Annotated in this window: 45 protein-coding genes (2 of these 45 only partly in view); 25 read left to right on the top strand and 20 right to left on the bottom strand. The window is 73.5% G+C overall.

From position 1 onward, the window contains the following. Window positions 1–437, top strand: the 3' portion of a protein-coding gene (locus tag WMF31_RS04970; protein ID WP_436600829.1) for a DUF4331 domain-containing protein. Its footprint begins 976 nt before the window's first position; the window shows 437 of its 1,413 coding nt (coding positions 977–1,413); the start codon falls outside the window, past its left edge; its stop codon occupies window positions 435–437. Here WMF31_RS04970 and WMF31_RS04965 read toward each other — a convergent pair. Then, a complete protein-coding gene (locus WMF31_RS04965) occupies window positions 422–1,195 on the bottom strand; it encodes a hypothetical protein (protein ID WP_436600828.1) in 774 nt (257 codons plus the stop codon). The two genes, WMF31_RS04970 and WMF31_RS04965, sit on opposite strands and share 16 nt — an antisense overlap. Before the next feature lie 180 nt (window positions 1,196–1,375). Between WMF31_RS04965 and WMF31_RS04960 the strand changes: the two genes are divergently transcribed. Then, on the top strand, window positions 1,376–2,812 hold the full coding sequence (locus WMF31_RS04960; protein WP_436600827.1) for a tetratricopeptide repeat protein: 1,437 nt from the start codon (window positions 1,376–1,378) through the stop codon (window positions 2,810–2,812). A 58-nt stretch (window positions 2,813–2,870) separates the two neighbouring features. On the opposite strand, the gene WMF31_RS04955 is transcribed toward WMF31_RS04960, so the two are convergent. After that, window positions 2,871–3,323, bottom strand: coding sequence for a hypothetical protein (locus WMF31_RS04955; protein WP_436600826.1), 453 nt, complete (start codon window positions 3,321–3,323; stop codon window positions 2,871–2,873). A gap of 14 nt (window positions 3,324–3,337) precedes the next feature. On the opposite strand from WMF31_RS04955, the gene WMF31_RS04950 reads away from it, so the two are divergent. Next, window positions 3,338–4,402: an endonuclease/exonuclease/phosphatase family protein gene (locus WMF31_RS04950; RefSeq protein WP_436600825.1), complete on the top strand. Its 1,065-nt coding sequence runs from the start codon at window positions 3,338–3,340 to the stop codon at window positions 4,400–4,402. A gap of 40 nt (window positions 4,403–4,442) precedes the next feature. Here WMF31_RS04950 and WMF31_RS04945 read toward each other — a convergent pair whose 3' ends face one another. Further along, on the bottom strand, window positions 4,443–5,156 hold the full coding sequence (locus WMF31_RS04945; RefSeq protein ID WP_436600824.1) for a hypothetical protein: 714 nt from the start codon (window positions 5,154–5,156) through the stop codon (window positions 4,443–4,445). 262 nt (window positions 5,157–5,418) lie between these two features. Next, window positions 5,419–6,456: a polysaccharide deacetylase family protein gene (locus WMF31_RS04940; RefSeq protein WP_129353197.1), complete on the bottom strand. Its 1,038-nt coding sequence runs from the start codon at window positions 6,454–6,456 to the stop codon at window positions 5,419–5,421. A 185-nt stretch (window positions 6,457–6,641) separates the two neighbouring features. On the opposite strand from WMF31_RS04940, the gene WMF31_RS04935 reads away from it, so the two are divergent. Beyond that, a complete protein-coding gene (locus WMF31_RS04935) occupies window positions 6,642–7,367 on the top strand; it encodes a hypothetical protein (RefSeq protein ID WP_436600823.1) in 726 nt (241 codons plus the stop codon). Here WMF31_RS04935 and WMF31_RS04930 read toward each other — a convergent pair. Next, the gene (locus WMF31_RS04930; protein ID WP_436600822.1) at window positions 7,333–8,085 is read right to left on the bottom strand and encodes a ComF family protein; all 753 of its coding nucleotides are present in this window, start codon (window positions 8,083–8,085) and stop codon (window positions 7,333–7,335) included. The genes WMF31_RS04935 and WMF31_RS04930 overlap by 35 nt on opposite strands. A 161-nt stretch (window positions 8,086–8,246) precedes the next feature. Here WMF31_RS04930 and WMF31_RS04925 point away from each other — a divergent pair, with 161 nt between their 5' ends. The 3 genes from WMF31_RS04925 (at window position 8,247) to WMF31_RS04915 (ending at window position 13,694) form a co-directional block, all read left to right on the top strand. Continuing rightward, a complete protein-coding gene (locus tag WMF31_RS04925) occupies window positions 8,247–11,114 on the top strand; it encodes a GYF domain-containing protein (RefSeq protein WP_436600821.1) in 2,868 nt (955 codons plus the stop codon). Further along, window positions 11,105–11,992, top strand: coding sequence for a hypothetical protein (locus tag WMF31_RS04920; protein WP_436600820.1), 888 nt, complete (start codon window positions 11,105–11,107; stop codon window positions 11,990–11,992). The genes WMF31_RS04925 and WMF31_RS04920 overlap by 10 nt, the downstream gene beginning before the upstream one ends. 238 nt (window positions 11,993–12,230) lie before the next feature. Continuing rightward, window positions 12,231–13,694: an alginate export family protein gene (locus WMF31_RS04915; protein WP_436600819.1), complete on the top strand. Its 1,464-nt coding sequence runs from the start codon at window positions 12,231–12,233 to the stop codon at window positions 13,692–13,694. 54 nt (window positions 13,695–13,748) lie between these two features. On the opposite strand, the gene ftsH is transcribed toward WMF31_RS04915, so the two are convergent. From ftsH to mnmA, 7 genes are all read right to left on the bottom strand, one after another. Beyond that, window positions 13,749–15,695, bottom strand: coding sequence for an ATP-dependent zinc metalloprotease FtsH (gene ftsH / locus WMF31_RS04910; RefSeq protein ID WP_436600818.1), 1,947 nt, complete (start codon window positions 15,693–15,695; stop codon window positions 13,749–13,751). A gap of 163 nt (window positions 15,696–15,858) precedes the next feature. Beyond that, on the bottom strand, window positions 15,859–16,860 hold the full coding sequence (tilS, locus tag WMF31_RS04905; protein WP_436600817.1) for a tRNA lysidine(34) synthetase TilS: 1,002 nt from the start codon (window positions 16,858–16,860) through the stop codon (window positions 15,859–15,861). After that, entirely contained in the window at window positions 16,857–17,090 is a 234-nt protein-coding gene (locus WMF31_RS04900) for a hypothetical protein (protein ID WP_436600816.1), read from the bottom strand. Before WMF31_RS04900 ends, tilS begins: the two co-directional genes overlap by 4 nt. Before the next feature lie 94 nt (window positions 17,091–17,184). Next, entirely contained in the window at window positions 17,185–18,618 is a 1,434-nt protein-coding gene (locus WMF31_RS04895; RefSeq protein WP_436600815.1) for a class I SAM-dependent RNA methyltransferase, read from the bottom strand. Beyond that, window positions 18,615–20,876 carry a protein kinase domain-containing protein gene (locus WMF31_RS04890; protein ID WP_436600814.1) on the bottom strand — a complete coding sequence of 754 codons (2,262 nt, stop codon included), beginning with the start codon at window positions 20,874–20,876 and terminating at the stop codon, window positions 18,615–18,617. Before WMF31_RS04890 ends, WMF31_RS04895 begins: the two co-directional genes overlap by 4 nt. Window positions 20,877–21,089: 213 nt before the next feature. After that, window positions 21,090–21,731: a hypothetical protein gene (locus tag WMF31_RS04885; protein ID WP_129353219.1), complete on the bottom strand. Its 642-nt coding sequence runs from the start codon at window positions 21,729–21,731 to the stop codon at window positions 21,090–21,092. Next, window positions 21,728–22,885 carry a tRNA 2-thiouridine(34) synthase MnmA gene (mnmA, locus tag WMF31_RS04880; protein ID WP_436600813.1) on the bottom strand — a complete coding sequence of 386 codons (1,158 nt, stop codon included), beginning with the start codon at window positions 22,883–22,885 and terminating at the stop codon, window positions 21,728–21,730. Before mnmA ends, WMF31_RS04885 begins: the two co-directional genes overlap by 4 nt. A gap of 178 nt (window positions 22,886–23,063) precedes the next feature. Here mnmA and WMF31_RS04875 point away from each other — a divergent pair, with 178 nt between their 5' ends. Further along, window positions 23,064–24,422: a response regulator gene (locus WMF31_RS04875; protein WP_436600812.1), complete on the top strand. Its 1,359-nt coding sequence runs from the start codon at window positions 23,064–23,066 to the stop codon at window positions 24,420–24,422. 30 nt (window positions 24,423–24,452) lie between these two features. Here the strand turns inward: WMF31_RS04875 and WMF31_RS04870 are convergent, their stop codons facing one another. Continuing rightward, window positions 24,453–25,046, bottom strand: coding sequence for a CPBP family intramembrane glutamic endopeptidase (locus WMF31_RS04870; RefSeq protein WP_436600811.1), 594 nt, complete (start codon window positions 25,044–25,046; stop codon window positions 24,453–24,455). A gap of 93 nt (window positions 25,047–25,139) precedes the next feature. Between WMF31_RS04870 and purQ the strand changes: the two genes are divergently transcribed. From purQ to WMF31_RS04855, 3 genes are read left to right on the top strand one after another with little or no spacing between them, the layout of a single operon-like run. Beyond that, entirely contained in the window at window positions 25,140–25,862 is a 723-nt protein-coding gene (gene purQ / locus WMF31_RS04865) for a phosphoribosylformylglycinamidine synthase subunit PurQ (RefSeq protein ID WP_436600810.1), read from the top strand. Further along, window positions 25,859–26,665: a zinc ribbon domain-containing protein gene (locus WMF31_RS04860; RefSeq protein WP_436600809.1), complete on the top strand. Its 807-nt coding sequence runs from the start codon at window positions 25,859–25,861 to the stop codon at window positions 26,663–26,665. The genes purQ and WMF31_RS04860 overlap by 4 nt, the downstream gene beginning before the upstream one ends. After that, window positions 26,643–27,947, top strand: a complete 1,305-nt coding sequence (locus WMF31_RS04855) for a DNA methyltransferase (RefSeq protein ID WP_436600808.1) — start codon at window positions 26,643–26,645, stop codon at window positions 27,945–27,947. Before WMF31_RS04860 ends, WMF31_RS04855 begins: the two co-directional genes overlap by 23 nt. Window positions 27,948–27,988: 41 nt before the next feature. On the opposite strand, the gene WMF31_RS04850 is transcribed toward WMF31_RS04855, so the two are convergent. Then, a complete protein-coding gene (locus WMF31_RS04850; RefSeq protein WP_436600807.1) occupies window positions 27,989–29,281 on the bottom strand; it encodes an NAD(P)/FAD-dependent oxidoreductase in 1,293 nt (430 codons plus the stop codon). 112 nt (window positions 29,282–29,393) lie between these two features. Between WMF31_RS04850 and WMF31_RS04845 the strand changes: the two genes are divergently transcribed. The 5 genes from WMF31_RS04845 to WMF31_RS04825 all read left to right on the top strand — a co-directional run bounded on the left by WMF31_RS04845 (window position 29,394) and on the right by WMF31_RS04825 (window position 33,390). Further along, window positions 29,394–29,705 carry a 2Fe-2S iron-sulfur cluster-binding protein gene (locus tag WMF31_RS04845; protein ID WP_436600806.1) on the top strand — a complete coding sequence of 104 codons (312 nt, stop codon included), beginning with the start codon at window positions 29,394–29,396 and terminating at the stop codon, window positions 29,703–29,705. A 239-nt stretch (window positions 29,706–29,944) separates the two neighbouring features. Then, window positions 29,945–31,609, top strand: coding sequence for an isocitrate lyase/phosphoenolpyruvate mutase family protein (locus WMF31_RS04840; RefSeq protein WP_436600805.1), 1,665 nt, complete (start codon window positions 29,945–29,947; stop codon window positions 31,607–31,609). Between the two features lie 4 nt (window positions 31,610–31,613). Next, entirely contained in the window at window positions 31,614–32,126 is a 513-nt protein-coding gene (locus tag WMF31_RS04835; protein WP_436600804.1) for a thiamine pyrophosphate-binding protein, read from the top strand. Beyond that, window positions 32,123–32,686 (top strand): thiamine pyrophosphate-dependent enzyme, encoded by a 564-nt coding sequence (locus WMF31_RS04830; RefSeq protein WP_436600803.1) that lies wholly within the window; start codon window positions 32,123–32,125, stop codon window positions 32,684–32,686. Before WMF31_RS04835 ends, WMF31_RS04830 begins: the two co-directional genes overlap by 4 nt. After that, on the top strand, window positions 32,683–33,390 hold the full coding sequence (locus tag WMF31_RS04825) for an NTP transferase domain-containing protein (RefSeq protein ID WP_436600802.1): 708 nt from the start codon (window positions 32,683–32,685) through the stop codon (window positions 33,388–33,390). Before WMF31_RS04830 ends, WMF31_RS04825 begins: the two co-directional genes overlap by 4 nt. A 337-nt stretch (window positions 33,391–33,727) precedes the next feature. Here WMF31_RS04825 and WMF31_RS04820 read toward each other — a convergent pair whose 3' ends face one another. Then, window positions 33,728–34,582, bottom strand: coding sequence for a CDP-alcohol phosphatidyltransferase family protein (locus WMF31_RS04820; RefSeq protein ID WP_436600801.1), 855 nt, complete (start codon window positions 34,580–34,582; stop codon window positions 33,728–33,730). A 283-nt stretch (window positions 34,583–34,865) separates the two neighbouring features. Between WMF31_RS04820 and WMF31_RS04815 the strand changes: the two genes are divergently transcribed. Then, complete coding sequence (locus WMF31_RS04815) at window positions 34,866–35,234, top strand: PDZ domain-containing protein (RefSeq protein ID WP_436600800.1); 369 nt, start codon at window positions 34,866–34,868, stop codon at window positions 35,232–35,234. An 18-nt stretch (window positions 35,235–35,252) separates the two neighbouring features. Here WMF31_RS04815 and WMF31_RS04810 read toward each other — a convergent pair whose 3' ends face one another. Continuing rightward, window positions 35,253–35,648 (bottom strand): YbjN domain-containing protein, encoded by a 396-nt coding sequence (locus tag WMF31_RS04810; protein ID WP_129353245.1) that lies wholly within the window; start codon window positions 35,646–35,648, stop codon window positions 35,253–35,255. A gap of 400 nt (window positions 35,649–36,048) precedes the next feature. On the opposite strand from WMF31_RS04810, the gene metK reads away from it, so the two are divergent. Together metK and WMF31_RS04800 are read left to right on the top strand one after the other, a co-directional pair. Continuing rightward, on the top strand, window positions 36,049–37,296 hold the full coding sequence (gene metK, locus WMF31_RS04805; protein ID WP_436600799.1) for a methionine adenosyltransferase: 1,248 nt from the start codon (window positions 36,049–36,051) through the stop codon (window positions 37,294–37,296). A gap of 323 nt (window positions 37,297–37,619) precedes the next feature. Next, window positions 37,620–38,960: a hypothetical protein gene (locus tag WMF31_RS04800; RefSeq protein ID WP_436600798.1), complete on the top strand. Its 1,341-nt coding sequence runs from the start codon at window positions 37,620–37,622 to the stop codon at window positions 38,958–38,960. Window positions 38,961–39,122: 162 nt separating this feature from the next. On the opposite strand, the gene WMF31_RS04795 is transcribed toward WMF31_RS04800, so the two are convergent. Continuing rightward, window positions 39,123–39,758 (bottom strand): phenylalanine--tRNA ligase beta subunit-related protein, encoded by a 636-nt coding sequence (locus tag WMF31_RS04795; RefSeq protein ID WP_436600797.1) that lies wholly within the window; start codon window positions 39,756–39,758, stop codon window positions 39,123–39,125. A 318-nt stretch (window positions 39,759–40,076) separates the two neighbouring features. On the opposite strand from WMF31_RS04795, the gene WMF31_RS04790 reads away from it, so the two are divergent. Further along, a complete protein-coding gene (locus WMF31_RS04790) occupies window positions 40,077–42,704 on the top strand; it encodes an O-antigen ligase family protein (RefSeq protein WP_436600796.1) in 2,628 nt (875 codons plus the stop codon). Here the strand turns inward: WMF31_RS04790 and WMF31_RS04785 are convergent. After that, the gene (locus WMF31_RS04785) at window positions 42,694–46,173 is read right to left on the bottom strand and encodes a hypothetical protein (protein WP_436600795.1); all 3,480 of its coding nucleotides are present in this window, start codon (window positions 46,171–46,173) and stop codon (window positions 42,694–42,696) included. The genes WMF31_RS04790 and WMF31_RS04785 overlap by 11 nt on opposite strands. Before the next feature lie 259 nt (window positions 46,174–46,432). Between WMF31_RS04785 and WMF31_RS04780 the strand changes: the two genes are divergently transcribed. The 3 genes from WMF31_RS04780 (at window position 46,433) to WMF31_RS04770 (ending at window position 51,670) form a co-directional block, all read left to right on the top strand. After that, the gene (locus tag WMF31_RS04780; protein WP_436600794.1) at window positions 46,433–48,721 is read left to right on the top strand and encodes a GumC family protein; all 2,289 of its coding nucleotides are present in this window, start codon (window positions 46,433–46,435) and stop codon (window positions 48,719–48,721) included. Window positions 48,722–48,733: 12 nt separating this feature from the next. Next, on the top strand, window positions 48,734–50,299 hold the full coding sequence (locus tag WMF31_RS04775) for a hypothetical protein (RefSeq protein ID WP_436600793.1): 1,566 nt from the start codon (window positions 48,734–48,736) through the stop codon (window positions 50,297–50,299). A 129-nt stretch (window positions 50,300–50,428) separates the two neighbouring features. Beyond that, window positions 50,429–51,670, top strand: coding sequence for a glycosyltransferase family 4 protein (locus WMF31_RS04770; RefSeq protein ID WP_436600792.1), 1,242 nt, complete (start codon window positions 50,429–50,431; stop codon window positions 51,668–51,670). Between the two features lie 108 nt (window positions 51,671–51,778). Here the strand turns inward: WMF31_RS04770 and WMF31_RS04765 are convergent, their stop codons facing one another. Next, entirely contained in the window at window positions 51,779–52,525 is a 747-nt protein-coding gene (locus WMF31_RS04765; protein ID WP_436600791.1) for a class I SAM-dependent methyltransferase, read from the bottom strand. A 57-nt stretch (window positions 52,526–52,582) separates the two neighbouring features. Then, window positions 52,583–54,091 (bottom strand): glycosyltransferase family 4 protein, encoded by a 1,509-nt coding sequence (locus WMF31_RS04760; RefSeq protein ID WP_436600790.1) that lies wholly within the window; start codon window positions 54,089–54,091, stop codon window positions 52,583–52,585. 1,943 nt (window positions 54,092–56,034) lie between these two features. On the opposite strand from WMF31_RS04760, the gene WMF31_RS04755 reads away from it, so the two are divergent. Next, on the top strand, window positions 56,035–56,676 hold the full coding sequence (locus WMF31_RS04755) for a MerR family transcriptional regulator (protein ID WP_436600789.1): 642 nt from the start codon (window positions 56,035–56,037) through the stop codon (window positions 56,674–56,676). A gap of 17 nt (window positions 56,677–56,693) precedes the next feature. Beyond that, window positions 56,694–57,164, top strand: the 5' end (the start) of a protein-coding gene (locus tag WMF31_RS04750) for an IscS subfamily cysteine desulfurase (RefSeq protein WP_436606520.1). 747 nt of this gene lie beyond the right edge of the window; 471 of the gene's 1,218 nt are visible here — the first part of the coding sequence; it begins with the start codon at window positions 56,694–56,696; its stop codon lies beyond the right edge, outside the window.

Raw genomic sequence — 57,164 nt, 5'->3', positions numbered from 1 at the left:
ACGACCTCGCCAACTTCGGGGCCTACTTCCTGAGCCCGATCCTGGTGCGCGACGCCGAGCTCGCGGGCCTGTACCGGGCCGGCCAGCCGCTCGCGGCCTTCGATCCCGGGGCGCTGAAGGAGAACCGGACCGACCTCATCGACACCTTCAGCCTGAAGCCCGCGAGCCTCGGGGGACACAACCTGGAGACCTTCGGCGACGTACTGCGGATCGACCTCGGCATGCCGTCGGCCTTCCCGAACGGCCGCGCGCTCGTCCCCGGCGCGGACCACGAGCAGACCGACGTCACCGACGCGCTGCTCACGCTCCTGCTGACCGGCGCGACCGGCGCGACGGCGGGCGACGGCGTCGCCGCGAACGACGCGCTGTTCCTCCCGACCTTTCCCTACCTCGCGACGGCGTGGGAGGGCGCAAGCCAGGGTCACTTCACGCCCTGAACCGTCGAGCCCCGGGCCGCCCCGGGCGGCGCGCCGTCGGCGCACGCGCGTCCGGCGCAGTGGCCGCGGCACTCGGGGTGCGCCTCGGCGAAGCGGGTCTGGCGGGTGACCGCGGCGAGCGCGTCGACGGACCGGCCGCAGGGGCCCACGGCGCGCGGGGCGCGGCAGGCGCCCGCGTCGGTGGGGCCCGCGCCGTCGCAGCGCAGCCCGTCCACGCACTCGAGCGACGAGCGGCACCGCGCCCCGACGCCGAGCGTGCCCCGCACGATCCCCTCGCACGCGGGCGGGACCGCGGCGGCGAGCGGGGAGACCCAGCCGCACCCCTCGAGCGACCGAGCCATCGCGGCGACGCAGCGGCTCACGTCGTCGGGCGAGAGCGTCACCGCCCCCGCGCGCACCGCGAAGCTCAGCGCGCGCGTGCACGCGGCGGTGGCGTGGAACCCCGCGGCGACGCCGCGGCACGCCGCCTTGCGCCGCGCCGGCAGCGCGTGAAGCGCCTCGCACAGCCGCGCCGCGTGCGGCTCCGGCGCGCCCTCGAGCGCCGGGTAGACCGGGGTGATCTCGTCCGCCGCAGGCAGGCCGGCGGGCGCGGTGCCGTCCGCCGCAGGCAGGCCGGCGGACGACGACGTCCGAGGCGCCGCGCTCGCGCCGGCGTCCGGCGCGCTGCGCTCTGCGCGCCCGCAGCCGACGACGATCGACGCGACCAGCGCCGCGGCGCCGAACCGCCGCAGGCGGCCGCCATCCGTCGAGACAGGCAATGCGATCTCCTCCGCGCCGCGCGCTGCTGATGGATCGAGCGATGTGCCAGCGCAGCGAGCTTGCCGGCGCAGGGCAGCGAGGCAAGCTCTTTCGCGATCGGGCCGGGCGCGCGGCGCCGGGGCGATCCACGCGGCTCGCCCCGGGCGGAGCCCCGGCGAGCCAGGAGGTCAGTCGCTCCGATGCCGCGACGAACGGGTTGCCTCTTCGCCTGCCTCGCCCTGAGCGGGAGCTCCGGATGCGCCGAGCGATCGCGCGGCGAGGTCGCCCCGGCCGAGCGCGCCGCCGCGGCGCACGCCAGCGCCGAGCGCGCCGCCGCGGCGCACGCCAGCGCCGAGCGCGCCGCCGCGGCGCACGCCAGCGCCGAGCGCGCCGCCGCGGCGCACGCCAGCGCCGGCCTCGACGCGGCGCGCAGGCTCGCGCTCGCGGCCCCGACCGGCGCAGGCGCGCTCGACCGCGAGATCCAGGCGCTCTCGCGGCGGCTCGAGCGGGCCCCCGGCGGGCCCGATCTGTGGAGCGCGCTCGGCCACGCCTGGATCCGGAAGGCGCGCGCGTCGGGCGATCCGTCGCTCTACCGCAACGCCGGGGCGTGCGCGGACGTCGCGCTCGCGCTCGCGGAAGACCATCGCGCGGCGCTCAACCTGCGCGGCCTCGTGCTGCTCCACGATCAGCGGCTCGCCGAGGCGCGCGACGCCGCCGAGCAGGTCCTCTCGCGGGACGGGGGCGACGTGGTCGCGCTCGGGACGCTGAGCGACGCCTCGCTGGAGCTCGGCCTGTTCCAGGCGGCAGCCGAGGCAGCGCAGCGGATGGTCGACCTCAGGCCCGGCCTGCCGTCGTACGCGCGCGCCGCGCGCCTCCGCTGGCTCCAGGGCGACGCGGCCGGCGCGAGGCAGCTCTTCCACCTCGCGCGGCGCGCGGGCCATCCGCGCGAGCCCGAGGCGCTCGCGTGGGCCCTCGCGCAGGCGGCCATGGTGTCGTGGCACGAGGGCGATTACGAGGCCGCGGACCGGGGCTTCGCGCAGGCGCTCGCCGCGCAGGGCGAGTATGCGCCGGCGCTCGCCGGCAGGGCGCGCGTCGCGCTCGCCCGCGGCGCGTGGGGGCGCGCCGTCGAGCTCCTCGAGCGGGCCTCCCGGAGGAGCCCCGACGCGGAGATCGCGTGGCTGCTCGGCGACGCCAGGGCGGCCGCGGGCGACCCCGCCGGCGCGGCCGAGGCCTACGCGAGCGTGGTGGCGTCAGGGCGGCGGGCGGACCGCCGCACGCTCGCCCTCTACTATGCGACCAAGGGCCTGGAGCGCGACGAGGCCGTGCGGCTCGCCGCCGCGGAGCGCGCCGTCCGCGGCGACATCTACACCGAGGACGCCTGCGCCTGGGCGCTGTACCGCGCCGGGGAGCTCACCGAAGCGCGCGCGGCGAGCGATCGGGCGCTGGCGCTCGGCACGAGGGACGCGCGCCTGCTCTACCACGCCGGGGCGATCCGGATCGCCCTCGGCGATCGGAAGGAAGGCGAGCGGCTCGTGCGGGCGGCGCTCGATCTGAACCCCAGGTTCGACATGACGGGCGCCGCCGAGGCGGAGCGGATCCTCGCGCGACGGAGAGGCCCCCGCGGCCCGGCTCGCTGACGAGCCCCGTGGCTGAGCTCGCGAGTCAGATCGGGAGTGCGCGGGAGGGAGCGCGCCGCTAGGTCTCATATTTTACGGCAGAAGGGATGACCATGGGCGGAGGAGCAATCGCGGGCTGCGCCTGAGGGGCGGACGGATGGGCTGGCCCCGAGCCTGGCTGACTCTTCGGTGGCTGGCCGTGGAGCTCCCGTAGCCGGGCCGGCGCCGGCTCGATCGCCGTGGGGGGCTCTTCCGGGGTCTCGGCGGTCGGGCTGGGCGGCACGCTCACCGCGGGCGGAGGCGGCACGAACATCCTTGGTACCCGGATGGATCGGGCGATCGACGCTACCTCCGGAAAGCTCACCGCCATTCGCTCGACAAATGCCGCACGGGCCGCATCATCGGGAGCGCTCGCCGAGGCCTTCGCGACCCGCAGCGCCGACCAGAGCTCGTAGTACCAGGCGGAGAGGGAGGCATGCGCTTCCAGCAGGTCACGAATGGTATCCTCGGAAACGATGATGTTCTTGCCCATGGGCGAGAGGATACATGACCGAGCGGCGCATCCCACCTGGTTCGAACGGCTCAAGCCCCGGCGTCACGACGTCGGGCGGCGCCGTGGCGCTCGCGGAGATCGGCGCTCACCACGGCGCCGGATCGCCGGGCGACGCCCCCGCGCCGCTGCGGATCATCTCCTATAACGTCCGCTATTTCGGCCACGGCACGCGGGGCATCGCCTCCACGAGCGCCGCGATCACCCGGATTGCGACGACGCTCTCGCGGCTGTCGCCGCTGCCCGATCTCGTGTGCCTCCAGGAGGTGGAGACCCAGTCGCTGCGCTCCTCGACGATGAACCCGCGGTGGCATCCGGAGGAGACGCAGCTCGACCGCCTGATGACCGAGCTGCACGCGGCGCTCTCGCGGGCAGAGCGGCGCGAGCGCTTCGTCGCTTACTACTTCCCCGCGCACACCTACCGGCTCACCGCGCGGACGAACATCTACACGACGGGGCTCGCGGTCATCGCGCGCGACACGTTCCGCATCGGACATCACAACGCGGAGCGCCCGCACGACATTACCCATCGGCGGCGGGTGAGGCGCCTGAAGCAGACGCGCATCTGTGCGCACGTGTCGTTCGAGCACGAGAGCGGGCAGAGCTTTGATGTGTTCAACACCCACCTCAGCCTGCCGAGCGTGTTCGCGCGGGAGTTCTGGACGGGCGAGGCGCGGATGGGGTTCGGGCCGAACCAGCTCGAGGAGGCGAAGGTGCTCGCCGATTTCGTCCGCCGCGAACGCCGGAGCGACAACTTCATCGTGGTGGGCGACTTCAACTCGCTGCCGGGCTCGCCGGTCGACCGCTTCCTGCGCGAGGAAGGCGGCTTCGTGGACGCGTTCGCCAAGGTCCGCTGCCTGTCCGAGATCGAGGCGCGGGCGTTCCCGACGGCCGGCTTCATGAACCTGCGCATGCACCTCGACCACGTGTATTCGTCGGAGCGCCTCGAGTGGCTCGACTTCGCGGGCACGCACCCGTTCGGGCACAAGGGCGCGTTCGCCGGGCTGTCCGATCACGTCCCGCTGATCGCCCGCTGCCGGCTGCCGGGCTCGTCCGGCTGACCTCGGCCCCGGGCGGCGGCGGGGCGCGCGCGCCGGGCGCTCACCCTGGCAGCCAGAGCAGATCATCCATGATGGGCTCGAGGCACGCGGAGATCTGGAGCCCGATCTCGCCGCCGCACGCGAGCTTGCCGAAGCAGGCGCGGACCTGCTGCCGCCCGCGGCTGTTCATCGCGCCGATCGCCCGCTCGAGCTGCGGCCCGAGCCCGTCTTCCAGGCTCTGCCGGCAGGTGTCGTAATCGACGTCCCCGCACCCGGCGACGCGACCGCAGAGGACGGCCATGAACGGCGCGAGATCGGCGTGAGGCAGCGTGGTGGCCGTCATCGCCTCGGAGCCGCAGCGGCTCACCTCGGCGGCGTACTCGGGGGTGAAGGGGTCGCCTTCGAACCGCTGGAGCGCCGCGAGCGAGCACTCCGAGGTCGCGCGGAGCATCCTCGGCGAGGCCATCGTCGTGTGCCGGGTGCACTCGTCGAACTTGGGCCAGCTCCTGGCCTGGCTGGTGGCCCGCTGGTAGAGCGCGTCGAGGTACTCGCACCACGCGCGCTGGGCCTCGCGCTGCTCGCGCTGCTCGCCGCCCGCCTTCCGGGCGTCGGCCGCCTCGGGCGCGGGTCGCGTGGGCGCGTTGCTCGCGGCCGCCGCCGGGGGCGGCGGCGTCGACCCGCCGCACCCCAGGGCGAGGGCCAGGGAGCCCAGCGAGGCGGCGCCGAGCGGGGCGAGGGCGGCGCGAACGCTGCGACCACGGACTTTGCCTTTCACGAGAGCCTCCCTTCGTCGAGCAGGCTGCGGAGCAGCCCCGCATGACCCGCCATGCGCGTGCAGAACCGGATCAGCGACGGGGAACGTGCACAGCCCAGGCCACGCGCGTGCCCGGCCGCGGCAGCGTCGGTCGGGCGGCGCCCTCGGGCGCGGCGTCCCCCCGGGAGCAGCGGCGCGCGGGGGGCCCCGGGAGCGGCGGCGCGCGGGGGGCCCCGGGAGCGGCGGCGCGCGGCGGTGGAGCGGGCGGTGCGGCTCGGCGGGGTCAGAGGATGGACCGGCAGCCCGGGCGCTGCCCGACGAGCAGCTTGAGCTTGAAGAGCGCGCCGATCTGCCCGCGATCCATGGCGATGCGCGGGAAATTCAGGGGGTCGAAGGACGAGAGCATGCAGAGCCCGGAGTTGTTGGTGAAGCCGAGCTCGAAGCCGGCCTCGTGCACGGCGCGGTGGAACGCGCCGGACAGGCGGTATCCGACGGGGTACGCGACCGCGTGCACGGCGTCGTCCAGGGCCTCGGTGAGCACGCGGCGGGAGCGCGCGAGATCGCGCGCGGCCTCGTCGGGCGACAGCGTCTGGAGGACGCGATGGCTGTGCGAGTGCGACTGCACATCCATGCCTGCCCGCCGCAGCGCCCTGATCTGCCTCCAGTCCATGATCGTCCTCGCCGCGAGCGCGCGCTCCTCGCCGAGATCGATCGACACCCCCGTGGCGCGCTCGATCTCGTCCCACATGCGGCCGATGTCGAGGCCGGAGGTGCGCTTGATGGTCCGGCAGACGAGCGCCGCGGCGGCGATCGGATCGCGCGCCGGCTCGAGCACGAGCATCGCGGGGTAGGAGAGCTCGACGCGCGCTCGCCGGCACCGGTGCATGAGGAGCGCGACGCGATCCCACCAGAAGAGGCGCCCCCTGTCGGGGTACTCGGTGGCGATGAAGAACGTGGCCGCGACCCCTGCCCGCTCCAGCAGGGGCAGCGCGACGTCGTGGTTGTCGCGGTAGCCGTCGTCGAACGCGACCATGACGGGGTTCGGCGGCAGCTTCCGCCCCTTCGTGAACAGCCGCACGTCCCGGAGCGAGACCACCGTGCAGTGGGTCTTGATGACCGCGAGCTGCTCCTCGAACTCGCGCGCGCTCACATCGGCGACGCCTGGATCGAGCTCGGCCACATCCGAGAGCTCCGCGATGCGGTGGTAGGTGAACACGGACAGCACGGGCAGCCGCAGCTTCGCGCGCAGCCACAGGAAACGATCCAGGAGCCCGAGCGTGTCCAGGGCGCCGGCGACCAGCGCGCGGCGACCGCACGGCACGACCCTCCGAATCCACGTCAGTGGATGGGTGACGAAGCGCACAAATGTATTCCAGCACACAAACGCGAGGTGTGCCCGCGCCTGGAGCGGATTCGGCAGGAATGCTCGCTGCATCGCGGGGCCGGGGTGGACCGCCGGGCGGGAGCGCGCTCCGGCTGGAGGCGATCCCGCTACACTGGGAGTCAATGTTCTCGACGGATGCGCCACAACCGGCATCGGAGGAGGCCCGTCCGTCGAAGCCGCTCTCGCCGCTCGGGGCGATGGGGGTCGCGCTCTCGACGGCGGCGCTCGTGTTCACGCTGGGCGTCTACACGGTCGAGGAAGGGTTGTCCGCGCGGACGGCACGGAGCCGCGAAGTTCCCCCGGCGAGCGCGGCGGTCACCGGTTTTGCGCGTTTCGCCGTCGCGGCCTCGCTGCGGGCGGCCGTCCCGGTGCAACCGGGGGCCTCCCCCTCGGCGAGCGCGATCGACGACGCCGCGGGTCCGGCTCGGCCCATGCCTCCGCCGGCGCCGAGCGCCGAGGCCGCGTCGCCTCCGCCGGCGCCGACACCGAGCGCCGAGTCCGCGCCGCCTCCGCCGACACCGAGCGCCGAGGCCGCGCCGCCTCCGCCGACACCGAGCGCCGAGTCCGCGCCGCCGCCGAAGCCGAGCGCCGAGTCCGCGCCGCCGCCGAAGCCGAGCGCTCCGCGGATCCCGCGGCGCGGTCACGGCATGCTCCAGCTCAACACCGCTCAGAACGCAACCGTCTACGTCACGGGGGTGGCGGTGGGACCCAGCAACCAGCCGATCGAGGTCCGCTGCGGGCGCTTCTTCGTGCGGCTCGGCGAGCCGACGCGCCACGGCACGCGCTGGCTCGCCGAGGGCAGGACCGTCGTCGTCAAGTGCGGGGAGCTGACCGAGGTGAGCTTCTGAGGTCGTCCACGCCGCCCTCGGCGGAAGCGAGGACGAGGCAGGTGACCGATGCAACCCCCGCGCCGAGGAGCGCATCGTGGCACGCCGCGAGCGTGGCCCCCGTGGTGGCCACGTCGTCGACGAGCGCGATCCGTCGGCCCAGGACGCGCTCCGGCGCGCGGACGCGGAACGCGCCTGCCACGTTCTGCAGGCGGAGCTCGCGCGGAAGCTGCGCCTGCTGCGCCGTGGAACGGACGCGGCAGAGCGCCCGCGGAGCGAGCTTCGCGCCGAGCCCGCTGGCGATGTGCGCGGCCAGCAAGGCCGCCTGGTTGTAGCCGCGCTCAGCGAGGCGGCGCGGATGGAGCGGCACCGGAACGACGACGTCCGCGCCCACGCCCGCCTCGCGCGCCGCGCAGAGCAGCAGCCGGCCGAGCGGCCGTGCGAGATCCGGCCGATCTCCGTACTTGAAGCGCCGGATTCCGTCCGCCAGCGCCCCGGCGAATGGAGCGAACGCGACGAGCGCGACGTCCGTGGCGGAGCTCGATCCGATCGCCCCTCGCGGCAGGCACCCAGCGCGAGCAGGGCGCCAGGGCGCGACCGTCCGCGCGCAACCGGCGCAGAACACGGCGGCCTCCGCGAGGAAGGCATCGCAGCCGGCGCATGCCGGCGGGCTGAGCGCGCGCGCAGCAGCGGCGGCGAGGGCGCGGAGTGCAGCGGCGAGGGTGCGGCACGCGATCATGGGTGACGATCGCGCTCGTCGTCGAGAGCGGGCGCGCGGTTGCGCTGGAGGACGAAAGAATATCTCTTTGGAAAGGACGCGCGGTACGATCCCGATGTTGTGGATCACGTCTTGAAGCTCCGGCGCTCCCACGGCGCTTGCTCTCGGAGGAGGGGCCCCCGATGAGCGCGTGGAGATGGACGGACGAGCGCGGCGTCCAGCGGCTCGTGAGCACCGCCGAGCTGCGCACCGCGCTGGCGTCCGGGGTCATCCCGGGCTCCACGCTGGTGTGGCGCCAGGGCATGAAGGCGTGGGCGCCGGCGTCCCGGCTCCCGGAGCTCGCGGACGCTGCCCAGGTCGGGCACACGAAGAAGGCGGGCGCCAGGGCGCCCGGCGCGCCGGAAGCGGGCGCCAAGGCGCCCGGCGCGCCGGAAGCAGGCGCCAGGGCGCCCGGGGAGCCGGCGCCTCCCATGAGTCGAGAGGCCGCGCGCGAGAGCAGCGCGGTGGAGCTGGAGGTCGAGCTCGTCGAGGATCTGGGCGCGGCCCGCGCGCGCAGCGGCCCGACCCCGGCGAACCGCCCCGCCAACGAGCGAAGGCCGGCGGCGCGCGCCGGCCGGGCAGAGACGCGGCCGCCGCCTCCGCCGCCGCGCAAGCGCGAGCCCATGGCGACGCTCGCGGGCGTCGAGGCGCCGGCGAGCACCCCGGTGAGCGGACAGGGCGCGCCGATCGTGGTGCCCTCGGCGGGCGGGAGCTTCGACGCAGGGGTCGCCCGCGCGATCACGCAGCTACCCCGTTACGGCGGGCCACAGGCGGGCCACGAGGAGGCGGCCGCGATCCCCCGCGCGCCGAAGGTCCCCTCGGCGTCGGAAGGCGACGCCGGCCCGACCGGCGCTGCACCCCAGGCGGCGCCGCAGGACAGCGAGCGGGGCGGCACGGCGGGCGCGGCCGCGCCGCCTGCCGGCGCATCGCTCTCCACGGCGCCGCCAGCGCCGACCAGCTCCAGCCGCGGCGTGAAAGGGCCGGTGCGCGCAGCGGGTCGCTCGGTGCCGCCGCCGCCGGTCCCGGTCCGGTTCCCCGCGGTTCCAGCGAAGAGACCCGTCCGCACAGGGGCACAGGCGCCCGGTGCGCCGGCCCCGGCGGCCGCCGGCGCGAGGGCTCTCATCCGCCTTGGCGCGCTCCCCGCCCCGCCGCCGCGCCCCCCTGCGGAGCCGCCGCGCGCGGCCCAGCCGGCGGCGGCGAACGCCGCGACGTCAGCCGACGCCGCGCCCGCCTCGAGCGCTGCGGACACAGCAACCGCGACCCCTGCGCCGCGCCCTTCAGGCGCCGCGGCCCCTGCCGGCGGCCCCCTGCCCCGCAGCGCAGCCGCCGCGACGATGAACGTCGCGACGGCGAACGTTGCGACGGCGAACCTTGCGACGGCGAACCTTGCGACGGCGAACGTTGCCGCGGCGAACGCCGCGACGGCGAACGCCGGCGAGTCGCCCTCCGCCGCGAGCGACGCCCCTCCGGCATCTGTCGCCGCACCGGGCAGCGACGCCAGGGAGCCCGCCGCGGGGCCCGTGCCGAGCGACACGAAGCGCTCGCCCCTGCCCGTCGAAACGCCGGAGGGGCGCCGCGAGTACGCGACGATCCCCTCGGCCGGCGTCAGCCCAGGCTCGCCGCAGGGGCGAAAGGCCCCGCGCTCCTGGGCGGGCTGGCCGCCCGGATCGCAGGCTGCGCAGCCCAGCGCCGCCGCCGACGCGCCCCAGCAGACGAGCGCGCTCGCGGACCGCAACGCGGTCCCGGCGTCGCCCGCCGGCGCCGCGGCGCCCGATCCGCGGGATCCTGCGCGGCGCGCCCCCCCGCCTCGCGCAGGCGGACCGCGCGCGCCCTCGCAGGCCGGCCTCGCGCTGCTCTCCACGCCGGTGTCCGTGCCCGCCTCGTCGCTCCTCGGCCTCGGCGGGGTCGCCGTGCTCCTCATCGTCGGCGCCTTCTTCGCGGGCCGTCGCTCCGTCGCCAGCGCCCAGCGCGCGCCCGTCGAGACGGCGCGCAACGCGCTCGGCGCCGCGCAGGGCGTCGCGCGCGCCGCGCTCCCCGCCCCGCCGAAGCCCTGCTGGGTCGCCCGCCAGCCCCAGCGATGGGCGCCGCTCGTGGCCAAGCGCGTCCCGTTCGAGGTCACGACCACCCGGGAGGGCAAGCTCGTGGTCGGTTACGCCCGGAGCTCGATGGAGGCCGTCGGCCTCGAGATCGATCCCGCGACCGGGAAGCGGAGTGAGCGGTTCTCGAACAAGGAGGCCGCCGCCATCGTGAGCATCTCGCCCGTCGAGGACAGGTTCAGCGTGCTCACGGCGGCGCAGCGGTCCATCCGCTCCCCGGTCCACGTCCCGGGGCCCAGGCCGTTCGTCCTCGGCCTCGCGGACGGCGCGGTGGTGGCGGCCGACAGCCCCGAGGCCGCGCCCTCCCGGCTGTGGCCGGTGCAAGGAGACGAGGCGCTCGAGGCGCCGCGCGCGCTCGCCGCCGGCCCGGCGGGTTACGCGGTCACGTTCCGCCGCGAGCGCGCCGTCTGGGCGGGCTGGCTCGACGCCCAGCGCAGGCCCGTCGGCGAGCTCGCCCGGGTGCTCGGCTCCGGGGGCGCGGTGGGCAAGCCGTCGCTCGGCTGGAACGGGCGCGAGCTCGCCGTCGTCTTCGCCGACAGGCCGGCGGAGGGGCGATGGGAGATCCGCGCCGGCCGGGCCGCTTCGGGCTCCGTTCCCGGGTCGACCGAGGTGATCCCGCTGCCGACCGGCGGCCCCGGCGGCGACGCGTTCGCGCCGGACATCGCGGGGCTCGGCGACGGCCGCTGGCTCCTCGTGTGGACCGAGGGCCCGCCGGGGAGCCGCGCCATGCGCGCGCAGACCCTGGCCGGGAGCTTCGCCCCGATCGGGGACCCGATCGCGCTGTCGCCGCCGGCCGGGAACTTCGGGCAGGGCGTGCTCGCCGTCTCGCCGCGAACAGGCCACGTGGGCGTGGTGTTCCTCTCGAAGCCCGCCGCGACCTACGAGCTCTGGGGGGTCGTGCTTCAATGTGGATGACGGGCGCGTCGTCCCGCGCGCGCAGGCTCCGCCTCGCCGCGCTCGCGCTGGTGCTCGGCGCGCTGCACGCGCCGCTGCTCGGCGGGTGCGCCCCGCGCACCTCGCAGCTCGAGCAGGGGCGCGCCCTGCGCACGGGCAAGCCGCCCTACGACGAGCTCTTCGAGGCCGCGCGCGCGCTCCGCGAGGCGTCGCTCGAGGCAGAGCGGCGCGCGGGCGAGGCGCGCGCCGAGCTCGCGCGCGCGCTGGGGGTCGCGCCGCCCGCGGCCCGCGACGCGGCGATCGAAGCGGCCCGCGCGCGCGCCGAGGAGCTCCGCGCGTCGGGCGTGCGGCTCCACGTCGAGCTCGTGCCGGAGGCGCGGATCGTGCGCGCGCGGCGCGGGCGCCGGCTCGGCGCCGAGGACCGGCGCGTCGTCGAGGCGATGGAGGCGTCGTTGCAGCGCGCGCTCGCGGCGTCGCGGCAGCTCGGCGAGCTCGCGAAGCGGGCTGCGGAGCTCGAGCGGCAGCGGGCGGCGCTGGCCGCAGGGTCGACCGAGGCGCTGGCGAACGACCCGAGGCGCCGCGAGGTGGAGCGCGAGCTCGAGGCCGCCGAGCGCGTCCTCGCGGAGGCCGGCGCGCTCGCCGATCGGCACGCCGGCAGCGCGTCGAAGCTCGCGCTCGACCTCGTCCTCGCGATCGACGCGGGCGCCCACCCGACGCGACGAGGCGCGGCGAGCCGGCCTCCTCCGAGGCGCCCCGCAGGAACGGCGAAAGCGCCGCCGCGGCGCGGGAGCGGCAGAGCGCCCACACCCAGGCGGGATCCGTCGCCGAAAGAGCCGCCGTCGCCGAAAGAGCCGCCGTCGCCACCGCAGTCGCCCGGGGTGGACGACTTCGATCCCTGACGACGTCGAAGCCCTGACGACGACGACGTCGATGCCCTGACGACGTCGCGGCCCGTGGGCTCGTCCGTCCAGGCGCGGGCGCGCTCGGCGAGGTGCAGCGCGGGCTCCTTCCCCACTTGTCCGGGGAGCGCCGGGACGCCTATCCTCCGCGAGCGGCGCAAGGAGCGCGGCCCCGCAGAACGCCGCGCGAACCGCCGCGTCCTGCCGTCCGACGACCCCGCGCTCCGGCCCCTCACAGATGATCCGATCCCTGCCGTTCGTCTCCATCGCCCTGGGATCGACGCTCCTCGCGCTCGCGCCCCGGCGGGCGGGGGCGCAGGTGCCGCCGCAGTCGGAGGCCGTGAACCTCGGCGGGTTCGCGTTCCGCCCCTCGGTGGAGCTCCGGCTCCGGGGCGAGCTCCGCCGGTACCCCGTGGACACGGGCGGCGATGTCCACAGCTCGAACGCGGTGCTCGCGGAGGGCTTCGGGGGCGCGCTGCCGCCGCTCCTCGACACCGGGGAGGTGGTCAGGACCCAGTGGTTCTTCGCCCAGCGCGCCCGCCTCGGGCTCACCGTCGAGCGCGGGCCCCTCACGGGCGTCCTCACGCTGCAGGACGCGCGGCTCTGGGGGAGCGACGGCGCCATCTACGTTGGGGCGGGCGAGCCGTCGCTCCCGGACACGGCGCCTCACGAGGCGTACATCGACCTGCACACGCGCGCGGGGCGCCGCGCCTTCATCCGGCTGGGCCGGCAGCGCATCGCGTGGGGGGATGGTCGCCTGATCGGGGCGAACGACGAGGCGCTCACCGCGCGCTCGCTCGACGGGGTGCGCGCCGGCGTGCAGCTCGGCAACGTCGACGTCGAGGCGATGGCCGTGATCCTCGCTGCGCCGGGGGGCGCGCCGCCCGAGGTGACCGGCACGCGCAAGCCCATCTCCGCCGGGACAGGGACCCAGCTCTACGGGCTGAACGCGATCTGGCACATCGCCCCGCTGCTCCACGTCGAGGCCACGGCGCTCGCGCGCATCGCCCGGGAGCCGCGCCCGAGCTGGCTCACGCCGGGGGACACCGTCGTCCTCGACGCGCGCATCTCCGGCGACCAGCGCGGCTTTCGCTACGCGCTCGAGGGGGCGTACGAGCTCGGTCGCATCGCCACGTTCACGACCGACCGCCCCCTCGGCGCGTTCGCGGCCGCGGCCCGGGCGGAGCTCGAGACCGCTCTCCCCGGCCGCCTCACCTTCCGCGCCCGCGGCGCCTACGCGACCGGCGACGACGGCCCGCTCGAGGACGGCGAGACGCAGCGGCGCTTCGATCCGATCCTGCCCGACGCGCAGGACAACCACGGCCCCATGGGGCTCTACGGTTGGTCCAATGTGATCGAGGCGGGCGGCGGCGTCGGCGCCTCCCCCTGGGAAGCGCTGACCGTCGCGGCCGGGTACACGTTCGTCGGGCTCGCGTCCCCCGGGGGCAGGTGGGTGACCGCGCGCCTCCTCCCGGTCGGCGCCGCCCCCGACAACGACAGCCGGGCGCTGGGCCACGAGATCGATCTCTCGCTCGCCCTGCACCCGTGGGAGCCGCTGCGCATCGCGCTCGGCTACGGCATGTTCCTCTTCGGCGAGGGCGCCCAGGCGATCGTCACCCGCGCGAACCGCGCCCACGACGGCGGCCACCCGGCGGATCTCCAGCACTGGGTGTTCCTGCAGACGACCCTGAGCGCCCCCTGAGGGCGCGCGGGGACGCAGCGTGAGGGCGCGCGGCAGGCGCCGCGCGCTCCGGGATCAGGTGCTGGGGGCGGGCTTCGGCGTGCCGAAGATGCTGGCCGCGCGGCGCTTCTCCTTCGCGGCCCGATCGCGATCGCTGTAGCTCGGGATCACGACGCGCTGGCGCTGCGGCAGCTCGCGGCCCGAGACGATGGCGTCGACCTCCTCGGCGTCCAGCGTCTCGCGCTCGAGGAGCGCCGTGGCGAGCCGCTCGAGGATCTCGCGGTTGTCCGTGAGCAGCCGCCGCGCCTCGGCGTGGGAGTCGAGGATGAACCGCCGCACCTCATCGTCGATCTGGTTGGCGATCGTCTCCGAGTAGTCGCGGCGCCGGCTGGTGAAGTCGCGCCCGAGGAACACGCTCTCCTCGTCCGTGCCGTACGAGATCGGCCCGATGACGTCGCTCATGCCGAACTCGGTCACCATGCGGCGCGCGAGGTTCGACGCCTGCTTGATGTCGTTGCCCGCGCCCGTCGTGAACTGGCCGAAGACGATCTCCTCCGCCACGCGGCCGCCCATCAGCACCGAGAGCCGCGCCTTGGCGAAGTCGCGTGACATGCTGAGCCGGTCCTCCTTCGGCAGCTGCTGCGTGAGGCCCAGCGCCGGCCCGCGCGGGATGATCGTCACCTTGTGGACCGGATCCGAGAACTTCTCCAGAAGCTTCGCGACCAGCGCGTGCCCGGCCTCGTGGTACGCCGTGGTCCGCCGCTCCTCGTCGCTGATGACCATGCTGCGGCGCTCGGCGCCCATCAGCACCTTGTCCTTGGCCATCTCGAAGTCGACCATCGAGACGACGTCCTTGTCCTGACGCGCCGCGAGCAGGGCCGCCTCGTTGACCAGGTTCTCGATGTCGGCGCCGACGAAGCCGGGCGTGCCGCGCGCCAGGACCTCCATGTCGACGTCGGTGCCGAGCGGCACCTTCTTCGTGTGGACCCGGAGGATGCCCTCGCGGCCGCGCACGTCGGGCCGGTTCACGACGATGCGCCGATCGAACCGGCCGGGCCGCAGGATCGCGGGGTCGAGGACGTCGGGGCGGTTCGTCGCCGCCACGATGATCACGCCCTCGTTCGACTCGAAGCCGTCCATCTCCACGAGCAGCTGGTTCAGCGTCTGCTCCCGCTCGTCGTGCCCGCCGCCGAGGCCCGCGCCGCGGTGGCGGCCGACCGCGTCGATCTCGTCGATGAAGATGATGCACGGCGCGTGCTTCTTGCCCTGCTCGAACAGGTCGCGCACCCGGCTCGCGCCGACGCCGACGAACATCTCGACGAAGTCCGAGCCGGAGATCGAGAAGAAGGGCACCCCCGCCTCGCCGGCGATCGCGCGCGCGAGGAGCGTCTTGCCCGTCCCGGGGGGGCCCATCATGAGCACGCCCTTCGGGATCCTGCCGCCGAGCTTCTGGAACTTCTTCGGGTCCTTGAGGAACGCGATGATCTCCTCGAGCTCGTCCTTCGCCTCGTCGATGCCGGCGACGTCGGCGAACGTCACCTTGTTCTGCGCCTCGCTGAGCAGCCGGGCGCGCGACTTGCCGAAGCTCATCGCCTTGCCCCCGCCGGCCTGCAGCTGGCGCATGAACAGGTAGAACATCACGAGCAGGAAGACCATCGGCAGGATCGTCACGATGGCCCCGGACCAGAACGGCGAGCTGTCTTCCTTCTCGAAGCTCACCGCGACCTTGTTGTCGACGAGCACCTTCGTGATCTCGTCGGCGTTGTCAGGCCCGATCGTGACCTTCTTGGTCTTCGAACCGCTCTTCGGATCCTTGACCCAGAAGGTGTACTCGCGGTCCTTGATCGTGACCGACTCGACGTGCGGTTCCTGGTCCTTGGCCTCGACCTGGACCTGGCCCATGAACTCGCTGAACGCGACCTGCGTGGCGGGTGGGCGATCCGGATTCAGGAACTGCCAGATCGCCAAGAACATCATGATCAGCAGAACCCAGAGCAGCAGCGTCTTGTGCGATTGCTTCACGAGGACCCTCTAGACTCGCACGGCGAGCCGGCGTGTACCGAAATTGTACGCGTGTTCTAGTCAGCATGCCACCCGTGAGCTCGGCCGTCGACCGCGGGCCTCCCGCGGCGACACTGCGGAAAAAGGGGGATCTCGGCGGGGGTCGCGGGTGGGGTGCATGCGGTCAGGCCCCGCGACGTACAGACTCGTCCTCGATAAGCACGCTGGACTCCTCTGGAAACCCCACGGCGATCTCTCTGCCACCGCGGACCCGGACGCGCAGCGGGCGCCCGAGCTTGCGGGCGCGCTCGATCGCCAGTCGCTGCGCTCGACCGAGCGGCATCGAGAGCGATTTCTCGCCGTCGAGGACGGCCGCATCGCCGCCCGGGGGCGGCTCGCGCCCGACGGCGAGCATGTCCGAGAGCGCGCACAGGTGCTCGACGATCGCCGGCGAGAGGTCCTCGAGGAGCGGGAGGAGCTCGCGGCGGACCCGGACGCGCGCGAAGCGGGGATCCGCGTTGCTCGGATCTTCCGCGAACGCCAGCCGGTGCCGGCCGAGGTGGGCCAGCACGTCGGCGCGGCGGGCCAGGAGCAGGGGGCGGATGAGCTCGATGGCCGCATTCGAGCCCGGCGCCGCGCCGTCGCGCGCCGGGCCCGCGGCGTCGACCGGGAGCGGCGCGCGCGGCGGCAGGACCGCGAGCCCCCGCGGCCCCGCGCCCCGGAGCAGGCGCAGCAGCACCGTCTCGGCCCGGTCGTCGGCGGTGTGACCGGTCGCGATCGCGCGGGCGCCGCGCGCCGCCGCGGCCGAAGCGAGCGCGGCGAACCGGGCGGCGCGCGCCCTGGCCTGGAGGTTCGCGCCGGGCGCGACGTCCACGCGCGTGGTCGAGAACGGGACGCCGAGCCGCGCGGCCAGGTCGCGCGCCAGCGAGAGCTCGCACGCGGCCGCGGCGCGGAGCCCGTGATCGACGCCGTGCGCCACGACCTCGTGGCCGATCCGCCGCCGGAGCAGCGCGAGCACGTGCAGGAGCGCGCTCGAGTCGGGGCCGCCCGAGCAGGCGCAGAGCACCACGTCCCCGCGGGCGAGCAGGCGCTCGTCCCGGATCAGCCGCTCGGCGAGGCGGATCAGCGACGGGGGGTGCGATCGGCCCCGCCTGGGCGGCGGGGGCGGTCCGGGCCGAGGGCTCATCGCAGCTCGAACGCCTTGCAGAAGACGATCTCGTCGCGGCCGTCGAGCGACGGGCTCACGTGGGGCGCGATCGGGTAGCCGAGCGCGCAGCGCGCGTGCGCGCCGCCGGGCTCGTCGCGATCGGGCTCTCCCAGGCCGCTCGGATCGAACGAGGCACAGTCGGGGCAGGCGAACACGAGGCGGAAGCGCCGCGCCTCCTCGCGGAGGCGATCGTCGAGCGGGTGGATCATCGGACGGAGGAGCGTAGCGCAGCCGCGAGGCCGTGGCCCCGGGCGGAGGCGGGGGCGCCCGCCTCGGCGGAGGTCGCCGGAGCGGACGGACGGGTCAGCGGGCCGCCCGGCGCGACCGGGAGAGGCGGACGATCGACTCGATGTGGCTGGTCTGCGGGAAGAGCTCGACCACCTCGACGTCCGTGATCTCGAAGCCGCCGCGCACGAGGACGCCGAGGTCGCGCGCCAGGGTGGCCGGGTCGCACGAGACGTAGACGACCACGCGCGCGCTCGAGGCCGCGATCGCGCGCGCCGCGCCGGGCGCCCCGCCGCGCGGGGGATCGAGCACCACGACGTCGGTGCGCGCCGGGATCGGCGCCTGGTCCGCGTCGGCCTCGACCGCCTTGCCGGCGAGGCCGCGGCCCCCGAGGTTCTGGCGCAGGCAGGCGACCGCCTCGGCCGCGAGCTCCACCGCCGTGAACGACGCGGGGGCCGCCGCCTCCAGGGCTGCGCCCTCGGCGGCCGCGGTGGTCGCGGCCACGGCGCTCGCGGCCCCCTCGCCGGTCGCGGCGAGCGCGGCGGCCGGCGCGGCGCCGCGCGCGAGGAGCACCGAGAGCGTCCCGCTCCCGGCGAACAGCTCGAGGACGTGCGGCGGCCGCGACGAGCCGAGGTGCGCCAGCGCGGCGGCGCGGCGGGCGAGGACGGCGGCGCCCTCCTCGGACGGCTGGCCGAAGCCGCCCGGCGCGAGGCGCAGCGGCAGGCCGTCCGCGCCCAGGATCACCGGCCGCGGATCGCCGAACGACGCGGCCTCGCGCGCGCCGTCGAGCGTCACTCGAGCGCCGGCCCACGCGCCGCCGCACGTGCGCTCGTCGAGCCGCTGCCACACGGCCGGCGGGAGCTGGCCGCGCCACAGGAGCTCGACCACGGGGCGGCCCGAGGCCCCCCGCGCGAGCAGGATGTCGCCCTCCCCGGCGGCCCCGCGGAGCAGGCCCGGCAGGTCGCCGACGACCGGCGCGATCTCGTCGCCCAGCACCAGGCAGCGGTCGATCGCCACCACGGCGTGCGTCCTCGGCGCGCGATAGCCCACGCGCACCTCGCCGCGCTCCGCGCGCGCGAGCAGCCGCGCCCGCGACCGGTAGCCGAGCGGGCGGGGCGCTGGATGGACGCGCACGGACGGCAGCGCGGAGAGGGAGGTCGCCCGCGCGATCGCCTGCCGGACGATCCGCTCGTGCGCCGCCTGCTGCGCCTCGACGCGGACGTGCATCCAGTCGCAGCCGCCGCAGGCGTCCGCGAAGCGGCAGGGCGGCGGGATGCGGTCCTCGCTCGGCGAGAGCACGCGGAGGAGCTTGCCCCGCGCCGGGCGCGCGCTCCGGTCGAGCTCGACCTCGACGAGGTCCCCCGGCGCCGTCGCGGGGACGAACACGACCTCGCCCGAGAGCCGGCCGACCCCGGCGCCGCCCGCGGCGAGCTCCTCGATGCGCAGCTCGATCCGCTCGGCGGCGCGGGGCCGCGCCCTTGCGCCGCTCGAGCGGCGGTGAACAGCCTTCATCCCGGCATCGTAACGCGCCGGAGGCTCGCTGGGCCGGGGTGGCCAGGGCGACGCGCCACCTTCCGCGCGGGGTCTCCGTGAGCGCCGAGACGCGACGGGCCGAGCGGGCAAGCGCCGAGACGCGACGGGCCGAGCGGGCGAGCGCCGAGACGCGACGGGCCGAGCGGGCGAGCGCCGAGACGCGACGGGCCGAGCGGGCTCGGCGCGATCTGGGCCGGCGCGGGGGCGGCGCCAGTCCCGTGGACCGGCGGGGGCGGCGCGGTCCTCGTCTTCATGTAGATCAGCGCGCCGATGCCGACGACGCAGAGCGCGGTGAGCGCGATGACGGCGACGAGCGCGATCGTGTTCCTGCGCTGCCCGAGCTCCACGGCGTCCTGCGTGGCGGCCCAGATCGCCGCCGGATCGGGGCGCGGCAGGGAGAGCGCGGTCTCGATCTGGGACTGCAGAGGCTGCGCCGGCGAAGGCGGCGCGAACGGCTGCGCCTGCGCCAGGACCGGCGGCGCGAGCGGAGCGACCCCCGGCGGCGGCGCGGGGCTCGCGACGGGCGGCGGGTGGTCCTGCCCGTTGAACGGGAGCGCGTGGGCGACGGCAGCAGGCCCCTGCGGCCGAGCGCCGGGCGTCGGGGGTTTGCGCGCCAGCGCGGCGGGACGCGCGGGATTCCCGGCGCCGTGGAGCGCCGGGGCCGGCGGCGGGCCGAGGAGCTCACCGCGCGGAACGCCCCCGGCGGGAGCCGGCGCGGGCTCGTCGGCGTCGCGGTCCAGCGGCGCGTACGGGGCCGGCGGGAACGCCGCCGCCGGCGCGGGGCTCGGGCCGGAGAGAGCGGACGGAGGACCCTGGGGCTGGAGCGGAGCGCCGGGCCGCCCCCTCGGGGGTTCGGGCTGCGGGGCGAGATCGAGGGGCAGCGTGGGCGCGGTGCCGGCCGCGGGGCGCATCGCCGGCCGCCCGACGTGGGCCGGCGCCTTCATCGGCTCGACGTGCTCGCGCGTCGCGACGGTCGTCGGGACGTCCTCGTCGTCGTCCATCAGCGACGAGGCGGCCATCTGGCTGGCCGCCGTTCCCCCCGGCGGCATCCGCCCGATGGGCGCCACCCCGCTCGCGGGCGCGGCGTTCGGGCGCACCGTGGGGCGCAGATGCAGATCGGGATCCCGGACGCGGGGCCCCGCGCTCTCGACGGCGACGGGGGCCGGGCTCCGCCCGCGCACCTGCTCGACGTTGATGGTGGAGGTCACCTCCGCCGCCCACGCGAGGTGCGCCTCGCGCTTCTGGATCCGGTCGGCGAAGACCTGCTGCACGAACTGGGCGACCTCCTCGGAGCCGACGAAGATGCCGCTCCGCATCAGGACGTTCTGCAGGGCCCGCGAGAACTCGCGCGCGGTCTGAAAGCGATCCTCCTTGTGCTTGGCGAGCGCCTTCATCACGACGCTCTCCAGCTCGATCGGGTAGTCCGGCACGATCGTGGACGGCGGCGGGACCACGCAGGCCTGCACCTTCTCGAGGGTGTCGAGATCCGTGTCCATCCGGAAGAGCCGCTGGTTCGTCGTGAGCTCCCAGAGCACGACCCCGAGCGCGAACACGTCGGTCGTGCGATCGATCTCGTTGCCGCGCACCTGCTCGGGCGACATGTAGGCCAGCTTACCTTTGAGCGTCCCCGCGCGGGTGGACGACAGCCGATCGGCGACCTTGGCGATCCCGAAGTCGACGACCTTCGTGTAGCCGTCGTAGGTCAGGAACAGGTTGTGCGGCGTCACGTCGCGGTGCACCAGCCCGAGCAGCTGGCCGTTCTTGCCGCGGAGCTCGTGCGCGGCGTGGAGCCCCTCTGCGGCATCGGAGCAGATCCGCGCAGCGAGCTCGGGCGAGATGCGCAGCCGGCGCTCCTCGGCGCGGCGCATCACCTCGCGGAGCGGCTCGCCATGCAGGTACTCCATGGCGATCCAGTAGGTGTTGTCGTCCTTCCCGAGGTCGAAGACCTGCGCGACATTGGCGTGGTTGATGCCCGCCGCGATGCGCGCCTCGTCGAGGAACATGTCGACGAACTGGTCGTCCTCGACCAAATGCGGGTGGATCCGCTTGATCGCGACCCATTTTTGAAACCCGCCCGGGCCATCCATGCGCGCGAGGTGAACGCTCGCCATTCCGCCCACCCCGATCTCGTCGACCACGCGGTAACGGCCCAGGAAGTAGGTCCCTTGCTGCTTGTCGGACTCCTTCGTGCGCGCTTCGGGTGAACTGGTCGACCCGGGGCTTGACGGTCCGCCCATTCGTGTTGCGGGTCGAGGCGGGGGTTGGGGCATGAGCGTCACTACTTTACCGCGAGTTCGTAGCGGGTTGCCATGTCGACTGGGTCGAGGGACCGGGCGGATGGTCAGCTGCAATCCATTCGGAGGCTGAAGGTTCCTGTCCTGACAGGTAGGACAAACCCGGAGCCCTGCCGACGGATGTCCGTCGACCGCGGTCGCGTCCGCCGGCCGAGCTCAGGGGAACGGCTGCCCGGGTTGACCGCGCTCGAAGTAGAAGCGGAAATACCCCGTGACCCGCGAGAGGAGCTCCTCCGGGATGGCGTCCGCGGGCCGCCCGGGCTCGACGTCGCGCGGGTCGCCGACCATGACGTCGAACGTCGCGTCCGTGTACTTGTCGGCCGCGTCGGTCTCGTTCGGATCGCCGCTGAACAGCGCCTGGAACTTGATGGTGCCCCGCACGGCGTAGAGCACGATGTTCTGGTTATGACAGGACCGCTGGAGGTAAAGCGCCATGTGGACGAGCGGCGCGAGCTCCCGCGGCTTCGGCTCCGGCGGGGGCGAGCCGGGCAGCTCCACGCCGTGCGGCAGCGCGACGCTCAGGTCGACGTCGAGCTTCTGGTCGCGGATGACATCGACGTCGTCGACCAGCACCGAGAGGCCGTCCGAGACCTCCTGGAGATCGTTGCCGCGCTGCACCCGGATCTGCAGCGTGGAGCGGTAGGGGACCGCGGCGAAGAAGTCCGGCCGCATGTCGTAGCTGCTGTCCCAGCACGCCTTCGCGCGCAGCTTGGCGCTGTAGACCTCGCCTTCCCCCTGCCCGAGCGAGCAGCCCAGCGAGCACGCGCAGGCGAGGGGCACGAGCAGGCGCGCGATCACGGCAGCGCCTCCGGGCGCAGCGCGGCCGTGATGCGGCCCCCGCCGATCACGCGGTCGCCCCGGTAGACCACGGCCATCTGGCCGGGAGAGACGGCCCGCACCGGGCTCCCGAACCGCGCCACGAAGCGCTCCGCGCCCGTCGCCGGGTCGCGCCGCCGCTCGACGACGCCGGGCGCGGCCTCGTGCCGCGCGCGCACCCGCACCTCGGCGTCCAGGGGGAAGACCGCGTCGTCGCTCCACACCGCGTCGGTGATCTCGGCGCCCGCCGCGTAGAGCTCGGCCTCGTCGCCGAGGCGCACCGCGCCGGACGCCGCGTCGAGGCCCACGACGAACGCCGGGCGGCCCAGCGCGACGCCGATGCCCTTGCGCTGGCCCACCGTGAAGGCGTGCACGCCGCCGTGCGCGCCGACCACGCGGCCGTCCCGATCGACGATGGGGCCGGGCCGGAGCCGGTCCGCGGCGCGCTCGGCCACGAAGGACGCGTAGCGGCCGGACGGGATGAAGCAGAGCTCCTGGCTCTCCCCCTTCTCGGCGCCCGGCAGCCCGCGGGCGATCGCCTCGGCGCGCACCTCGTCCTTCGTCGAGTCGCCGAGCGGGAAGAGGACCCGCGAGAGCTCGTCCGACCGGAGCATGTGCAGGAAATAGCTCTGGTCCTTGTGCCGATCGCGGCCGCGGTAGAGGCGCGCGCGGCCCCCCTCCTCCACGACCCGCGCGTAGTGGCCGGTCGCGACCCACGACACGCCGAGCCGCTCGGCCAGCGGGAACAGCTCCCGGAGCTTGACCGACCGGTTGCAGGCCACGCAGGGGCTCGGCGTCTCGCCCGAGAGGTAGGCGTCGACGAACGGGTCGACGACGTGCTCGCGGAACAGGGCGCGGCGGTCGAACGTGTAGTGCGGGATCCCGAGGTGATCGGCGACCCTGCGGGCGTCGTGCTGATCCTCGGGCGCGCAGCAGCGGCTCTTGACGCTGCCGTCGTCGGGGTAGTCCCAGAGGTGCAGCGTCACGCCGACGACATCGTAGCCAGCATCGCAGAGGCGCGCCGCGGCGACGGAGGAGTCGACGCCACCGCTCATCGCGATGAAGACGCGGGCCCCCGGGGAGGCCCGCTCGCGCAGCCGCGCCACGGCGTCGGCCTCTCGGACAGGAGTTGCCATTTCCGTTCTTATAGCGTGAATCCCGCGCCGCGACCGGGCGCCACGGGCGAACGCGCGCGGCGCCCGGCCGCGGCGTGGACGAACGCGCGGGACGAGGCGGCGAGGCCCGCGATGCTCGGGCCGGCTCGCCGCCATTCACCCTTGGCCACACCCGCGACGCGCGTGTACCGTCTGGCAGATGCCGAGCGGGGTCGTGCTCGTGATCGAGGACGAGGAGTACATCGCGGAGCTGCTCGCCACCGCGATCCGCGAGGCGGGCTACGAGGTGATCTTCTGCAACACCGCGGAGGCCGGGCTCTCGTCCGCGTGCACGATGGAGCCCGAGTGCATCGTCTGCGACATCGGCCTGCCCGACCACGACGGCTACTGGGTCGCGCGCAACGTGCGCACGCAGCCGTCGCGGGTCTCCGTCACGCCCTTCCTGTTCCTCTCCGCGCTGGACGACCAGGAGTCCCGCCTCGAAGGCTTTCACGTGGGCGCGGACGTCTACATGACGAAGCCGTTCCGGGTCAGCGAGGTTGTCGCCCAGATCGGGGCGCTCGTGCAGATGGCGTCGCGCCTGCGGCAGCGGCGGGACAGCCTGATGTCCATCCCGGCCACCCCCGACACGACGGCGATCGAGGGGGATCTCGGCCAGATGTCGATCGCGACCATCCTCACGGTCCTCGAGATGGAGCGGCGTTCGGGCGTGTTCGAGGTCAGGAGCAAGAAGCGGCGCGCGCAGCTCGATATCGCCGAGGGGAGCATCCTCCAGGGGACCGTGGGGGGCACGCCCGTCTCGGCGCTGGCCGCGCTGCGCACCATGCTGGGCTGGAAGGTGGGGCGGTTCGCGTTCACGCCGGACTCCCGCCCAGCGCCGGCAACGCGAAAATCCATCGCCGCCTACCTGCTGGAGGCGACCCGCCTCGAGGACGAGAGCGCCCGCGTCGAGCTCGAGCTCACGCCGTCGCGCCGCCGCCTCGAGCCCCGGCTCGCGACGGCGGCGCTGGGCGGGCCGTCGTCGGTGCTCGACGACGTCGCGCCGCCGTCGTCGCGGGCGGCGCTCCTGCGCCGCGAGGGCAGCGTCACGCCGCGACCGGGGCCCGATCCCGTCGTGGCCGTCGCCGAGGCGGACGCGCCGCCGTCGCTCGAGCTGAACCTCGAGTTCGAGGCCGCGCCCTCCTCCGGCCCGGTGGCGACGCCCCCGACGCTGCGCTCGCTGGCCCGGAGGACGAAGCCGCCGTCGAGCCCGCGCGCCGCCGAGAGCGAGCCGCCCACGGTCCCGCGGGGCCAGCGCCAGCCCCCACCCTCGAGGCCGCCGGGCAGCCTGCCGGCCGCGCCGCCGTCCCCTCCGAGCCGCGACGGCGGCGGCGACGGGCAGAATCCACAGGATCCAGCGGACGTGGGCGCGCCCTCCCGCGGGCCCGCCCCCGTGGCCGCCGGGCCCATGACGGCCGGGCCGGCGAGTGTTGAAGAGCCTTCGCGGACGAGCACGGCGCCGCAACCGCCTCGGCCGGCGCCGGCCAGGCCGCCCCGGCCAGGGCCGAAGAAGCGCTGAAGGCGGACGAACCTGGGCGACGCGGTGCAACTACGCCGGGACGTCCGGGTCGTGATCGCGCAGGTAGCTCAGGTTGACCGCGTTCACGACCGCGTGCGCAAGGAGCGGCCCGACGAGCGACCCCGTCGCCGCGAAGAGCGCGCCGAGCCCCACGCCCACCCCCATGGCCCAGCCGACCCACACCCAGCGGCTCGGGCCGCGCATCTGGTGCGCCAGCCCGAAGAGGATCCCGCTCGGCAGCACGCCGAGCAGCGGCGTCAGCAGCCCGCGAAAGAGCAGCTCCTCGCCCAGGCTCGAGAGGCCGGCCAGCAGCAAAATCTGGCCGAACGTGAGATCCCGCGCGACTGGGCGGAGCTCCGCGTGCAGGCGCCGCGCCCAGGCGAACCGGGCCACCGCGACGCGGGTCATCACGACCAGGCCGGCCGCGAACGTCAGGCCAACCACCGCGCTCATCAGCAGCGCGGCGAGCGGCGGCAGCGAGAGCCACGGGCCCGGATAGCTCCACGGCGAGCCGTCCCGCACCACCAGGACCAGCGCGATCGCGAGCGCCGCGAGCACGAGGTAGCCGGACGCGACGCGCAACGCCGCGTCGGACCGGCCGGTTCGGGCCCATCGCGACCTCATGTCCCATGATGGCACGCCGAAACCGGGCGGTGAAGCGCCGCGCCCCCTCAGGACCCCTGGCCGAGCGCCGGCAACCAGACTACGTGGACGGCCATGCACGCGACCGTGGTCATCTTTCCAGGCTCCAACGCCGACGCCGAAATGATCCATACGCTCCGCGACGTGCTGCAGGTCCGCACCTCCACGGCCTGGCACCGCGACGCCGAGCTCCCCGCAAGCACCGACCTCGTCGCGATCCCCGGCGGGTTCTCCTACGGAGATTACCTGCGCTGCGGCGCCATCGCGCGCACGAGCCCCATCGTCCCGGCCATCCGGCGGCACGCGGAGCGCGGCGGCCTCGTCCTCGGCGTCTGCAACGGGTTCCAGATCCTCACCGAGGCAGGGCTGCTCCCCGGCGCCCTCACCCGCAACGCGCACCTCCGCTTCGAGTGCCGCGACATCTTCGTGACGCCGCGCGCGGAAGGGCCGTTCACGAGCGGCCTGCCCCGGGTGCTCCGCCTGCCCATCGCCCACGCGGAGGGGCGCTACCAGGCCGATCCGGAGACGCTCCGCAGGCTCGTCGCGGACCGCGCCATCGCGCTCCAGTACTGCGACCGCGAGGGGGTGGTCGGCGGCGACGCGAACCCCAACGGATCGGCGATGGATATCGCCGGCATCTACGGCGGGCCCCGGCGCAACGTGCTCGGGCTGATGCCCCACCCGGAGCGGATGAGCCAGCCCTTCCAGGGCTGCGCGGACGGGCGCGCGATCTTCGACGCCGTGCTGCGTCACGCGCACGCCGGCCGCTCCGCCTCCGCCGCCGCGAGCGCGCCGTGAGCCAGGTCCCGCCCGGCGCCGCCCGCTGCCGCGTGTGCGCCGCGACGCTCGCGCCGGGGAGCGCGAGCTGCCCCCGGTGCGGCGCCGATCAGGGCGGCGAGACCTGCCCGCACTGCGACGCCGTGGCCGGCGTCTCCCCGCACCCCGAGCTGCGCTTCCGGTGCGACGTCTGCGGCGGCCCGCGCATCCCGGTCACCGACGCCCGCATCCGGCGATCCGGCCGCGAGGTGCCGCTGCTCCAGCAGGCGCGCGCCGCGGCCTCCGCGCGCGCCGGCTGGCGCGCCGCCGGCATCGCCGCCGGCGCGCTGCTCGGCTTCGAGATCTTCCTGTTCGCCCTGCTGCTGCTCGTCCTGGGCGCGAAGGTCGGGCTCTTCCTCGCCGGCCTCCTCACCGTGGCGCCCGTCGCCGTCTTCGCCGTCTGGGCGGTGCGGCGGGCCAGGGCGCGAGGCCGGGACGTCGCGCCCGCGCTCGACGCCGCCTGGGTCTCGGTCGCGTCCGACGTCGCCCGCCAGACCGAGCCCCCCCTCACCACGGGCGCCCTCGCCTCGACCCTCCGCATCGCCGAGCCCCAGGCCGAGGAGCTGCTCGCGCTGCTCGAGGTCAACGACGTCGTGCGCGCGCCGGGCTCCGCGGGCGAGCTCGGCCGCGCGCCGAAGGTGCGCATCGGCCCGGCCGCGCCCGGGGAGACCTTCGCCGCGGGCGGCGCGAGCGCCCTCGCCGCCGAGGAGGAGGCCCTCGCCGCCGGGGAGATCGCCGAGCCCTCGCCACAACGGACCGCCCATGTCGACCCCACGAAGCGCTGATCCTCCGGGGCCGAAGCCGGGCTCGCCCCGGCAGAAGACGCGCGCGACCCGCGCCGCGCCGCAGGAGCGCCGCGCCCTGACCCACGTCGGCGGCGCCACGGCGCTCGAGGGCGACCCGGCCGACGCCGCGCTGCTCGCCCGCGCGCTCGACGTGGCCAGCTCGAGCGAGGCCGAGGAGGCGGCCCGCGCCCACGTGCACGGGTTCCACAGCTATCCGGCCCGCATGCACCCGGACACGGCGCGCCGGCTCATCGAGGGGCTCTCCAGGCCGGGCGAGCGCGTGCTCGACCCGTTCTGCGGCAGCGGCACCGTCCTCGTCGAGGCCCGGCTCGCGGGCCGCGCGGCGATCGGCGTCGACGCGAACCCGCTCGCCGTGCGCCTCGCCCGGCTCAAGGCGCAGGGCAGCACCCCGGGCGAGCGCGAGCGGCTCGTCGCCGCCGCCCGCGAGGTCGCGGCCGCGGCCGACGAGCGCCGCAAGGCGCGCTCCGGCCCGAGCCGCAGGTACGGCCCCGAGGACGTCGCCCTGTTCGAGCCGCACGTGCTCCTGGAGCTCGACGGGCTCCGCGTCGGCCTCGATCGCCTCGCGGGCGCCGGCGCGGACGCGCTGCGCGCGGACCTCGAGCTCGTCCTGTCCGCCATCCTCACGAAGCTCAGCCGCCGCGCCTCCGACACGTCGGAGCACGCGCTGCCGCGGCGGATCGCCGGCGGCTTCCCGGCGCGGCTCTTCGTCCGCAAGGCCGAGGAGCTCGCGCGGCGCCTCGCCGAGGTGGCCGCGCCGCTCGCGGCGAGCCCGCCCGCGATCGTCGAGGAGGGCGACGCGCGCGAGCTGCGCGGCGTCGAGGCCGGCTCGATCGACCTCGCGATCACGTCGCCGCCCTACCCGGGCGTCTACGACTACATCGCCCACCACGAGGCGCGGCTCCGGTGGCTCCGGCTCCGGAGCGCCCGCTTCGAGCAGGCCGAGATCGGGGCGCGCCGGCGCCTCGACCCGCTCGGCCCCGAGGCCGGCCGCGCGCGCTGGCGCGAGGAGCTCGGCGGCGTGCTCACCGCGCTCGCGCGCGTGCTCCGGGGCGGGGCGCCGCTCGTGCTGCTGATCGCCGACAGCGTGGTGGCGGGCGCGCCGGTCTACGCGGTCGACGTGGTCCGGGCGGCCGCGGCCGGCGCGCGCTTCTCGGTCCGCGCGGTCGCGTCGCAGCCGCGCCCCCACTTCCACCGGCCCACCGCCCGCGCCTTCCAGCGCCGCCCGCGCCACGAGCACGCCATCCTGCTGATCCGCGCCTGACCCGCCGCTGCGCCGGCCCCGGGTGGCGGAGCCGGCGCGCCTCACGCGAAGACGGGCAGGTCCGGCGGATAGTGCTGCCGGAGGAACGTCGCCCACTGCGGCCGCCGCTCGGCGTGGAACACGTCGCCCGCGAGCGTGCTGGTGATGAGCTTGCGCATGGTGGGCCGCTGGTTCGGCTCGAACAGCGTCTCCCGGAACTGGCCCCGGTAGAAGCCCTGCACCACCCCGAGGAAGAGGTCGACCGCGTAACGGATCTCCGCCTCGTAGCCCGCGAACGCGGCGCGCGAGGTGTCCCCCGCGTCGAGCGCGCGGTGGATGGCCGTGGCCGCGAGATCGGCGCCCTTGATGGCCAGGTGCGCGCCCGTCGAGAAGAGCGGGTCGAGGAACCCGCCCGCGTCGCCGACGAAGAGCCAGCCGTCGCCCGCGAGCTGATCGATCCGGTACGAGAAGTCGGCGAGCGCGCTCACGGGCCTGACCCGCCGCGCGCTCGCGAGGAAGTCCCGCGCCCAGCCGCTCTCGGCGACGGTGCGATCGAACAGCTCGTCCAGGCCCTCGCCCCTCCGCCGGGTCCGGATCCAGCGCGACGAGACCACCGCGCCGACGCTCGTCAGCTCGCCGCGGAACGGGATGAACCAGAACCAGCCGTGCTCGAAGAGGACCACCTGGATGTTGCCCTGGTCGATCCCTCCCTCGCGGGGGACGCCCTCGTAGTGGGCGAAGAGCGCGGTCTTGTCGAGCTCGGAGAGCTGCGCCTTGCGCCGCATCCTCGACGCGAGCAGCGTATCGCGCCCGGTCGCGTCCACGATCACCGGCGCCCGGAGCTCGACCACGTCGCCCGACGCCGCGCTCGCCGCCGCGACCTGCTCCGGCGCGGCGTCGGGCGCCCCGCGCGCGCGGGGCCGCGCGCGCACCCCGACCGCGCGGGGGCCCTCGAACATCACCTCGACGGCCTCCCACGCCTCGCGCACCTCCGCGCCGAGCGCCGCCGCGTGGCGGAGCAGCAGGTGGTCGAACGCGTCGCGCTGGACCTGGTACGCGAACTCGAACCTCGGCTCGAACGCGTCGGCGAAGCTGTAGGTCCGCGCCCGCCCCGTCGTCGAGCACAGGAAGCGCGCGCCGTATTTCCGGAGGAACCGCGCGTCGAGCGCCTCGTCCAGCCCGAGCCGCTCGAAGACCTCGCGGGAGCGCGGCAGCAGCGACTCGCCGATGTGAAAGCGAGGGAACGTCTCCCGCTCGAGGACGAGGGCGCGGCGGCCGAGCCGGGCCAGCGAGGCGGCGAGCGTCGACCCTCCCGGCCCTCCGCCGAGGATGATTGCGTCCCAGCGATCCGTCATGACCACGTCGTATAGTTCGTGGAGACGGCCGAGAAAATGCGCTCTCCGCGGGCGGGCCCGGGGCCTTCGCGCCCCGCCGCGCACGCCCGCGAAGATGCAGGAGAATGCCGAGATGCCCACCGTCGTGTTCGAGGAAAACGCGCTCGGTCCGACCGTCACCGTCGAGGCCGGGGGCGAGCGGCTCCTCGACGTCTGCGACGACGCGCGCGCCCCGGTCGCGTTCTCGTGCCGCGCGGCGAGCTGCGCCTCCTGCCGCGTCGAGGTCGTCGAGGGAGAGCAGCACCTCGAGCCGCCCCGCTGGGAGGAGCGCGAGCTGCTCGAGCGCCTCGGGGCCCCGCCGCGGCATCGCCTCGCGTGCCAGGCGGTGCTCCGCGCCGGCCCTGGGCTGGTCCGGGTGCGCGGCGTCCTCGATCGCGAGCGGTGACGTCCTCCCCTGCGCCCGGGGTGCCCCGGCATTGGCCGCCGTGGAGAACGGTGTTAAGTCACGGCCCGTTCCGAGGCCCGGCTCGCCCGACGAGAGCGAGGTGCGGCGCCCCGCCGGTGCCGCCCGCGCGCGGTGACGAGGAGGCATCGCTCGCTATCGCTCGCTGACGAGCCCGCGGCGGGCCGCGGCGGCCCGCCGGGCGAGGGGCGAGAGGCCGCGCACAGCAAGTGGAGGGACACGTGACCAAAGCCAGGAAGCTCCGTGAACGGATGGCCCGCCCCGGCCCCATCGTCATCATCGGCGCGCACAACGGGCTCTCCGCGAAGATCGGGGAGGAGGCCGGGTTCGACGGGCTCTGGGCCTCCGGGTTCGAGATCTCCGCGAGCTACGCGGTGCCGGACGCGAACATCCTCACGATGGCGGAGAACCTCCAGGCCGCCAGGATGATGAACAACACCTCGCTCCCCGTCATCGCGGACTGCGATAACGGCTACGGCAACGCCGTCAACGTCGTCCGCTGCGTCGAGGAGTACGAGGCCGCCGGCATCGCCGGCATCTGCATGGAAGACAACATCTTCCCGAAGCGCTGCAGCTTCTACGCGGGCGTGAAGCGCGAGCTCGCGGACGTCGAGGAGCACGCCCTCAAGGTCCGCGCGGCGAAGGCGACGCAGCGGGACCGCGACTTCGTGGTCATCGCGCGGACCGAGGCGCTCATCGCCGGCTGGGGGATGGAGGAGGCGCTGCGCCGCGGGCGCGCCTACGCGGACGCGGGCGCCGACATGGTGCTCATCCACTCGAAGAGCAAGGACCCGGACGAGGTGCTCTCCTTCGCCCGCGCGTGGGATCGCCCGGGCACGCCGCTCGTCTGCGTGCCGACGATCTACCGCACGACCACCGTCGACACCCTGCACGGGGCCGGCTTCAAGCTGATCATCTTCGCCAACCACGCGATCCGCTCCTCCATCAAGGCGATGACGGAGACGCTGACGACGCTCCGGCGCGAGATGTACACCGGCAGCGTCGACGACAAGGTCGTGCCGCTCGATCGCGTCTACCAGCTCGTGGGCGTCGACAAGATGAAGCGGGAGGAGTCGCGCTTCTTGCCGTCCGGCAGCCCTGGGGTCACCGCGGTCATCCTCGCCGCGGGCCAGAGCCAGGGGCTCCTGCCGCTCACCGAGGAGCTGCCGAAGCCGATGCTCGACCTCAAGGGCAAGAGCATCCTGGAGCGGCAGATCGACGTGCTCAACGCGTGCGGCGTGAAGGACGTCGCCGTCGTGCGCGGGTACAAGAAGGAGGCGATCAAGCTCCCGAACGCCCGCTATTACGACAACGACGAGTTCGCGACCACGAACGAGGTCTTCTCGCTCTTCCGCGCCGCCAAGGAGCTCGGCGGGCCGTTCGTCGCCCTCTACGGCGACATCGTGTTCGAGCGCGGCCACCTCGAGAAGCTGCTCAAGAGCCCGGCCGACATCTCGGTCGTCGTCGACCGCGCGTACGCCGAGGGCCAGCGACCCAGGGACGCCCGCGGCGTGCCCGACCTCGTGGTCCTCAAGGACGCGCAGGAGGCCGGCTACCGCTTCGTGGGCGCCGAGGCGCCGCACCGGGTGGCCCGCATCGGCCGCTCCATCCCGGCGGCCGAGTCGCACGGCGAGTTCGTCGGCATGGCCATGTTCACCGCGAAGGGCGCGCGCCTGCTCACCGACTGCTATCACCAGCTCAGGGAGACGCGCGACAGGGGCGGCTTCCACGAGGCCGAGTCGCTCCGCAGCGCCTCCCTCACCGACCTGCTCCAGGAGCTCATCGATCGCGGCGCGGACGTGCAGGCGATCGACGTCTACAAGGGGTGGCTCGAGATCGACACCTTCGAGGACTACCGCCGCGCCTGGGCGCTCATCAAGGAGTGAGCCGATGTCTCACGGTTCAGGAAGATCGTACGCGCCGGAGTTCGTCGCCGCGCTCAAGGAGGCGGGGTTCGACTTCTTCGCCGGCGTGCCCTGCTCGCTCTTGAAGGGCCTGGTCTCGCTGCTCGACGAGGACCGGAGCGCCCACTACATCTCGGCGACGCGCGAGGACAGCGCGATCGGGATGGCGGTCGGCGCCTTCCTCGGCGGCAAATTGCCGATGGTGCTGATGCAGAACTCCGGGCTCGGCGTCTCGGTCAACGCGCTGGCGTCGCTGAGCACGATGTACGAGGTCCCCACGCTGCTCGTCATCTCCTGGCGCGGCGAGGGGGGCAACGACGCGCCGGAGCACCTCATGATGGGGGAGATCATGATCCCCATCCTCGATCTCATGAAGATCCCGCACCGCGTCCTCACCACGAGCGAGCCGATGGGGCCGCAGGTGCGGTGGGCCAGGGACGCCATGCTCTCGACCAGCAGGCCGGCGGCGCTGATCGTCCCGGCGGGGGTGCTCGAATGAACAAGCTCGAGGCGCTCAAGGTGTTCACGACGGCGGTCGGCGAGGACGACCTCGTGGTCTGCTGCAACGGCATGATCGGCCGCGAGCTCTACACGACGCGGGACCGGCCCTCGAACTTCTACATGATCGGCTCGATGGGGCTCGGCCTGTCGATCGGCCTCGGCCTGGCGCTCGCGCGGCCGCGCAAGCGGGTCTTCGTGCTCGACGGCGACGGCAACGTCCTCATGGGCATGAACGCGCTCGCCAGCGTCGGGAGCGAGCGGCCGGCGAACCTCGTGCACGTGGTGCTCGACAACCGCTCGCACGCCTCGACGGGCGGGCAGCGGACGATCTCGGGCGACGTGAAGCTCGAGTCGGTGGCCAGCGCGGTCGGCTACCGCGCGACGCACCGCGCCGACTCGGCGGAGTCGTTCGAGGCGTCGCTGCGCGCCGCGCTGGTGCAGCCGGGCCCGGTGATGGTCCTCGCGGTCGTCGAGGGCGGCACGGTGAAGGGCATCGGCCGTGTCGCCCCCACGCCGCGGGAGCTCGCCGCCCGCTTCGCGGCCGAGGCGCGCCGATGAGGGCGATCCTGCTCGCCGCGGGCCGCGGCCGGCGCATCGGCCGGGACGTGCCCAAGTGCCTCATCTCGATCGAGGGCAAGACGCTGCTCGAGCGTCACCTCGTGAACCTCACCGAGAGCGGCGTCACCGACCTGACGATCGTCGTCGGCTTCCAGCACGAGATGATCGAGGAGGCCGTCGCGTCGCTCCGCCCTCCGCTGAACGTCGAGCTCCTCAGGAACCCGCGGTTCGTTCACGGCAGCATCGTCTCGCTGCATGTCGCGGCGGATCGGCTGTCGGACGGGGGCCTGTGGATGGACGCCGACGTGCTCTACCCCGCCGCGCTGCTGCGGCGCCTCGTGACCTCACCCCACGAGAACTGCCTGCTCGTCGACGCGAGCTCGGAGGAGACCGGCGAGGAGATGATGGTCGGCGTCCGCGCCGGCCGGGTCATGAAGATCGCGCGGCGGGTCGGCAAGGACTGGGATCTCGCCGGCGAGACCGTGGGCTTCGCCAAGGTCGGCCCGCGCGGGGGCCGCGTGATGCAGCGCCTCCTCGAGGAGGAGGTCTCGGCCGGCCGCCTCGATCAGGAGTACGAGGCCGCCATGGACCGCGCCTTCCAGGAGGTGCCGTTCGGCGTCGAGCGTGTCGACGACCTCCCCTGGACCGAGATCGACTTCGAGGAAGACGTGGAGAAGGCCCGCCGCCTGGCGAGCGCTCTCTGACCGCTGGCCCCCTCGCTCCGCGCGCGGGGGGAGGGGCACCTGGGGGGCTCGCCTCCGGGGCTTGCGTTCCGGCGAGCCCCTGTCGTGGCTCGCCTCCACTCCAGCCCCTCCGGTGAGCCCCCCAGGTGCCCCTCCCCCCGCGCTAGCCACCCACCCCGCCCCCCGCCCCCCGTCGCCCACGCCTCTCGCCCCCTTCTCGTCCCCGCTTCGCAGAGCGGCGGTCACCCGCACAGGAGACGGGCCCAGATCGGGCGTTTTCGGCGCGGAAGCGCACTCCTGTGCGCTGAGCACCGAAAACGTCGAGGTGGGCCCGTCTCCGAAGCGGGTGACCGCCGCTCTAGCGTCGCGACGCGGCCCTGACGAACCAGCCGTTCAGGAAGACGACCGCCAGGATCCAGACGAGGCCGACGGTCGCGAAGAAGACCTGACCGAGCCAGAGCTGGTTCACGAGGAGCGTCAGCACCACCATCGACAGGAACGCATCCCCGTTCGATACCGCCCAGAGCACGCCGAGGAGACGGGCCAGCGGCGACGCCTCCTCCCGGATCAGCTGCTTTACCTGCTCCGCGCTGGTGGAAGACCGGCTCCGCGCCGGGTCGAACCACGCGCGCTCGAACCATAGATGCCCCATCCGCCCGATGAACACGTCGAAATGGGCGAAGAACGAGGACGACGGGCCAAGCGCCTGCACCTTGCTGCGGAGCGATTCCACCGTCTCGTCCCGGCCCCGCTCGAAGACCGAGCAGTACTTGAGCTTGTAATAATCCGCAGCGAACGAGCGCAGCGCCGCTTGGAGCAGCGCGAGCAGCAGGATCCCGTTCGTGGACACGTAGGCGCTCCACGGGCCTGCCGGCGGCGGGTGAAGGTGAAAGTGCCGGAAAATCCCGGCATAGAGAAAGGCGACTCCCAGCCAGTCCGCCACGGCGTCGACGGCGTGCCCGGCCGGGCTCACCAGGTTCTTCGCCCGCGCCAGCGCCCCGTCCACGCAGTCCAGGATGGAGCGGATCTCGAACGCGAGCGCGCCGGCGACGAGGGCTCGCGGCTCATCGAACGTCACCAGGTACCCGGCGAGCGCCGCAAAGAGCGGCTGCACCAGCGTCACCTGGTTCGGGGTGACCGGCGTCCGCATCAACGCGCGCACGATCCAGCGCGCGACCGGGTACCGGTAGTAGCGATTGAACGGGTCCTCCATGCGCATCTTCCAGCCGCCGGGCACACCGCCGGACTGAGCGGCGGATGACGGGCTCTCGGCGGGAGCGCACGGCGCTGACATGGATGACTCCGGCCCGGAATCTAGAGCAGCTCCCCGCCGAGACCAACCGGATTGTGGGCGGCGATGGTGGTCACGTTTGGGGTGCTCACCTCCGGGGCTTGCGTTCCGGAGCGCCCCTTTTGTGGCCCGCCTGCGCTCCAGCCCCTCCGGTGAGCACCCCAAACGTGACCACCATCGCCGCGGATGCGCGTAGGGTGTGGCCGTGGCAAGCAGATCCTGGAGCGCAGCGCTCCTGCTCATGGCCGCCGGCTGCAGCCCGAGCGTGGGGTCCATCGGGGCCGTCCTGGCGAGAGACAACGCGTCGCAGGCGCTCTACGTGCGCGACGCGCCGCGGGGCCTGGCCGCCGAGCGGTCCGGGCTGATCCCCGGCGACGAGATCGTGATGATCGACGGCGTCCATGTCCGGGATCTCCCGTCCGCCCAGGTGCGCGATCGACTGCGCGGGGCGGTCGGGAGCGCCGTCGAGCTCACCGTCGTCCGCGGCGGCCAGGTGCGACGCGTCCGGGTCGTGCGGGGCGAGCTCCAGGCGCACGAGGAGATCAAGCCCGGAGAGGAGCAGATCCCGCCCTGAGGGGGCGGGCGGCGCGCATCACGGCGCGGCGAGCTGCTGCAGCTCGGCATAATGCTTGTTCGCATAGAACGAGAGGACGTCGACGGCGTCGCGCACCTCGCTCGGATCGAGATCCTGAAGGCGGTACTCGACACTCAGGATCACATCGCCCTCCTCGTCGGCCGACAGCCTGGCCATGTTGATCTCGCGGTTCAGCTGGAGGAGGCGCCGCACGACCACGTCGCCCTCCTCCGGATCCAGCGGGAGCCGCACGAACGGGATCACCGCGAAGAGGACGAAGGGGGGCGAGATCCGCACGAACAGAGGAAAGACCCGCTCGGCCCCCTGGAAGTCGCTGCGCATCGTGTCGTCGGACACGACCTCCACGGCCCAGCCCTCGCGCTCGAGGCAGGCCTTGATCTCGTCGAACCTCATGGCGCGGCATCATAGCCGCTCACGGCGCGATCCCGGGAGTGCGCCGGACCGGGGCGCCGGGGCGCCGCGCCCCTCCGGTCTCGAGGGCACGCGCCCCTCCGGTCTCGAGGGCGCGCGCCCCGCCGCGGAACAGCTCCCTCGCCCGGGAAGGCGCCTCGGCGCGGTCCGCGCGCGGCGCGCGAGGCTTCGAGGCACGACGGCCGCGGCGAGCGCGCGGCGCCGGGGGCGACGGAACGCGCGGCCCCTCGACGCGGGCGGGGGGCAGGCCGCCGCTGGCCGGCGTGGTCGACCGGCCCCGCCCGGCGCCTTTTGTCCGGGGTAGGCCGTGGCTCGCGTTGACGGTGCCGCGCGCTCGAACTATTCGTAGGGGTCGTTTTTGCGTCCGCCGAAGGAGCGATTCATGCGCCGTTACCAGTTCACTTCCGAGTCCGTCACCGAAGGACACCCCGACAAGGTTTGCGACCAGATCTCCGACGCTATCCTCGATGGAATCCTCGAGAAGGATCCGACGGCGCGGGTCGCCTGCGAGACGATGGTGAAGACCGGCATGGCCGTCGTCGCCGGCGAGATCACGACGTCGGCGTGGGTCGACATGCCGGTCGTGGTCCGCAACACGATCAAAGAGATCGGATACACCGACGCCGCGATGGGCTTCGACTACGAGACATGCGCGGTGCTCACGGCGATCGAGAAGCAGTCGCCCGATATCTCCCGCGGCGTGACCGAGGGCGAGGGCCTCTTCAAGGAGCAGGGCGCGGGCGATCAGGGGCTCATGTTCGGCTTCGCGACCGACGAGACGCCCGACCTGATGCCCGCCCCGATCAACTATGCCCACCGCCTCGCGCGCAAGCTCGCCGATCTCCGCAAATCCAAGAAGCTTGATTGGCTGCGCCCCGACGGCAAGACCCAGGTCACGATCGAGTACGAGGAGTACACGCCCGTCCGCGTCAGCGCGGTCGTCCTGTCGACGCAGCACGGCCCCGAGGTCAAGCACAAGACGATCGTCGATGCCGTGCGGAGCATGATCATCGAGAAGGTCATCCCCGCCAAGCTCATGGATCGGAGCACGAAGATCTACGTGAACCCCACCGGCCGCTTCGTGGTCGGCGGCCCCTACGGCGACGCCGGCCTCACCGGCCGCAAGATCATCGTCGACACCTACGGCGGCATGGGCCGGCACGGCGGCGGCGCCTTCAGCGGCAAGGACCCGACCAAGGTCGACCGCTCCGCCTGCTACTACGCGCGCTACGTCGCGAAGAACGTCGTCGCGGCCAAGCTCGCCTCGCGCTGCGAGGTGCAGATCGCGTACGCCATCGGCGTCGCGCAGCCGGTCGGCGTCCACGTCAGCACCTTCGGCACCGGCCGCGTGGACGAGGACGTGCTCGAGAAGTACATCATGCAGAACTTCGACATGCGGCCGAAGGCGATCATCGAGCAGCTCGACCTGCTCAAGCCCATCTACCGCAAGACGGCCGCGTACGGCCACTTCGGGCGCGACGAGTTCGCCTGGGAGAAGACGAACCGCGCGGCCAAGATGGCCGAGGATCTGCTGCGCCCGACGCAGGTCGCGGTGCCCGCCAAGGCGAACGGCTCCCTCAAGAAGGAGCCGAAGCGCAAGGGCAAGAAAGAAGTGAGCGCCGAGGCCTGATCGTTCGGAACACCCGCCGAGCGGACCGGCGCGGGCGGCGCTCGGCCGTCCGTCCCGCGGGAGGGGGCGAGAGCGCCGGCGCATCCACCGCGCCGGCGCTCCGCGCTTTGTCGCCGCGGGCAGCGCGTCTCGCACGTCCTCCGCGCGGGGGCTTCGGACCGGGGGCCTGTGCACGATGTGGGCACCCGACTCACAAAAAAGCACCGCCTCATGCCGGGATCGGCTGACTGTAGGCGTCACTTCTGCTGATAAAATTGTCGACGACTCCCGTATCGCCGGATCGACCTGAACCTCCGCGGTTCTTGCGACCTCGAGGAGCGCCGATGAGGGCCTGGCTGAAATTCTTGAGCTTCATGACGGTCACGGGGTGTCTGGGCATCTCCTGCACCGGGAGGATCGGGCCTGCAGGCGGGCTCCTCTCCGGCGGGGGCGGCGGCGCGGACAGCACCGGGGTTGGCGGCGCCACCGGCACGACGGCCGATACGACCATCACCACGTCCGGGTCAGGGGGCGGATCCACGTCCGGACCCGCGACCACGGCCGGCGGCGGGTCCGCGGGCGGCGGCGGCGCGGACTGCGGCGGCTCGCCCGACGACGACGCGGACGGCGACGGCTTCTCGGAGGACGAAGGCGACTGCGACGACTGCAATCCACGGGTCAACCCGAGGGCGCTCGAGCTCCCGACCGTCGGCGGTGAGGGCGGCGACGCGCCGGAGCCCGTCGACGACGACTGCGACGGTATCCCCGACAACGTGCCCGAGCCGTGCGACGGCGATCTCGCGATCGACGACCCGGATCCGCTCAACGCCGCGAGGGCGATCGAGCTGTGCACGATGTCGTCCGATCCCACACGCTGGGGCGTGGTCTCCGCGACCTGGATGAAGGTCGACGGCTCGGCGCCCCCGGAAGCAGCGGACAAGCTCGCCAGCTTCCACCTCGGGCACGGGATCCTCGACGGGTTCGGGCCCAACGTCGCGCCGAGAGGCGGGGTGCGGCTGCTCGCCCTCTCGAGCGGCGCGGCGCGGCAGGACACCGATCCGGACTTCCAGAGCCCCTCGGGGTTTGACAAGGGCTATTCAGGCGATCTTCCGCGCGGCTTCCCCCGGGCGCCTCGCGGCTGTGTCGACTTCCTGCCGGGGAGGCCGGAAGACCCGATCGCCGTCGAGATCACCATCCGTGTTCCATCGAACGTCCACGGCTTCTCGTTCAACACCAAATACAACACGTTCGACTGGCCGGATGTCGTCTGCAGCAGCTTCAACGACTTCTTCCTCGCGCTCCTCTCGCCGGCGCCGCCCGATCGCATCGACGGGCACCTCCTGTTCGACCACGAGGAGAACGCGATGAGCCTCAACAACGCCTTCATCGATGTCTGCAAGTGCCAGGGCGACTCGCCCTGCGAGCTCGGGGGCAGGACCTTCGCGTGCTCGCTCGGGCTGCGGGAGCTGCTCGGGACGGGGTTCGAGAACCGCGCCGGGACAGGCTGGCTCGTCACCACGGCGCCCGTGGAGCCGGGTCAGGAGATCAAGATCCGGTGGGGCGTGTACGACGCCGGCGACGGCACCCTCGATTCGACCGGCCTCATCGACAACTGGCAGTGGATCGTCGAGCCCGGCGTGCCCGTGAAGACGATGGTCGCCCCGCCCCCGGCCGCGGAGGAGTAGGCGCGGCATCCCGCGTCGCGATCGCGCCGCACGCGCCTGCGGGCGGTGGGGCGCTCCGGGGCTCACCTCCGGGGCTTGCGTTCCGGCGAGCCCCATTTCTGGCTCGCCTGCACTTCAGCCCCTCCGGTGAGCCCCCGGAGCGCCCCATCGCCCGCAGATGCCTCAGGCGGCCACGGGCGCGTCCGACGTCGCCGCGCCGACGCCGGCGAGCAGCTCCCTGTACCATGCGGCCGCCTCCGCGGCGCGGCCCGGCAGCGCGCGGCTGCTCCAGAGGACCGAGAGCGTGCGCGTCGTCCCGGCGTGCGTCTTCGTCCGCTGCGCATCCTTCACCGGGTTCGCGCACGGGCCCTCCGCGTCGAAGACGCAGAGCAGCCCCGCGAGATCGATCTCCTGCCCTGAAGCGTTGAACACGTAGCGGGCGCCGGCGGGCGCGACGTCGATGCGGAGCGGCGGCGCCGCGCGGTCGAGGTCGATGACGCTGATGGGCAGCCCGGTGTGCAACGACACGGCGTTGCACGCATCGACGGCCGCGTTGATGGACGCGAGCGAGCCGCCCTCCGCGGCGCGGAGGAGGTACTCGGAGGCCGGCTTGCCCCGGCCCGTCGGCTTGTAGCCGCCGTGCCGGAGGAGGTCGCGGACGGCCGCGCGCACGGCGTCGTCCGAGCGGAACGGGGCCGAGGCCTCGCCGGACAGGAGGCCGCGGAGCGCCTCGCTCACCGGCAGCTCGCCGAGCGGCGCGGGGAAGGTCGTGACAAAGGCGGCGGCGTCGAGCAGCGGATGAGGCGCGATCGTGAGCACGCGGCGCACTCTACATCACCGGGGCCGCCGCGCGAGCATCGTCCTCGGCCGCCCTGCGCAGGCGCGGCGTGGGAGCCCGTCCTCGCCCATCACGATGGCCCCGTCCGGGGCGCGCAGGAACACGCGATTTCCAGCGTCGATGAGGAGGAGAGGACGACTGTCCTCCGATACTCGCTCTGTCCACACAGCGCGCGATTGAGACCTCTCCTGTCGTGAGCGATCTCGCCCCGCAGCGACCCAGATCGACTACCCTGGCGGGCCGTGGAGCCGGACTACACACGCCTTACGCCGAGGTCGCCGGGCGCGCGCCGGCGCTCGATGAGCGCCGCGTCGTGGAGCCGTCCAGGAGGGGCCGCGCCGCTCGCCGAGCGCGTGATCCCATGGCTGCTCGCGGCCACGATCGCCGGGTCCGTGCTCGCCATCGGCGCCGTGCATACGCCCACGCTGGCGCTGGTGTCTTCGGTCACCGCGGTCGCAGCGGCGCTCTCTCTGCGTGCCAGCGCGCTCACGGGCGGGCGCTCCCCGGGGAGGTCGCTGCCAGCGATCACGCTGCTCGGCTTGACGGCATATACGCTGCTGCAGGCGGCGCCGCTGCCGCTCGCCTGGCTCGCGCGCCTCTCGCCGGCGAGCGCCGATGTCTGGTCGCGCGCCCTCTTGCCGCTCGGGGAGGCGGCGCCGGCGGTCGCCAGCCTCTCGCTCGACCCCGGGGCCACGCTGGTGGAGGCCGCGAAATGGCTCACGTATGCCGGCGTCTTCATCACGGCCGCCTTCGTCGGGGCGAGGCGCGGCGCGCGGCTCGTGATCGCCATCGTCTTCAGCAGCGCGTTCCTCGCCGCGCTCACCACGATCGCCCACGGGCTCCTCGGCGCGACGAAGGTCTTCGGCCTCTATCAGCCGCGCTTCTCGGTCGCGGCGTGGCACGTCGGGCCGCTGCTCAACCCGAACAACCTCGCCGGGTACCTGAACCTCGGGATCCTCTCGGGCGTCGGCTTGCTGCTCACGAGCAGGCCGATCCTCCCTGTCTGGGCCACCGGGGTCGGGCTCACCACGATCGTGGGGGTCGGCATCATTGCGTCGTCCCGCGGAGGGCTGCTCGTGCTGCCGCTCGGCCTCGCCCTCTTCGCGCTGTACTCGTGGCGACGGCGCGGCAGGCGTCGCCTGGGCGGGCGCGAGAGGCGCCGGGCGGCCTGGCTCCTCGGCGTGGCCATCGGCGGCGGCGCGCTGCTCGCCGCGCTCGCCGCCACGAACCACACGCTCACGGAGATCGCGGACGACAACCTCGACAAGCTGTCGCTGTTCCACTCGACGCTCCCGCTGCTCGCGGACCACTGGCTCCTCGGCATCGGGCGCGGCGCGTTCGAGACGGTGTTCCCCGCGTACCGCAGGGCGCCGGGGAACATCGTGTTCACCCACGCGGAGAACTTCGTGATCCAGTGGGCGGCGGAGTGGGGCATCCCGGCGGCGGCGCTCGCGCTCGGCGCGCTCGGCGTCGCGTTTCGCCCGGGCAAGATCGCCCTCAGGGGGAGCACGGCGGCGGTGGGCGCCTGGGTCGGCTGCGTGGTGCTCCTCGCCCAGAACCTGTTCGATCTCGGGCTCGAGGTGCCCGGCGTGACCATCGCGCTCACGGCGACGCTCGGCTCGCTCTGGGGCGAGGCCCACCCCGAGCGGCGGCGGCGCGAGGCCCCGGCGGAGGAGCCCGGCGCGGCGCGGTGGCGCGCGCTCGGGCTCCCCGCGTGCGCCGCGGCCTCCGGGCTCGCGCTCGTCGCCCTGATGGTGCGCTTCGGCGCCCGCGACGTCGACCATGACCGCCGGGCGCTGCGCGCGCTGAGCGACGCGGACGCGGCCAGCGGCGCCGGCTGGGGAGCCTTCCGCGGCGAGCTCCGCGCGGCGATGCTCCGCCACCCGGCGGAGCCCTACTTCCCGCTGCTCGGCGCGGTCGTGGCCATGAAGGGCCGGAGCGAGAGCCCGATCCCCTGGCTCCAGCGCACGCTCGAGCGCTCGCGCCGCCACGGCCGCGCCCACCTCCTGCTCGCGGAGGTGCTCGCGTCGCGCGGCGCCACGGAGCAGGCGCTCCTGAGCCTCCGGCTCGCGGTGGAGGACGACCCCCGCGTGACCAGCGCGGCCGCGCGCCTCGCCCTGCAGTGGGCCCGGCGCTGGGAAGAGCTCGTGCGGGCCGTGCCGGAGGGCGAGGCCGGGGCCGAGATGCTCGAGCGGATGGCCATCGCCTGGGAGCGCCAGGGCGACCAGGGGCTGCGCCTCCGGTGCGCCGAGGAGGCGATCGCGCGCGCCCCGGACCGCATCGGCGCCCGCTGGGCGGCCGGCGACACGCTGCTCGCCATGCTGGACGACCCGGGCTCCCCCCGCTGCGGCGGCGCGGAGGGCGCCGCGGCGCGGCGCGCCGCCTGCGAGGAGCAGATCGAGGCGCACGCCGCGGCGATCCAGGGCCGCAAGGAGAGCTCGTTCTTCGCGGTCCAGCTGCGGGCGCGGCGCCTCCTGCTGCGCAAGGAGAGCGCCGAGGCGGAGCGGCTGCTCGCGGGCAGCTGCGAGCGGCTGGACAACCGGCCCGGCTGCCTTCGCCTGCGGGTCACGGCGGCGGCGCAGATGCCCTCGCCCGAGCGGCTCCTCCCCGCGATCCGCGATCTCCTGTCCGCGTCGTGCAGCTCGCCCTCGGCGTGCGCGGCGGCGTCCACCTGGGTCGGGGACCTGCTCGCCGCGCGGAAGGACTACTCGTCGGCCGTGACCCACTTCGCGCGGGCGGCGCAGGACGAGCCGACGGAGGAGCGGCTGCTCAAGCTGGCGAGCGCCGCGAGCGAGGCGGGCGCCCACGTCGAGGCGGCGAACGCGCTGGAGCGTGTGCTGCACCGGCGCGGCGGCGACGACCCCGAGCTGCGCCGGCGCATCCTCGACGAGAAGGCCAAGGCGCTGTCGCCCGCGCTCACCCCGTAGGCCGCAGGCGGCCTGCGCGCGCCCCGGGCCGGCGCGCCGCGCCGCGCCCGGCCCCGCGGCGCGCCGGCCGCCCGGGCGAGGCGTGGGCCCTGGCCAGGGCGAGGAGCGCGACGGCGAGGCTGCCAAGGCCGGCCGCCCACGAGGCCCCGAGCCGCCCCGGCGCCTCGGAGCACGCGCAGCCACGGCCGTACAGGAGCGTGTCGTCGGGCACGGGCGCGGCGGCGGCCTCGCCCCCCGTGCCCCCGCCGCCGGCGCCGGCCGCGCCGCCCGCGCCCTCGCCGCCGGCGCCCCCCGCGGAGGCGTCGCCGCCCGTGCCCCCCGCGCCGCCGCTCCCTTCGCCCTGCGGCATGCGCACGAGCACGCCGTCCGATCCGCGATCCGGCGAGAGCCCCGCGGCCGAGACCGCGCGCACGCCCACGTAGTACTTCGCCCCGTCGAGGAGCGGCAGCCCGCGGATCGAGGCCTCGGAGACGTCGCCGACGTCCTGCCACGCCGGCGAGCTCACGTACTCCCCTCGACCGCCGACGACCGCCACCTGGTAGGACGAGGCCGAAGCGACCCGCGACCACCTCACGTGGAGCGTGTCCGTGGTCTCGATCTCGTCGACGTCCTCGTCGGCGTCAGGCGAGCGCGGGTCGACGTCCCACACGAGCTCGGGCGCCGGCAGGGTTTCGTGCCGCAGGTTGTAGAGGTAGCCGTCGGCGACGCTCACGACGATGTCGTCGTGGCCGTCGCCGTCCGTGTCCGCGAGGATCGGGGAGCCGACCGGATCGCCGAAGGCGTAGGACCACACGAGGCGCGCCGAGCACACATCGATCGCGTAAAGGAAGCCGTTCGTGGAGCCGACCACGGCCGTGGAGCCGTCGGAGACGCGCCCCGTGAGGTTCCGCGAGATCGCCACGTCGCCGAGCTGGCCCAGGGCGGCGCCCGAGCGCGCCGCGGCCTGCTCGTCGGCGAAGGCGGCGTCGCCGGCGAGCACGAGGGCGCGCGAGGCGCCGGCCGTGGGGCCCGAGAGCTCGGTGATCGTGAGGCGCGACGGCCGCATGAACGAGCCCTCGACCAGGAGCGACCTGCGCCCGCACCGGGCGATGGCGCCGTGGGGGTACGGGCGGTCGTCGTCCGCGCTCCGCCAGAGCGCGACGCCGAGGTCGTGCGGCAGCGTCCGGGCAGGGTAGCGCCCTCCCTGGAGCGTCATCTCGAGCTGCGGCCCCCCGGACACGTCGGCGAGGATCGGCATGAAGTAGGTGAGCTGCTCGGGGCTCTGGCCGAGGGGGCTCCCGTCCCGGCCCGAGAGCACCCGGGCGGCGTCGATCGCCACGGCGACGTCGTCCGCGCCGTCCCCGTCCCAGTCGGCGATGGCGGCCGCCTGGGTCCCGGCCGAGGCGCGGATGCCGTGCCTCCAGCGGACGCCGCCGCCCGGATCGAGCGCGAGGACCTCGGTGCTCAGGGTCGGATCGGCCGTGATCGCCACGAGCTCGAGCGCGCCGTCCCCGTCGACGTCGCCGTGCAGCACGTCCCACGCCGGCGGCTTCTCCAGGGCGATCTCGCTCGTCTGCCGGCCGTTCGCGTCGAGCGTCGCGACGGAGTACCTCGCCGGATCGGTGAGCGGGCGTCGCCGCCGGAAGCACGCGAGGGTCGCCGGCGAGCCGCCCTCGGCGGGGACGATGGACGCGCCGAAGGCGTCCATCGCGCGCCAGGCGACCTTGGCCGGGGCGACGTTGCTCGCGCCCCTGGCGTCGAGCCGCACGAGGTCTCCCCGGCTGTCGACGACGACGACGCTGTCCGCCGTGTCGCCCGGGAACAGCCGCGCCGCGAGCGGGGCGCGGCCGAATTCGATGAAGGCGCCCGGCCCCGTGCTGTAACCGCCGGCGCGCAGCCCCGGCAGGATCTCGCGCCCCTCCTGCACGAGGTTCGTGGGCGCGAGCGAGGCGTCGAGCAGCGAGACGAACCCGTCGTCGCGGGAGACGACGAGCCGCGGCGAGGCCGGCGACGTCGCCGGGGGCACGTCGAGCGCGGCGAGGCCGACGCCGGGCTCGACGGGATAGACCGCGGCCATCGACGCCTGGCCCCCGAGCACCTCGTAGGCGGTGAGCGCCACGGGCTCCGAGGTGGCCTCGAGCACGAGCTCGCCGAGCCCGTCGCCCGTGAGATCCGGCGTGACGAGCGCGGCGCCGAGGCTCGTCTCTCGCGCCCTCGACCAGTCGATCCGTGTCCGCACCCGCTCTCCGTGGAGCGAGAAGAGCCGCTCGACCGGCGGGCTCGCCCCGCGCCTGAAGCGGAATGCGGACACCCGCTCTTCGCGCGAGGAGAGGATCCATCGCTCGGCGCCGGCGTCGCCCGCGATCGCGCCCTGCGCGATCTCGTCGGGGATGACGGCGAGCTCGGCGCCGGAGGCCGCGTCGAGCACGTACGTCGCCCAGGCATCCCCGGACTTGCCGCTCGCCAGCACCTCGAGCGCGCCGTCGCCGTCGAGATCCCAGGAGAGGCGCGTCGGGGCGCGGGCGTCACCGCCCTCGTTCGGGCTGAGCGTCCTGCGCCACACGAGCACCAGCGAGGGGCTCTCGCCCGGCCTGTACGCGAGCAGGCTGACCGCGCGCGCCCCCTGCACGCCGTAGACGCGATTCTGGAAGCAGAGCGCGCGCTGGCCGGGGCTCGACCCGTCGCGCAGGGACACGGCCTCGCACACCGCGCCGCCGAGGTGAGCGCCGATGCTGGCCGACTCCGCGAACACCTGCCCTGTCCCCGACACGAAGAACATCCGGTCATGGGAGGAGAGCAGGAGATCGGCTATCCCGTCGCCGTTCCAGTCACCCACGGTGTCGACCCCGGCGCTGCAGTGATCGCGGCGCGGGAGGGAGGGCAGCCTCTCGACGGCGCCGAACCCCCGCGCGAAGCTGTAGATCACGCCCGGGCTGTCGGTCCGCACCGAGCAGCAGCCGCACTCGTCGAGGAAGAGGTCGGGGCGGCCATCGCCGTCGAAGTCGGCGAGGCGCGCGGCGCCGAGCGACCCGAGCTCCGAGGCGTTCTCGCGCCACAGGACGGCCCCGCTCGCGCCGTCGATGACCGCCGCCCCCGCGCCGCTCAGCGCCACCGCCTCGAGCCGCCCGTCGCCGTCGAGATCCTCGACGGCGTGCAGCATCTGGAGGTCCATCGACGGGGTGCTCCAGCGGGTGGTCCCGCGCGGGTCGGAGCGCACCACGCGGCCGCCGGACACGAAGAGCAGGTCGATCTCGCCGTCCTGGTCCACGTCGCCGGCGAGCACCCTCGACGACGCGAGCACGCCGCCGAGGTACGCCCGCCAGTAGGGCGCCGGCTTCAGGATATTGCTCGTCGACTCCGTGGCGCCCGTGCGCTGCGGGTCGTGGCGCGCAGCGCGCCAGTCGGCGGAGGCGACGGCGCCGTCGAGCAGGAGCGAGGAGCCCACCGAGATCGCCGCCGCGACGCGTGTTACGATGGCCGATCGTTCCATTCTGGTCGTCCGGGCGCGCATTCTGCTCTGGCCCGCGCGGCGCGCGGCGAGAGTGTACTCCATCGCCGTGGAGGTACCACCGCACACGGAGTGCGACGGCTCTCCGCTCCACGGACGAGGCCGCATTCAGCGCGAAGCGTACCTTGCCCCACATACGCCCCGGATTCGGATCGCCAGCTTGAATTTTTGGGGCCCGGGAAGCACCCTAGCCCCCCGCGCGGACCTCTACCTCGATGAAAGCGCCGCGAGCGCACGACTTATGGCCGACGAAACCAGAGCTTCCTCCCCGAATGCCCACCGCAATGACGCCCCTGGCGAGCGCGTTTTCGATCTCGTCGCGGCCTTGCGCGCGGTCGGCAAGCACTGGGCCATCGCGCTGACGACCCTGGTCTTCGTCGCCCTCAGCGTCACCTTTTACACGCTCGGACAGAAGAAGATCTACCAGTCGTCGGCGACGGTGCAGTTCGACCCGAACCCCCCTCGGCCGCTCGGCCGCGATGTCGACACCGTGGTCGACATGGGCGCTGGCTCGTACTGGAACAACCGCGAGTACTACGAGACTCAATACAAGATCATCCGCTCGATGCGGGTGGCGCTGGCGGTCGTCGCGCAGCTCAACCTCCACAACGATGTGTATTTCCTCGACGATCTCCCGCGGGATGCGGCGCCCCCCGCGCCGAGGACCGTCAGCCCGGAGGAGGCCGCCGACCTCCTGCGCGAGCGGCTCACGGTCGAGCCGGTGAAGGACAGCCGCCTGGCGGTCCTCCGCTACAACGACGCGGATCGCGAGCGGGCCCAGCGCATCCTCGCCACCTTGCTCGACATCTACATCGAGCAGAACCTGGACGACGCGCTCGCCTCGACGAACTCCGCGCTCGAGTGGCTGAGGACGCAGCTCGACAAGCTGAAGGGCGATCTCGAGGCGAGCGAGACGTCGCTCCACGAGTACAAGCTCAACAACAACATCCTCGACGTCGATTTCGAGGATCAGACGAACCTGCTTCGCGAGGAGATGAAGCAGCTCAACGACGCGCTCACGGCCGTGCGCACGAAGCGCGAGGAGTACGCCGCGCGCAACCACGAGCTGTCGAAGCTCGACCCGAACGACCCGCTCACCGTCCCCGCCTCCGAGCTCATCCAGAGCCCGGTCCTCCAGATGCTGCGCGCGCGCCACGAGGAGGCCGTCCGCGAGCGCGACGCCCTCCTCGGCGCCGGAAAGGGGGAGAACCACCCGGACGTCCGCGCCGCGACCGAGCGGCTGGCCGCGACCCGGAACGCGCTGATCGCCGAGATCAAGAACGTCCAGGGGGCCGTGAGCCGCGATCTCGCCATCGTGAAGCGCCAGGAGGCGGGGCTCGCGGCGCTGATCGAGGACGCGAGGAGGCAGGCGTTCGAGCTGAACTCCCTCAAGATCGAGTACGACCGGCTGCGCCGGACGAAGGACAACACCGAGAAGCTCTATCAGCTCGTCCTCGAGCGCACGAAGGAGAGCGATCTGCAGCGGATGTTGCGGGTGAACAACATCCGCGTCCTCGACAGGCCCAATGTCCCGCTCACCGCGCTCCGGCCCCGCGTGGCGGTCAACATCATGGTGGGCGTCCTGGCCGGGCTGCTCCTCGGGATCGGCGCGGCCCTGGGGCGGGCGATGCTCGATCGGACGCTGAAGACGCCGGATGAGGTCGAGCGGGAGCTCGGGCTGCCGTTCCTGGGCCTCCTGCCGGAGTTCGACAGGCAGGACAGGAAGGAGGCCAGTCCGCGCAGGGGGCGCCGCCGCGGCAAGCTCGCGGCCGAGCCGGGCCGCCGCGAGCTCATCGTGCACGATCAGCCGACGAGCGGCATCGCCGAGGCTGCGCGCGCGATCCGGACCAACCTGCTCTTCATGTCGCCTGATCGGCCGTACAAGACGCTGCTCATCGCGAGCGCCGGCCCGAGCGAGGGCAAGACGACGGTGTGCTGCTGCATCGCCGTCGCGATGGCGCAGGCCGGGCAGCGGGTCGTCCTCATCGACTGCGATCTCCGCCGGCCGCGCCTCCACAGGATCTTCGGCAAGGGGCCGGAGGTCGGCGTCACCAGCGCGCTGCTCGACGACTCCGTGGTCGACGACGAGGCCGCGCTCAGGACCGAGGTGGAGAACCTCTACGTCATCCCCGCGGGCCCCATCCCGCCGAACCCGGCCGAGCTCCTGCACAGCGATCGCTTCAAGGCGCTGCTCCGCAAGCTCCAGGAGCGCTTCGACCGGGTGATCATCGACAGCCCTCCGATCGTCGCGGTCACCGACGGCGCCGTGCTGTCGACGCAGGTCGACGGCGCCGTGCTCGTCGTGCGCGCCGCCGCCACGACGCACGACTTCGCGCGCCACGGCACGCGGTCGTTGCAGGACGTCGGCGGCAAGGTCATCGGGGCCGTGCTGAACGCCGTCGACCTGAACCGGCAGGAATACGGCTTCTACCATTATTACGGCTACAAGAAGGACGGCTATTACCAGGCGACCCCCGAGCCGGCGGCCGCCGAGGGGGGCGACGCCCCCCCGCCTCCCCTGCCGAACTGAGGAGCACCGCCGTTGCTCTCGCCGTCGTTCTTCTCTTCACGGCTCCCGCGCGCGCGCGGCGCGGGGCGCGCCGCCGGGGCGGCCGGCGCGAGCCCGAAGGCCCGCTCGCGGCTCGTGGTGACGCTCGTCGTCGCCGCGCTGGCGACGACCGGCCCTGTCCTCGAGAGCGCGCTCGGCGAGGGGCGCGGCTGGACGCTCGGCTTCCTGCTCCTCTTGATCGCCCCGTCGCTCGCCCGCGCCGGCGGCCCGCGCTTCCACCCGCTGGATCCGGAGACCTACGTCCCGGCGAGCTACTTCCTCAGCGTCGGCTATGCGCCCGTCCTGGGGCTCGTGATGTCCTCGAGCTTCACGCTGTCGAGCCGCGACACGGCGGCGATGCAGATCGCCTACGCCGGCGCGGCCGCGTGCGCGCTCGTGTGCACCGCGATGAGCCGCGTCCCGGAGCCCCCCAACACGGCGCTCCTGGTCCCGTCGGACAGGCCGAGGGCGATGCTCGACCAGGACTGGGGGGCGATCGCCGTGGGCGTGGTCGGGCTCGGGCTCGTGGCGGCCTTGCTCGCCTCGATCGGCGTCGGGCGGGTCTTCTCGATCGGCTACAGCGACATGCACCTCGCCGAGGACGGCAAAGGGATGCTGGGCGCGGGCTGGTACCTGGTCCGGATCGCGATCGTCTACTGCTTTCTCCGGCTCGCCTCGCTCCGCAAGGCCGGTCTGCCCGCCCCGCGGGTGCTGATCGTCGCGGGGGCGTGCTTGCTCGTGAGCATCCTCTTCAACACCGTGATCGGGCGGCGGGGTCCCCTCGTCTGGACGGCCCTGTCGATCGGGCTCGCCCTGCACGCTTACGGCATCCAGATCCGGCGCCTGTGGCTGGCCCTCGGGATGGTGTGCGCCCTCTTTTACGGCATCGCCATCCAGGGCGCCCGGGCCCAGCAAGGCGAAGGGTTCGAGGCGCAGATCTCCTCGGCGATGGCGCACCTCGAGCAGACCGAGAACGTGCTGGATATCGGGGAATTCCGGCGGATCTACGAGAACCTGGTCGTCGTGGCGAACGAGAAGCCTTCCCTGGTCCACTACCCCGGAGAGAGCTGGGTCAACGGGTTTCTCATCCTGGTGCCCAAGCCGATCTGGCCCGATCGGCCGCTCGGCCTGGGGCAACGCTACGTCATGTGGATAGCGCCCGATTTCGCGCGTCACGGGGGCGGCTTCGCGATGAGCGCCACCGCGGAGGGGTACCTGAACTTCGGCTATCTCGGCACGTTCATCGAGGTCGCGGTGTTCAGCGCGCTCTTCTTCTTTCATCCGCTCAACGTGGCGGCCGCGCGCGACGCGACGATGATCATCCGCGCCACGGCCGCCTGCCTCGCCTCGTTCGCGTACAACCAGTTTCGAGGTGAGCTCACGTCGCTGCTCAAGATCACCGTCTCGCTGGGGATCGCGCTGATCGCCGCGCTCGTGCTCGCCTCGCTGTCGAGGCACCTCCGCCGTGGGCTCGCGTCCCTCGCCTCGGTGCGACGGGGGGGCGCCGGGGGGAGCCTGCGCGATCCGCGCCCCGGCCGGCGGTCGGCGCCGGGCGGATAGACGCCGCGTCGATCTGGTATGGTCGCGCCGCGGAGCCGACCGCCGGCGCGATCGAGCGCCTCCTCGTGAGGAGACCTCCTCCACCAGGCGGGCTCCGCCGGACGGTCTGACCGAATCGCCACGCGACCCATGCGCATTCTTTACGTCTCGCCCTACTTCCCTCCCGAGCCGGGGGCCCCCGCTGCCCGCGTCTCGGAGCTCGCCCGAGCCTGGCGACGTGACGGGCACGAGGTCACGGTCCTCACGGGCATGCCCAACCACCCGACCGGGGTGATCCCGCCCGAGTACCGCGGCCGTCTCCGCGTCGAGGAGGACTTCCACGGCGTCCGTGTCCTCCGCACCTGGATCTATGCCGCCGCCAACCGGGGCAAGGTGCGCCGCTCGCTCGCGTACGGCTCCTTCGCCCTGTCCGCGCTCACGCTCGCGCAGCTCGACCTGCCCGGCGCCGACGTGCTCATCGCGACGAGCCCGCAGTTCCTGTCGGCCGTGGCCGGCTACGGCCTCGCCGCGCTCCGCCGGACGCCGTTCGTGTTCGAGGTGCGCGATCTCTGGCCCGAGTCGATCGTGGCCGTGGGCGCCCTGCCGGAGGGCCACGCGGTCGTGCGGGGGCTCACGCTCGTCGAGGAGCACCTCTACCGGGCGGCGGACGAGATCGTCGTCGTCACCCGGCGCTTCCGCGAGCGGCTGATCGAGCGGGGCGTGCCCGCGGACAAGATCGAGATCATCCGCAACGGCGTGGACCTCGGCCGCTTCACGCCCGCCCCGCGCGACACGCCCCTGCGCGCGAGGCTCGGCTTCGGCGATCGCGTCGTCGTCGCCTACGTGGGCACGCACGGGATGGCGCACGGCCTCTCCGCCGTGCTCGACGTGGCGAACGGGCTCCGCGCGCGCGACGATCTCCGCTTCCTGTTCGTCGGCGAAGGGGCGGAGCGCGCGAGCCTCGAGGCGCGCGCCCGGGAGCTCGGGCTCTCCAACGTGACGTTCCTCGGCGCGCTCCCGCGCGACGCGATCCCGGAGGTCTACGCCACGGCCGACATCTGCCTGGTCCCGCTGCGGCGAGCGGAGCTCTTCCAGACGGTCATCCCTTCCAAGATATTCGAGATCCTCGCCATGGGACGGCCCATCGTGATCTCCGTGGACGGCGAGGCGCGGGCCATCGTCGAGGAGGCGCGGGCCGGCGTCTTCGCGCCGCCGGAGGACGTGCCGGCCATGACGCAAGCCATCGTCGACCTCGCCGCCGATCCCGCGCGGCGGGGGCGCATGGGCGAGGCCGGGCGGGACCACGTCATTCGCTCGTTCGATCGCGACACGCTCGCGCGCGAATACGCAGCGCTCCTGGAGCAGGTCGCGCGGAGGGGCAGCCGGCGCTGATCCCGTGTCGCCCGGGCTCGTCCCGGATTGTGCGGGTGCGGGGCCTCGCCGCGCTGCCCGGCCCCCGGGCGAAGAGGTGCGTGGGCGGCGCGGGGCCCCCGCCGGGCCCTACTCGCGCACGAGGCTGCCGGTGAGCGTGATGCGGAACGGCGCGAGCGCCTCGACCTTGTCGAGCACGAGGTGCATCGCCATCACCGCCTGGTGCACCCCCGGGAAGAGCACCGTGTAGGTCGGGTGATCGACCCCCGTGTAGAGCCTGTCCACGCGAAAGCCGGTCTCCCTGGCGACGCGATCCACGGCCCACACGGTGTTCATGCGGAAATAGGTCGGGTACGGCTTGGCGTTGCTGGTGCCGTTCTTCGCGCGCAAGAGGCCCACGTAGAACTTGTGGAACCAGTACGGCGTCCAGTGCGTCGCGACGCCCGTGTAAGAGAGCAGGTTCGGCGCCGTGAACACGAAGCGCCCGCCCGGGCGCAGGAGCCGGTGCGCCTCGCGTAGCACCGCCTCGGGCTTCTCCAGGTGCTCGAGCAGGTGGTCCGCGGCGACCACGTCCGCGCAGCCGTCCGGCAGCGGGATCGACTCGCCATAGGCGCAGATGCGCTGCGTCGCCGGGTTCTGCGCGAGCGCCTGCTCGTCCGGATCGACGGCGTAGATCGTCTTGCCCTCGAGCGGCACCGTCGCCACCTTGCCGAACCACAGCGGCCCGCAGCCCAGGTGGATCACGTCCCTGGCCGGCGTGACCGCCTCGTCCACCATGCCCTGGTAGACCTTCCAGTAGTGCGTGCGGCTGGTGAACCGATAATAAAGCTCGTTCGTCTTCTTGTTGAAGCGAACGATCGAGCGGACAATCTCCACGACATCTCCTCGGTCACGGGCAGCGACGCGGGCGCGTCGGCTGCGGGGTGAACGGCGTCACACCACCGACAGGCGCCCCTGGGTGAGCGGCTCGAGCGCGCGCGGCGGCGGGCGGCGCAGCAGGCGCTCCACGGAGTCGGCCACGAGCTGCAGCAGCATGTCCGCCTGCGGGTTGACCGCGCTCTCCTCGCTGTCCCAGCGGAAGCGCAGCGTGACGGTCTCGGCCCCCAGCTCGATCGTGAACGCCGCGACCACGGCCTCGCGGAGCTGCTGCGGCGTCGCCGTGTCCTGCGCCCACGTCCACGACCGCACGCGCGCGCTGCCGTTGGCGCCCGCGGAGGTCACCTCCAGGGCCATGAGCTTCGCCTCCTTCGCGAAGCGCTCGAGCGCCCCGCGCAGCCTCTCCACCCCGCTCGCGGCCTCGATCTCGAGCAGCGCCCGCGGCACGGCGCGCCGCAGCGCCTCCACCGTGGCCTCGCGCGGCGGCCGGGCGTCCCGCGCCCGCGCCCCGAAGAGGGCCAACGAGCCGGCCGCGCGCACCACGATGAAGAGCACCGCGCTGCACCCCGCGAGCGCGAGGCCGATCTCGTACGAGCGGCCGACATACGCCACCAGCGCGACCACCGTGAACAGGAGGCTCAGCCCGTACAGGATCAACACCGCGCCGCGGTGCGAGTGGCCCTTGTCGAGCAGCTTGTGGTGGATGTGCGAGCGATCGGCCGAGAAGATCGGCCGGCGGGCGATGAAGCGCCGCACCATCGCCGAGATCATGTCGAAGATCGGCAGCCCCAGCGCGAGCAGCGGCACCATGACCGCGAGCGCGGTGCCGCCCTTGTGCGTGCCCACGCCGAACAGCGGAATCGCCGCGAGCATGAACCCGAGAAACATGCTCCCGGTATCGCCCATGAAGATCGTCGCGGGGTGGAAATTGTGAAACAGGAATCCCACGATCGCGCCCGCCAGCGTCGCGGCGAGCAGGCAGATCACCAGGTTGCCCGGGTAACCGCCGAGGTACGCGGTGATGAAGTTGGCCACGCAGGCGAAGAAGCCCACGCCTGCCGCGAGCCCGTCGAGCCCGTCGATCAGGTTGATCGCGTTGATGATCGCGACGAACCACGGGATCGTCACCAGGAAAGAGAACGGCCAGAACGACACGTGCCCGAAGTACGGCAGCGTCACGCACTCGAGGCGGAGCCCGAAGGCCCACGCCACCGACGCCGCCAGGATCTGCGCGAGCAGCTTGTGGCGCGCGCGCATTCCCCGGATGTCGTCCCACGCCCCCGCCGCCGCGATCGTCAGCCCGCCGGCGAGCAGGCCCACGACCAGCGAGCCCTGCGAGAACCACATCATCGCAATCTGCGTGCGCAGCGCCACCAGCAGGAACAGGGGCAGCACGAAAGCCACCACGATTGCGAGCCCGCCGAGGCGCGGAATGCAGCGCGTGTGCACGCGCCGCGCGGTCGGCTCGTCCACCGCCCCGACCCGAAACGCCAGACGGCGCACCAGAGGCGTCACTGCCCCGGAAATCACCAGCGCGAGGATGACCGCAGTGAGCGTAGTTACCATTGCTCACCCTTCGTTCGGGAGCTCCGCACCTCTCGAATGCAGCGCAGATCGCGGGGTTCGTTGCTCGTGATCATGACGGACGATCCTTCGTCAGTGCGCCCCTACTACACCAGTTCAGCGTGGGGAGCATGGGGAAATGAAATAAGAGCAAAAAGTCAAGGTTCTCGTTCCACCCTGCCGGTTGTACAGCCGCACTGCACACACCAACCTACATCACCGAATCCTGGGCGGGGCCGCTCCACGGCCTCATGACTTCGCGCTGACACCTCGATGTCCTGGAGACGGCACTCCGGCGCAGCAGATGCAAACGTCCGAGCTCCAGGGGAGCCCGCGGACGGGCCGCACGACACGGCCGTTGAAGGCATCGATCCGCATCGAGACCAGACCCTGCCGTGAGCTGCCAACATCGTTGTGCATCCGAAGCTGTCTCGATGCGTGCTCCGATCCCGGACGGACACCGGCACGCCGGAAACCCGGCCGTTTTCCGGCGGGGACAAGGCGCATCGTGCGCGTGCGAAGCGGACGCCGGCGCCGGCCGGCCCCTCGGCAACATCATGAGGGAAAGCCCTGAGAAGAATGAAAGTCCTGAGGAGGTGACCTCCCGCTCGTTGCAAGAGGAATCTGATGCAAGAGTCCGCACGATGGCGGGCTCAACAGGGAATCCTCGGCGCTGCGTGGCTTGACGTCTCCGATCCCGGAATGGCCGGTGTAGCACATGACGGACGGACCCGGCATGTGCGTTCCAGACAGGCCGCCGCTGGAGTGGCTACTGCTGTGGCTGCCAGGCGCGCCGCCCGTGCCACGGCGGATGACAGGGTGCGTGCCCTCGACGACGGCCGCGAGGGCCGCATGCCGCGGGGCGACCGGCGCGCACATCTGGACCCTCGTCGCCGAGCCGATGCGATCGAAAGATCCAGGCATGACGGGTTCTTCGGTGCTCTGGATTGGCGTCGCATTCATCAAGACGCCGGAGCGGGTGAACGGGGCTCTCCCGTGCTCCGATCCAGCACCGCAGAAAGCCGGGGAGGCATGGTCGCCGGCGCTGCCCCGAGGGATTTCCCGGCGGACGGCAAGGCAAGAAAATCATTCATTTTATTCCCGCTTTTCTCCCCGGAGGACATCCGACCACCCCCATGGGGGAATGTGAGATGCCGCGCATAGAACAATCGCCCAGGACGGAATTTCAATTCGGTGCAAGGCATGGCGTCGCCACGGCAGAGCCCGTTGTTGAAGGGTCGGCGGCGACGCTGCGAGCGACCAAGAACGCTCGTCTCCGGGTCGATTCCGGGTCGATTGGCGAGCTCTGGCGGTTGTGCTGTGCCTCCTGGCGAGCTCTGGCGGGTGACGCCTGGCGGATGATGCGAAGAAAAGATGCTCTCCTGTGCTCAGCGGTTGAGAACCACACCGCACGCGTGGTGCTCCTGTGTCGTTGGAAAGCGGCCCAAGGTCGGTGTCGGTGTCCCACCCCGCCAGGCGAGCGCTCCTCGCAGCAGAGGTCCCTTCACCGTCGCCACGAGCGCGCCCCCTCCGCGCAGCGTCCCACGCCACGGAGCCGCCGCCGGTCGGTCGCACCGTGATCGTGATGCTGCCCGCCGGCCTATGGAGCCGCCGGCCGGCCCGAGGCGCCAGGGAGCTACCTATCTGAACAATCGCTCCGGCACGCCCCGGCCCCCGGCGGGCGGGACCCGAGCGGCGCGCGGCGCACGGGCCTGGCAGCGGGCTCCAGGCTCTGGTAGCGGGCTCTCCGCGGGGTGCCCCTCCCCCCGCCGCGCCGCGTTTCTCCAGCGCCCGCGCTCAGCTCCCGCGCTGCGCCCGCTTCCCGTTGCTTCCGGTGTTCCCCCCCGAGCCCCATACAACCCGGTTGACAGTCCCGGCGCCGCGACCTACAAGGTCCGCAACCCTCACGCGTACGTAAGGGTCAGGGTTTCACCCGCGATGTATCGATGACCACCCGGCACCACCTTCCCGTTGCCCACGAGCAAAGCATCGGAGGGCCGTTCGCGTCCAGCACGTCCAGCACGTCCCAGGCAAGTACGTCCCGGGCGGACACGGCGGCGGACCTGCTGGACTGCACCGAAGGCGAGGATCGCCTCCTGCAGGTGGGCGACATCGCCAGGGCGACCGGGAAGACGGTGCGGGCCATCCATCACTACGAGGAAGTGGGCCTGCTCGTGCCGCACGCCCGCTCCAAGGGGCGCTACCGGCTCTACGACCAGGCGGCCCTCACCCGGGTCCGGTGGATCGGCAAGCTCCACGACCTCGGCCTGTCGCTGAGCCAGATCCAGCAGATCGTCTCGACCTGGGAGTCGGCCCCGTCGGCCCCGGGGGCGATGTCGCGGATCCGGGACGTCTACCAGCAGAAGCTCGAGGAGGTGCGGGGGCAGATCGCGCACCTCGCGGCGCTCGAGCACGAGCTCGTGGCGAGCCTCGCGTACCTCGACACCTGCGAGACCTGCGACCCGGCGGAGCTCATCGCCGCCTGCACGAACTGCAATCTTCACGACAAGAGCCAGGCCGAGCCTGAGCTCGTCGCCGGGATCCGCGGCGGCAACGGGGTTTGCCGCCAGGGCTCGAGTCACCGTTGAGCGAGAACACCATGGGTATCCAGCTTCCGATCTACATGGATTACCACGCGACGACCCCGGTCGATCCGCGTGTCCTCGACGCCATGCTGCCGTATTTCAGCGGCAAGTTCGGCAACGCCGCGAGCCGGAGCCACGTCTTCGGCTGGACGGCGGAGGAGGCGGTGGGCCGCGCTCGCGAGACGCTCGCCCGGTTCATCGGCGCGTCGAACCCGAAGGAGATCGTCTTCACCTCGGGCGCGACCGAGAGCGACAACATCGCCCTCAAGGGCGTCGCCGAGTTCTACAAGGACAAGGGCAACCACATCATCACGAGCGTCATCGAGCACAAGGCGGTGCTCGACACCTGCAAGCGGCTCGAGAAGCAGGGCTTCGAGGTGACCTACGTCAAGGTCGACCGGCACGGGATGGTCGATCCGGACGACGTCGCCCGGGCGATCACCGACAAGACGATCCTCGTCTCGATCATGCTCGCCAACAACGAGGTCGGC

The organism is Sorangium sp. So ce1036 (genome assembly GCF_051369805.1).
In the GTDB taxonomy this organism is placed as follows: Bacteria; Myxococcota_A; Polyangia; order Polyangiales; family Polyangiaceae; genus Sorangium; species Sorangium cellulosum_F.
This window is presented reverse-complemented; position numbering and strand designations above follow the sequence as displayed.

What these genes read in the sequence shown, in the direction of transcription:
- WMF31_RS04960 (WP_436600827.1), top strand. Translation starts at nt 1,376, where the DNA reads ATGCCGCGACGAACGGGTTGCCTCTTCGCCTGCCTCGCCCTGAGCGGG.
- WMF31_RS04955 (WP_436600826.1), bottom strand. Translation starts at nt 3,323, where the DNA reads ATGGGCAAGAACATCATCGTTTCCGAGGATACCATTCGTGACCTGCTG.
- WMF31_RS04950 (WP_436600825.1), top strand. Translation starts at nt 3,338, where the DNA reads ATGACCGAGCGGCGCATCCCACCTGGTTCGAACGGCTCAAGCCCCGGC.
- WMF31_RS04935 (WP_436600823.1), top strand. Translation starts at nt 6,642, where the DNA reads ATGTTCTCGACGGATGCGCCACAACCGGCATCGGAGGAGGCCCGTCCG.
- WMF31_RS04930 (WP_436600822.1), bottom strand. Translation starts at nt 8,085, where the DNA reads ATGATCGCGTGCCGCACCCTCGCCGCTGCACTCCGCGCCCTCGCCGCC.
- WMF31_RS04925 (WP_436600821.1), top strand. Translation starts at nt 8,247, where the DNA reads ATGAGCGCGTGGAGATGGACGGACGAGCGCGGCGTCCAGCGGCTCGTG.
- WMF31_RS04920 (WP_436600820.1), top strand. Translation starts at nt 11,105, where the DNA reads ATGTGGATGACGGGCGCGTCGTCCCGCGCGCGCAGGCTCCGCCTCGCC.
- WMF31_RS04915 (WP_436600819.1), top strand. Translation starts at nt 12,231, where the DNA reads ATGATCCGATCCCTGCCGTTCGTCTCCATCGCCCTGGGATCGACGCTC.
- tilS (WP_436600817.1), bottom strand. Translation starts at nt 16,860, where the DNA reads ATGAGCCCTCGGCCCGGACCGCCCCCGCCGCCCAGGCGGGGCCGATCG.
- WMF31_RS04900 (WP_436600816.1), bottom strand. Translation starts at nt 17,090, where the DNA reads ATGATCCACCCGCTCGACGATCGCCTCCGCGAGGAGGCGCGGCGCTTC.
- WMF31_RS04895 (WP_436600815.1), bottom strand. Translation starts at nt 18,618, where the DNA reads ATGAAGGCTGTTCACCGCCGCTCGAGCGGCGCAAGGGCGCGGCCCCGC.
- WMF31_RS04890 (WP_436600814.1), bottom strand. Translation starts at nt 20,876, where the DNA reads ATGGGCGGACCGTCAAGCCCCGGGTCGACCAGTTCACCCGAAGCGCGC.
- mnmA (WP_436600813.1), bottom strand. Translation starts at nt 22,885, where the DNA reads ATGGCAACTCCTGTCCGAGAGGCCGACGCCGTGGCGCGGCTGCGCGAG.
- WMF31_RS04875 (WP_436600812.1), top strand. Translation starts at nt 23,064, where the DNA reads ATGCCGAGCGGGGTCGTGCTCGTGATCGAGGACGAGGAGTACATCGCG.
- WMF31_RS04870 (WP_436600811.1), bottom strand. Translation starts at nt 25,046, where the DNA reads ATGAGGTCGCGATGGGCCCGAACCGGCCGGTCCGACGCGGCGTTGCGC.
- purQ (WP_436600810.1), top strand. Translation starts at nt 25,140, where the DNA reads ATGCACGCGACCGTGGTCATCTTTCCAGGCTCCAACGCCGACGCCGAA.
- WMF31_RS04855 (WP_436600808.1), top strand. Translation starts at nt 26,643, where the DNA reads ATGTCGACCCCACGAAGCGCTGATCCTCCGGGGCCGAAGCCGGGCTCG.
- WMF31_RS04850 (WP_436600807.1), bottom strand. Translation starts at nt 29,281, where the DNA reads ATGACGGATCGCTGGGACGCAATCATCCTCGGCGGAGGGCCGGGAGGG.
- WMF31_RS04845 (WP_436600806.1), top strand. Translation starts at nt 29,394, where the DNA reads ATGCCCACCGTCGTGTTCGAGGAAAACGCGCTCGGTCCGACCGTCACC.
- WMF31_RS04835 (WP_436600804.1), top strand. Translation starts at nt 31,614, where the DNA reads ATGTCTCACGGTTCAGGAAGATCGTACGCGCCGGAGTTCGTCGCCGCG.
- WMF31_RS04830 (WP_436600803.1), top strand. Translation starts at nt 32,123, where the DNA reads ATGAACAAGCTCGAGGCGCTCAAGGTGTTCACGACGGCGGTCGGCGAG.
- WMF31_RS04825 (WP_436600802.1), top strand. Translation starts at nt 32,683, where the DNA reads ATGAGGGCGATCCTGCTCGCCGCGGGCCGCGGCCGGCGCATCGGCCGG.
- WMF31_RS04820 (WP_436600801.1), bottom strand. Translation starts at nt 34,582, where the DNA reads ATGGAGGACCCGTTCAATCGCTACTACCGGTACCCGGTCGCGCGCTGG.
- WMF31_RS04810 (WP_129353245.1), bottom strand. Translation starts at nt 35,648, where the DNA reads ATGAGGTTCGACGAGATCAAGGCCTGCCTCGAGCGCGAGGGCTGGGCC.
- metK (WP_436600799.1), top strand. Translation starts at nt 36,049, where the DNA reads ATGCGCCGTTACCAGTTCACTTCCGAGTCCGTCACCGAAGGACACCCC.
- WMF31_RS04800 (WP_436600798.1), top strand. Translation starts at nt 37,620, where the DNA reads ATGAGGGCCTGGCTGAAATTCTTGAGCTTCATGACGGTCACGGGGTGT.
- WMF31_RS04790 (WP_436600796.1), top strand. Translation starts at nt 40,077, where the DNA reads ATGAGCGCCGCGTCGTGGAGCCGTCCAGGAGGGGCCGCGCCGCTCGCC.
- WMF31_RS04785 (WP_436600795.1), bottom strand. Translation starts at nt 46,173, where the DNA reads ATGGAACGATCGGCCATCGTAACACGCGTCGCGGCGGCGATCTCGGTG.
- WMF31_RS04780 (WP_436600794.1), top strand. Translation starts at nt 46,433, where the DNA reads ATGGCCGACGAAACCAGAGCTTCCTCCCCGAATGCCCACCGCAATGAC.
- WMF31_RS04770 (WP_436600792.1), top strand. Translation starts at nt 50,429, where the DNA reads ATGCGCATTCTTTACGTCTCGCCCTACTTCCCTCCCGAGCCGGGGGCC.
- WMF31_RS04760 (WP_436600790.1), bottom strand. Translation starts at nt 54,091, where the DNA reads ATGGTAACTACGCTCACTGCGGTCATCCTCGCGCTGGTGATTTCCGGG.
- WMF31_RS04755 (WP_436600789.1), top strand. Translation starts at nt 56,035, where the DNA reads ATGACCACCCGGCACCACCTTCCCGTTGCCCACGAGCAAAGCATCGGA.